46 protein-coding genes, 9 pseudogenes and 1 riboswitch are annotated in these 52,858 nt (G+C 38.7%); of the genes and pseudogenes, 13 read left to right on the forward strand and 42 right to left on the reverse strand.

Annotated features, from left to right (window positions below):
• Positions 1-221: 221 nt before the first annotated feature.
• The 12 genes and pseudogenes from LFLEISCH_RS06270 to LFLEISCH_RS06325 all read right to left on the reverse strand — a co-directional run.
• Positions 222-800: pseudogene (locus LFLEISCH_RS06270) on the reverse strand (1-deoxy-D-xylulose-5-phosphate synthase N-terminal domain-containing protein); the annotation flags it as partial.
• A gap of 236 nt (positions 801-1,036) precedes the next feature.
• Entirely contained in the window at positions 1,037-1,237 is a 201-nt protein-coding gene (locus LFLEISCH_RS06275; RefSeq protein WP_007474297.1) for a cold-shock protein, read from the reverse strand.
• Positions 1,238-1,420: 183 nt separating this feature from the next.
• Entirely contained in the window at positions 1,421-2,302 is an 882-nt protein-coding gene (locus tag LFLEISCH_RS06280) for a polyprenyl synthetase family protein (protein WP_007474298.1), read from the reverse strand.
• A 2-nt stretch (positions 2,303-2,304) separates the two neighbouring features.
• Positions 2,305-2,535, reverse strand: coding sequence for an exodeoxyribonuclease VII small subunit (gene xseB, locus LFLEISCH_RS06285; protein ID WP_007474300.1), 231 nt, complete (start codon positions 2,533-2,535; stop codon positions 2,305-2,307).
• Positions 2,536-3,879 (reverse strand): exodeoxyribonuclease VII large subunit, encoded by a 1,344-nt coding sequence (xseA, locus tag LFLEISCH_RS06290; protein ID WP_040504786.1) that lies wholly within the window; start codon positions 3,877-3,879, stop codon positions 2,536-2,538. It lies immediately after the preceding gene.
• 15 nt (positions 3,880-3,894) lie between these two features.
• On the reverse strand, positions 3,895-4,749 hold the full coding sequence (gene folD / locus LFLEISCH_RS06295) for a bifunctional methylenetetrahydrofolate dehydrogenase/methenyltetrahydrofolate cyclohydrolase FolD (RefSeq protein ID WP_007474305.1): 855 nt from the start codon (positions 4,747-4,749) through the stop codon (positions 3,895-3,897).
• A 78-nt stretch (positions 4,750-4,827) separates the two neighbouring features.
• Positions 4,828-5,212 (reverse strand): annotated as a pseudogene (gene nusB / locus LFLEISCH_RS06300) (transcription antitermination factor NusB).
• A 21-nt stretch (positions 5,213-5,233) separates the two neighbouring features.
• On the reverse strand, positions 5,234-5,641 hold the full coding sequence (locus LFLEISCH_RS06305; protein WP_007474310.1) for an Asp23/Gls24 family envelope stress response protein: 408 nt from the start codon (positions 5,639-5,641) through the stop codon (positions 5,234-5,236).
• Between the two features lie 2 nt (positions 5,642-5,643).
• A pseudogene (gene accC, locus LFLEISCH_RS06310) lies at positions 5,644-7,007 on the reverse strand (acetyl-CoA carboxylase biotin carboxylase subunit).
• 14 nt (positions 7,008-7,021) lie between these two features.
• On the reverse strand, positions 7,022-7,498 hold the full coding sequence (gene accB / locus LFLEISCH_RS06315) for an acetyl-CoA carboxylase biotin carboxyl carrier protein (RefSeq protein WP_007474314.1): 477 nt from the start codon (positions 7,496-7,498) through the stop codon (positions 7,022-7,024).
• Between the two features lie 144 nt (positions 7,499-7,642).
• Positions 7,643-8,200, reverse strand: a complete 558-nt coding sequence (efp, locus tag LFLEISCH_RS06320; RefSeq protein ID WP_007474316.1) for an elongation factor P — start codon at positions 8,198-8,200, stop codon at positions 7,643-7,645.
• Between the two features lie 148 nt (positions 8,201-8,348).
• Positions 8,349-9,410 carry a M24 family metallopeptidase gene (locus tag LFLEISCH_RS06325; RefSeq protein ID WP_007474318.1) on the reverse strand — a complete coding sequence of 354 codons (1,062 nt, stop codon included), beginning with the start codon at positions 9,408-9,410 and terminating at the stop codon, positions 8,349-8,351.
• Positions 9,411-9,721: 311 nt separating this feature from the next.
• On the opposite strand from LFLEISCH_RS06325, the gene LFLEISCH_RS06330 reads away from it, so the two are divergent.
• From LFLEISCH_RS06330 to LFLEISCH_RS06350, 5 genes are all read left to right on the forward strand, one after another.
• Positions 9,722-10,630 carry a DUF1385 domain-containing protein gene (locus tag LFLEISCH_RS06330; protein WP_149022048.1) on the forward strand — a complete coding sequence of 303 codons (909 nt, stop codon included), beginning with the start codon at positions 9,722-9,724 and terminating at the stop codon, positions 10,628-10,630.
• A 6-nt stretch (positions 10,631-10,636) separates the two neighbouring features.
• Positions 10,637-10,912, forward strand: coding sequence for a hypothetical protein (locus LFLEISCH_RS06335; RefSeq protein WP_007474322.1), 276 nt, complete (start codon positions 10,637-10,639; stop codon positions 10,910-10,912).
• A 43-nt stretch (positions 10,913-10,955) separates the two neighbouring features.
• Positions 10,956-11,339, forward strand: a complete 384-nt coding sequence (locus LFLEISCH_RS06340; RefSeq protein WP_007474324.1) for a rhodanese-like domain-containing protein — start codon at positions 10,956-10,958, stop codon at positions 11,337-11,339.
• Positions 11,340-11,444: 105 nt separating this feature from the next.
• A complete protein-coding gene (locus LFLEISCH_RS06345; RefSeq protein ID WP_007474326.1) occupies positions 11,445-12,068 on the forward strand; it encodes a pentapeptide repeat-containing protein in 624 nt (207 codons plus the stop codon).
• A gap of 100 nt (positions 12,069-12,168) precedes the next feature.
• Entirely contained in the window at positions 12,169-12,708 is a 540-nt protein-coding gene (locus LFLEISCH_RS06350) for a hypothetical protein (protein ID WP_007474328.1), read from the forward strand.
• Positions 12,709-12,750: 42 nt separating this feature from the next.
• On the opposite strand, the gene gcvPB is transcribed toward LFLEISCH_RS06350, so the two are convergent.
• The 3 genes and pseudogenes from gcvPB to gcvT form a co-directional block, all read right to left on the reverse strand.
• Entirely contained in the window at positions 12,751-14,205 is a 1,455-nt protein-coding gene (gene gcvPB / locus LFLEISCH_RS06355) for an aminomethyl-transferring glycine dehydrogenase subunit GcvPB (protein WP_007474331.1), read from the reverse strand.
• Positions 14,202-15,560, reverse strand: coding sequence for an aminomethyl-transferring glycine dehydrogenase subunit GcvPA (gene gcvPA, locus LFLEISCH_RS06360; RefSeq protein WP_007474333.1), 1,359 nt, complete (start codon positions 15,558-15,560; stop codon positions 14,202-14,204). Before gcvPA ends, gcvPB begins: the two co-directional genes overlap by 4 nt.
• 29 nt (positions 15,561-15,589) lie before the next feature.
• Positions 15,590-16,676, reverse strand: a pseudogene (gene gcvT / locus LFLEISCH_RS06365) (glycine cleavage system aminomethyltransferase GcvT).
• 82 nt (positions 16,677-16,758) lie between these two features.
• A riboswitch (glycine riboswitch) is annotated at positions 16,759-16,849 on the reverse strand.
• A 345-nt stretch (positions 16,850-17,194) separates the two neighbouring features.
• On the opposite strand from gcvT, the gene comGA reads away from it, so the two are divergent.
• Genes comGA through comGF form a run of 6 tightly spaced genes read left to right on the forward strand, consistent with a single transcriptional unit; the run spans position 17,195 to position 20,641 of the window.
• Positions 17,195-18,163, forward strand: a complete 969-nt coding sequence (gene comGA, locus LFLEISCH_RS06370) for a competence type IV pilus ATPase ComGA (protein ID WP_007474337.1) — start codon at positions 17,195-17,197, stop codon at positions 18,161-18,163.
• Between the two features lie 27 nt (positions 18,164-18,190).
• Positions 18,191-19,222: a competence type IV pilus assembly protein ComGB gene (gene comGB, locus LFLEISCH_RS06375; RefSeq protein ID WP_007474339.1), complete on the forward strand. Its 1,032-nt coding sequence runs from the start codon at positions 18,191-18,193 to the stop codon at positions 19,220-19,222.
• A 15-nt stretch (positions 19,223-19,237) separates the two neighbouring features.
• Positions 19,238-19,552 (forward strand): competence type IV pilus major pilin ComGC, encoded by a 315-nt coding sequence (gene comGC / locus LFLEISCH_RS06380; RefSeq protein WP_007474342.1) that lies wholly within the window; start codon positions 19,238-19,240, stop codon positions 19,550-19,552.
• On the forward strand, positions 19,536-19,964 hold the full coding sequence (comGD, locus tag LFLEISCH_RS06385) for a competence type IV pilus minor pilin ComGD (protein WP_007474344.1): 429 nt from the start codon (positions 19,536-19,538) through the stop codon (positions 19,962-19,964). The genes comGC and comGD overlap by 17 nt, the downstream gene beginning before the upstream one ends.
• The gene (locus tag LFLEISCH_RS06390; RefSeq protein ID WP_007474346.1) at positions 19,951-20,235 is read left to right on the forward strand and encodes a hypothetical protein; all 285 of its coding nucleotides are present in this window, start codon (positions 19,951-19,953) and stop codon (positions 20,233-20,235) included. Before comGD ends, LFLEISCH_RS06390 begins: the two co-directional genes overlap by 14 nt.
• The gene (gene comGF / locus LFLEISCH_RS06395; protein WP_007474348.1) at positions 20,189-20,641 is read left to right on the forward strand and encodes a competence type IV pilus minor pilin ComGF; all 453 of its coding nucleotides are present in this window, start codon (positions 20,189-20,191) and stop codon (positions 20,639-20,641) included. Before LFLEISCH_RS06390 ends, comGF begins: the two co-directional genes overlap by 47 nt.
• Before the next feature lie 204 nt (positions 20,642-20,845).
• Here the strand turns inward: comGF and LFLEISCH_RS06400 are convergent, their stop codons facing one another.
• From LFLEISCH_RS06400 to rpmG, 6 genes and pseudogenes are all read right to left on the reverse strand, one after another.
• Positions 20,846-21,943, reverse strand: a complete 1,098-nt coding sequence (locus LFLEISCH_RS06400; RefSeq protein WP_007474350.1) for a YqgU-like beta propeller domain-containing protein — start codon at positions 21,941-21,943, stop codon at positions 20,846-20,848.
• Between the two features lie 83 nt (positions 21,944-22,026).
• Positions 22,027-23,001 (reverse strand): ROK family glucokinase, encoded by a 975-nt coding sequence (locus LFLEISCH_RS06405; RefSeq protein WP_007474352.1) that lies wholly within the window; start codon positions 22,999-23,001, stop codon positions 22,027-22,029.
• A 23-nt stretch (positions 23,002-23,024) separates the two neighbouring features.
• Positions 23,025-23,225 carry a YqgQ family protein gene (locus LFLEISCH_RS06410; RefSeq protein ID WP_007474354.1) on the reverse strand — a complete coding sequence of 67 codons (201 nt, stop codon included), beginning with the start codon at positions 23,223-23,225 and terminating at the stop codon, positions 23,025-23,027.
• Positions 23,222-24,773: pseudogene (locus tag LFLEISCH_RS06415) on the reverse strand (rhomboid family intramembrane serine protease). Before LFLEISCH_RS06415 ends, LFLEISCH_RS06410 begins: the two are co-directional and overlap by 4 nt.
• Before the next feature lie 97 nt (positions 24,774-24,870).
• On the reverse strand, positions 24,871-25,410 hold the full coding sequence (locus LFLEISCH_RS06420; protein WP_040504788.1) for a 5-formyltetrahydrofolate cyclo-ligase: 540 nt from the start codon (positions 25,408-25,410) through the stop codon (positions 24,871-24,873).
• A gap of 54 nt (positions 25,411-25,464) precedes the next feature.
• Complete coding sequence (gene rpmG / locus LFLEISCH_RS06425) at positions 25,465-25,614, reverse strand: 50S ribosomal protein L33 (RefSeq protein ID WP_003719608.1); 150 nt, start codon at positions 25,612-25,614, stop codon at positions 25,465-25,467.
• A gap of 192 nt (positions 25,615-25,806) precedes the next feature.
• On the opposite strand from rpmG, the gene LFLEISCH_RS06430 reads away from it, so the two are divergent.
• Positions 25,807-26,205 (forward strand): hypothetical protein, encoded by a 399-nt coding sequence (locus LFLEISCH_RS06430; protein WP_007474449.1) that lies wholly within the window; start codon positions 25,807-25,809, stop codon positions 26,203-26,205.
• Between the two features lie 29 nt (positions 26,206-26,234).
• Entirely contained in the window at positions 26,235-26,714 is a 480-nt protein-coding gene (locus LFLEISCH_RS06435) for an endolytic transglycosylase MltG (RefSeq protein ID WP_007474451.1), read from the forward strand.
• 60 nt (positions 26,715-26,774) lie between these two features.
• On the opposite strand, the gene pnp is transcribed toward LFLEISCH_RS06435, so the two are convergent.
• The 21 genes and pseudogenes from pnp to LFLEISCH_RS06540 form a co-directional block, all read right to left on the reverse strand.
• Positions 26,775-28,982: a polyribonucleotide nucleotidyltransferase gene (pnp, locus tag LFLEISCH_RS06440; RefSeq protein ID WP_007474452.1), complete on the reverse strand. Its 2,208-nt coding sequence runs from the start codon at positions 28,980-28,982 to the stop codon at positions 26,775-26,777.
• Between the two features lie 226 nt (positions 28,983-29,208).
• Positions 29,209-29,478: a 30S ribosomal protein S15 gene (rpsO, locus tag LFLEISCH_RS06445; protein WP_003719603.1), complete on the reverse strand. Its 270-nt coding sequence runs from the start codon at positions 29,476-29,478 to the stop codon at positions 29,209-29,211.
• 126 nt (positions 29,479-29,604) lie between these two features.
• A pseudogene (locus LFLEISCH_RS06450) lies at positions 29,605-30,550 on the reverse strand (bifunctional riboflavin kinase/FAD synthetase).
• A 106-nt stretch (positions 30,551-30,656) separates the two neighbouring features.
• Entirely contained in the window at positions 30,657-31,577 is a 921-nt protein-coding gene (truB, locus tag LFLEISCH_RS06455; protein ID WP_007474507.1) for a tRNA pseudouridine(55) synthase TruB, read from the reverse strand.
• Positions 31,578-31,628: 51 nt separating this feature from the next.
• Positions 31,629-31,973, reverse strand: coding sequence for a 30S ribosome-binding factor RbfA (gene rbfA, locus LFLEISCH_RS06460; protein WP_007474509.1), 345 nt, complete (start codon positions 31,971-31,973; stop codon positions 31,629-31,631).
• An 11-nt stretch (positions 31,974-31,984) separates the two neighbouring features.
• Positions 31,985-32,266, reverse strand: a complete 282-nt coding sequence (locus LFLEISCH_RS06465) for a DUF503 domain-containing protein (protein WP_007474511.1) — start codon at positions 32,264-32,266, stop codon at positions 31,985-31,987.
• Positions 32,263-34,585 (reverse strand): annotated as a pseudogene (infB, locus tag LFLEISCH_RS06470) (translation initiation factor IF-2). The gene LFLEISCH_RS06465 and the pseudogene infB overlap by 4 nt, the downstream one beginning before the upstream one ends.
• Positions 34,586-34,607: 22 nt before the next feature.
• A complete protein-coding gene (locus LFLEISCH_RS06475; protein WP_007474514.1) occupies positions 34,608-34,907 on the reverse strand; it encodes a YlxQ family RNA-binding protein in 300 nt (99 codons plus the stop codon).
• Positions 34,900-35,184 (reverse strand): RNase P modulator RnpM, encoded by a 285-nt coding sequence (gene rnpM, locus LFLEISCH_RS06480; RefSeq protein WP_007474516.1) that lies wholly within the window; start codon positions 35,182-35,184, stop codon positions 34,900-34,902. The genes LFLEISCH_RS06475 and rnpM overlap by 8 nt, the downstream gene beginning before the upstream one ends.
• Before the next feature lie 14 nt (positions 35,185-35,198).
• Positions 35,199-36,317 carry a transcription termination factor NusA gene (gene nusA, locus LFLEISCH_RS06485; RefSeq protein ID WP_007474518.1) on the reverse strand — a complete coding sequence of 373 codons (1,119 nt, stop codon included), beginning with the start codon at positions 36,315-36,317 and terminating at the stop codon, positions 35,199-35,201.
• Between the two features lie 24 nt (positions 36,318-36,341).
• Positions 36,342-36,809: a ribosome maturation factor RimP gene (gene rimP, locus LFLEISCH_RS06490; protein ID WP_007474520.1), complete on the reverse strand. Its 468-nt coding sequence runs from the start codon at positions 36,807-36,809 to the stop codon at positions 36,342-36,344.
• Between the two features lie 159 nt (positions 36,810-36,968).
• On the reverse strand, positions 36,969-37,748 hold the full coding sequence (locus LFLEISCH_RS06495; protein ID WP_007474522.1) for an alpha/beta hydrolase: 780 nt from the start codon (positions 37,746-37,748) through the stop codon (positions 36,969-36,971).
• A 306-nt stretch (positions 37,749-38,054) separates the two neighbouring features.
• Positions 38,055-39,968: a 3D-(3,5/4)-trihydroxycyclohexane-1,2-dione acylhydrolase (decyclizing) gene (gene iolD, locus LFLEISCH_RS06500; protein WP_007474524.1), complete on the reverse strand. Its 1,914-nt coding sequence runs from the start codon at positions 39,966-39,968 to the stop codon at positions 38,055-38,057.
• 19 nt (positions 39,969-39,987) lie between these two features.
• Positions 39,988-40,965, reverse strand: coding sequence for a 5-dehydro-2-deoxygluconokinase (gene iolC / locus LFLEISCH_RS06505; protein WP_007474525.1), 978 nt, complete (start codon positions 40,963-40,965; stop codon positions 39,988-39,990).
• Between the two features lie 13 nt (positions 40,966-40,978).
• Positions 40,979-41,800 carry a 5-deoxy-glucuronate isomerase gene (gene iolB, locus LFLEISCH_RS06510; RefSeq protein WP_007474527.1) on the reverse strand — a complete coding sequence of 274 codons (822 nt, stop codon included), beginning with the start codon at positions 41,798-41,800 and terminating at the stop codon, positions 40,979-40,981.
• A 14-nt stretch (positions 41,801-41,814) separates the two neighbouring features.
• Positions 41,815-43,274: pseudogene (locus tag LFLEISCH_RS06515) on the reverse strand (CoA-acylating methylmalonate-semialdehyde dehydrogenase).
• A gap of 245 nt (positions 43,275-43,519) precedes the next feature.
• Entirely contained in the window at positions 43,520-47,851 is a 4,332-nt protein-coding gene (locus LFLEISCH_RS06520; protein WP_007474534.1) for a PolC-type DNA polymerase III, read from the reverse strand.
• 84 nt (positions 47,852-47,935) lie between these two features.
• Entirely contained in the window at positions 47,936-49,642 is a 1,707-nt protein-coding gene (locus LFLEISCH_RS06525; RefSeq protein ID WP_007474535.1) for a proline--tRNA ligase, read from the reverse strand.
• Between the two features lie 46 nt (positions 49,643-49,688).
• A complete protein-coding gene (rseP, locus tag LFLEISCH_RS06530; protein WP_007474537.1) occupies positions 49,689-50,951 on the reverse strand; it encodes an RIP metalloprotease RseP in 1,263 nt (420 codons plus the stop codon).
• Positions 50,952-50,964: 13 nt separating this feature from the next.
• Complete coding sequence (dxr, locus tag LFLEISCH_RS06535; protein WP_007474539.1) at positions 50,965-52,107, reverse strand: 1-deoxy-D-xylulose-5-phosphate reductoisomerase; 1,143 nt, start codon at positions 52,105-52,107, stop codon at positions 50,965-50,967.
• Between the two features lie 14 nt (positions 52,108-52,121).
• Positions 52,122-52,858, reverse strand: a pseudogene (locus LFLEISCH_RS06540) (phosphatidate cytidylyltransferase); the annotation flags it as partial.

The raw sequence follows: 52,858 nt of genomic DNA on the forward strand, positions 1-52,858 counted from the left end.
ACAACATGAATAAGCTGTTGGACCTTTTACTTTTTTGGTCAAATTCAAGGTTTGTAATTAAATCTTGATAATCATGCCCGATTCACCGGTCCTAAATACTGTGTCTGAACCCATTTCTTTCAAAAAAGGTTACCTTGAACAAGTAAATTAATTTAACGCTATCTTTTACTTCTTTCGGCAAAACCAGCAATTTTATCTCCTGCTGTTGGAATTTTTTTCATCGCTGCTTCTAAGTCTTTTTTCGCTCGTTTAAATTTCCCAGAAGTACGTAATTTACCAAGCATATTGTGCATAGCACCGACATTTGGGGCAATAGACATGTTATTATCATTTAAAATGACAATCACTTCTTTTCCCATATCACCTATGTGGTTCAATGCTTCTAGAGCCATTCCACCCGTTAAAGCCCCGTCCCCAATAATTGGAACAACATGAAAATGCTCATTTTTTATATCTCGAGCAATCGCCATCCCGGCTGCAGCTGAAAGAGAAGTGGAACTGTGTCCTGTTTCAAATACATCATGTGGCGACTCTTTTCTTTTCGGGAAGCCATCCAAGCCCCCTTGTTGCCTAAGTGTATCAAATTTATCTGCCCTACCCGTTAATATTTTATGCACATAAGATTGATGACCCACATCCCATATAAATTTATCTGATGGGCTTGTAAAAGCGTGGTGAAGTGCAATAGTAAGCTCTACCACACCTAAGTTAGGTCCAATATGACCACCAGTAACAGAGGTAGATTCAATAAGAAATTTTCGTATCTCTGCAGCTAGTTCTTCCATTTCGGGTATTGTCATATCTTTTAAGAAGGCAGGATCCTTAATTTTTAAAAGATCCAATTGAAACAGCTCGCTTTCCTAATAATTTAAAGTAGAATAATAAAAAACGCCCATTCATTAGGGCATATTCACGATTACTTGAAATCATTATATCATTTCCGCCCTATTTCACCAAGCAAATTCAAAAGGAAATGTATGGAAACAAAAAAAAGCAAATCTCAAATTGAGATTTGCTTTTGATTTTAAAATATTAATTACGCTTTGTTAACGTTAGCTGCTTGTGGTCCACGAGCGCCTTCTTCAACATCAAAAGTAACTGCTTGACCTTCGTCTAAGCTTTTAAAACCATCAGATTGGATAGCGCTGAAGTGTACGAATACATCGTCTCCACCTTCACGTTCGATAAATCCAAAACCTTTTTCTGCGTTAAACCATTTTACTGTACCTTGTTCCATTTTACATATTCCTCCTCGTGCTCCCGAGCACATTATATTGTACTATTCTTGCTTATGGCACGAGATGGAATGTTGTTCACAATCGTATCCTTACCCACAAAAATAATGCTATCTAAGCATATCATGTAAAAATCAAAAATGCAAATGATTACTTTTAAATAGTAAAAAAATTTTCACTACTATTCAATTATCTCGCTTTACAATTAAATCAGCAAGACCAATTAAGTAATCCGTTTTAAGTCCACTGTCCACAAGTGCCGCTATAGCCAGCGCGTAATGCTCATTAAGCGCCTTTTTGGCACCTTCTAGTGTTAATAAATTCGGATAGGTACTTTTTTGCTTTTTTTCATCAGAACCCGTTTCCTTACCAAGTTTAGCGGTATCACCTGTTACATCTAAGATATCATCGCATATTTGAAACGCAATACCAATTTGTTCAGCATAAACACTCAAACGTTCTTGTTCTTCTTGTGTCGCATCACCAAGTACACTACCTGCATATACAGACGCGTGCAGTAAAGCACCCGTTTTACGCGCATGAATGGATTTTAATTCTTCCAAGGTCAAATCCCTGTTTTCGCCCATTAAATCTGCTTGCTGTCCGCCAACCATACCAAGAGCGCCGGCATTTTTGGCATAGCGTTGAACGATTTTTATTCGTTTCTCCGCATTAATCGTTTCGTCACTTGCAATTTCTGAAAAAGCCATAGTGAGGAGGGCATCTCCTGCAAGAATAGCCGTTCCCTCATCAAATTTCTTATGGCTCGTTAATTGACCGCGACGATAATCGTCATCGTCCATCGCGGGTAAATCATCATGGATTAGGCTGTATGTATGAATCATTTCGACGGCACTTGCCGCATGTAAACCGAGATTTTTATCCCCTCTTAGCGCGTCAATCGTTGCAAATAGTAGTAGTGGCCGAATTCTTTTTCCACCAGCTAGTAGAGAATAGTGCATGGCTTCTTTTAATTTTGGTTCAATTGCTTCATTTTGAACCGCAGCAAAAAGTCGCTCCTCCAGTTTAGCTTTATATGTATCCATAAACATACGTAAATCCGTCAACGTTATTCACTCTCCACTTCAAACGGTTTTTCCTCGTCTGTTTCCGTCACAACTTTCGCCATTTTCTCCTCAGCCGCTTGTAGTTTCGTTTGACAAAGTTTAGTGAGCTCAATTCCTTTTTGATACATATCAAGCGACTCTTCTAATGAAGCATTGCCACTTTCTAAAGCCTCTACAATTGTTTCAAGTTCTTTCATCGCTTCTTCAAAAGTTTGTTGTTTTTTTGTCGCCATTTATTTTTCCTCCTCTTTGCTTGTCACATTTGCCGTAAAGGCACCGTCACTTAAGACCACCTTTACTTCATCCCCGAGCTCAAGTTGACTAACTTCCTTCACCAGTTCGCCTGCTTGATATGTCACCCCGTAACCCCTTTTTAGGAGGGAAAGCGGGCTTAAAAGTTCCAGCGCCGAAATATGCTTCTCAAATTCATAACGCTTCGACTTCACAATATCTGCTGCAGCCACTTGTAGTCTTTTGGCCATATCCAGCGTGTCGCGTCTTGCATCTACTACTAACTGCTTCGTGGACACAAGTTCAATACGATTGGAAAGTTGCGTGAGTTGCGTTTCTTTCTGCCAAAGTACTCGCGCAAAAGCGTTTTCCATCCGACCAGAAAAATAATCTAAACGTTCCGTCTGTTCATCCATTAATTTTCGTGGCCCGCGTAACAATAAGCGATCTCGCTTCGCTGCCAAATTTACTTCCGAACGTTCAAAAGTTTGCCGCATTAAATTTGTCAGTCGATATTTCCTCTCAAGAAGACGTTCTGTCAAATCTTTTTGGTGTGGAACCGCAAGTTCGGCTGCTGCTGTTGGGGTTGCTGCTCGCACATCCGCTGCGAAATCGGCAAGTGAAAAGTCCGTTTCATGACCAACCGCCGAAATAACAGGTACGTCTGAATCAAAGACAGATCGTACAACAATTTCTTCATTAAACGCCCAAAGTTCTTCAAGGGAGCCACCGCCGCGCCCGATAATCATAAGATCAATATCATTTCGTGCATTGATACGTGCGATGTTTTGCGCAATTTTTTGTGCCGCTGTATCGCCTTGTACAAGTGTTGGATAAACGAGCACCTCTACATTTGGCATCCGCCGGTGAAGGGTTGTTAAAATGTCACGGATAGCTGCTCCTGTTCCACTTGTTACAATCGCAATTTTAGAAGGGAAAGAAGGAAGCACTTTTTTATGCCTCGCATCAAAAAGTCCTTCCTTATCTAATTTAGCTTTTAATTGTTCAAATTGAACGTATAACGCTCCTACGCCATCCGGTTCCATGCTGTCGACATAAAATTGATAACGTCCTGCTTTATTGAAAACAGATACACGACCAGTTACCAATACATTCATGCCGTCTTCAGGCCGAAAAGGCAATTTGGCTACCGATTTTGCAAACATAACAGAGCGAAGCATGGCCGCTTCATCTTTTAACGTAAAATAAATATGGCCGCTCGCAGGTGTTTTTAAATTCGAGATTTCCCCTTTGACAAAAACTTGTTTTAAATAGGGATCTGCTTCAAATTTTCGTTCAATATATTTGGTTAGTGCTTCAACTGTTAAATATTTTTCTTGCAAAATCATCACGTCCATTTTTTATTGCTTATCAAATAATCTTTTTGCCGCTTTCAAAGTGTTGGAAAGTAGCATCGTGATTGTCATTGGACCAACTCCACCCGGTACAGGTGTAATAAAGCCCGCTTTTTGAAACACATCGTCATAATCGACATCCCCGCATAATTTATTATTTTCATCGCGGTCCATTCCAACATCAATGACAATAGCGCCTTCTTTTACATACTCTTTTTTAACAAATTTAGCTAGCCCAGTAGCCACAACCAAAATATCTGCTTCACTAGCGACTTCTGCTAAATTTTCTGTACGGCTATGTGCAATCGTAACAGTTGCATTTTCTTGTAATAAAAGTTGGGCAACAGGTTTCCCTACGATGTTGCTACGTCCGATGACAACTGCACGTTTTCCGGCAATCGTTTGACCAGTAGATTTGATAAGCTCGATAATTCCTGCTGGTGTGCACGGTACAAGAGAATCTTTGCCTACAAATAAATTTCCCACATTAAGAGGATGGAACCCGTCTACATCTTTCAAGACAGATATTGTGTCAATGACCTTTTCCTCCGAAATATGTTTAGGTAGTGGTAATTGAACTAAAATGCCATGAATGGTATCATCCTCGTTTAGTTCTTCCACAGTTTGAAGTAATTTTTCTTCTGATACATCTTCATCTAGTTCAATAAGTACTGACTTCATGCCGCTTTCTTCTGTGCGCTTTTGTTTATTTCTTACATATGTACGTGATGCTTGATTGTCCCCTACAAGAACTACTGCAAGCCCAGGCTGTTTGCCCTCACTTTTTAATCGACTTACCTCTTTTGTTACATTTTCTTGAATCTCTTTCGCTAATTTTTTTCCATCAATAACTTGTGCCATCTTCATTGCCCCCTTAAAAACTTATGATTAAATAGATTTGGTGAAAAAGTACTTCTCACCAAATCTAAAGTAAAACCACTAATCGTTTTGCGCAATATTTGCAAGTACACCATTGATAAATTTGCTAGCTTTCTCATCACTATATATTTTAGCAATTTCAATTGACTCGTTTAGACTTACACGGTCTGGAACATCTTCTAAAAATAAGCATTTCAAATGCACTAACACGTAAGATAGATAAATCCACTTTATTTAAGCGGCTTAGTTGCCAATTATCTAAATGTGTTTCGATTGTTTGATCAAGTTCGCTTTTATGTTCCGCTACACCAGTTACAAGCGTCTCAACATAATCATCTTGTTCCTCATCCATGACATTTTGAATCGCCTGGTCTGTAGTCATTTCGTTCAACTCCATTTGGAACAATGCTTGAAGCGCTCTTTCGCGAGCTTCTCTTCTTTTCATTTTAAAACTCCTTTATACCTCTTAAAATGTTAGGTCATCAAAAGAAAGCGATTCTGTTTTTTCAAATTGAACGCCTACAATGTGAACATTGACTTCTAACACATGAAGTCCTGTCATACTATAAATTGTATCGCGCACGGTGTTTTGGATGCTTTCCGCTACAAGTGGTATGCTTGCACCAAACAATACCGTGCAATAAATTTCAACTGTAATACCTTCTTCTAATAAATCTACTTTAACACCTTTACGATAGTTGACAGCACCGCCAAAACGTTCACGCATTTCAGTTGCAAAACCGCCTTGCATGGCTGCTACTTGTTCAACTTCATTGGCAGCAAGACCTGCAATAACACCAATGACTTCTGGCGCAATTTCAATTTTCCCAAGTGGCTCATCTTGTCCTTTACGTAAATCTTTTGTGTAGGCCATAATTAATCCTCCTCAGTATTTTTCATTACATCATTTTTTTCTAAAATTTCGTATTGAAATCTCCTGAACGAAATGCCTCTGTTTCGAGTACTTTTATATGGAATGGAATCGTTGAAGGAATGCCATCAATTGCAAATTCTGAAAGAGCTCGCTTCATTTTCTCCACAACTTCTTCTCGTGTATCTGCATAACAAATTAATTTGGCAATCATCGAATCATAAAATGGTGGGATTTTATAGTTTGGGTAAGCTGCTGAATCAATACGTACCCCGTTCCCACCTGGTGGTAAATAAAACTTAATTTCACCTGGTGCTGGCATAAAATTACGTTCTGGGTTTTCGGCATTAATACGGCATTCCATTGCCCAACCTGACAGCTTAACATCTTGTTGTTTAATACCTAACTCCTCACCTGATGCCACTAAAAATTGTTGTTTGACTAAATCAATACCCGTTACAAGTTCTGTAACTGGATGCTCTACTTGAATTCGCGTGTTCATCTCCATGAAATAGAAGCTTTTTTCTTTTGGTTCGTAAATAAATTCGATTGTTCCAGCGCCGGAATAATGCACAGCTTTTGCCGCTTTCACTGCGGCACGCCCCATTTTTTGTCTTGTTTTTTCATCAAGAGCTGGTGAGGGACTTTCTTCGATTAATTTTTGCAAACGTCGTTGAATAGTACAGTCGCGTTCACCAAGATGGATGACATTTCCATGATTATCCGCCATGATTTGAATTTCAACATGTCGAAAATCTTCTATAAATTTTTCAATGTAAACGCCTGGGTCTCCAAAAGCGGCCTCAGCTTCGGCTTGGGTAGTTTTGATACCGGAAACTAATTTTTCTTCATTTTCCGCAACACGAATCCCTTTTCCTCCACCACCTGCTGTCGCTTTAATAATAACAGGATAGCCAATTTTTTTAGCAATTTTCTTTCCTTCTTCGGCATCTTGAACAATGCCTTGTGAACCCGGAACAACTGGAACTCCAGCTTTTCTCATGGTTTCACGTGCAACATCTTTTGTCCCCATTTGCGAAATCGCTTCCGCACTTGGTCCGATAAAAGTGATGTTGCAATCTGCACATAGATCAGCAAAATCAGCGTTTTCTGCTAAAAAACCATATCCTGGATGAATGGCGTCGCATTTCGTTAAAACAGCAACACTAATAATATTAGACATATTTAAGTAACTATCTTTCGTCGCAGCTGGACCTACGCAGTAAGCTTCATCAGCTAATTGACTATGTAGGGCATCTCGGTCAGCTTCTGAATAAATAGCAACAGTTTCAATTCCCATCTCTTTTGCAGCACGAATAATACGAACGGCAATTTCGCCTCGATTGGCAATCAATACTTTTTTAATCATTCTCGCATTACTCCTTATTTTTTTCTAACTTTAAAGAGAGGTTGACCAAATTCAACAAGTTCCCCGTTAGAAACTAAAATTTCAGCAATCTCACCATTTAAATCAGCTGTAATTTCATTAAATAGTTTCATTGCTTCTACTACACAAACAACTGTATTGTTTGATACTTGTGATCCGATTTCAACAAATGGTGGTTCTCCCGGGCTACCTGAAGCATAAAATGTTCCTACCATTGGTGATGTAATAACTTCTAAGTCAGTCGCATTAGATGGTGCTTCTGCTACAACCGGAGTCTCCACTTGCTCTGCCACCACAACTTGTTTTGCAATTTCAGGCGATGTTGCATGTTCTTTTTCACTCGGTGTAAAGGTGACTACCTCGCTGTTTTTCTTTATAGATAATTTTGTTCCCTCTTGGTCTAATTCAAATTCATTTAAATTGGAATCATCAATCAGCGTAATAAGCTGTTTAATATCATCAAATGATAGCATTTTTTTCTACACTCCTTAACATATCTAGATCACAAACTAACTTCATTGTACCATAATTTCTTTTTAAAAGGATAAATCGCATGCTTATATTTCAATTTTTTGCAAAGAAATAGTACTTACCGTTTGATAAGTACTACCTCGTTATTATGCACGTGATACATAACTTGCTTCTGTTGTGTTAATCACAAGTGTATCCCCTTCATTTACGAAGAAAGGCACTTGTACAACTAAGCCTGTTTCAAGCGTCGCTGGTTTAGAACCACCTGATGAGGTATCACCTTTAATACCAGGTTCTGTTTCAGCTACTTTTAATTCTACGGTGTTTGGCAAATCAACACCAATTGTCTCACCTTGATACATCACAATATTAATTTCCATATTTTCTTTTAGGAATTTAAGTTCATATTCAATTTGTGTTGCTGGTAATTCGATTTGCTCATAAGATTCATTATCCATAAAAACGTGATTAGTGCCATCTGCATATAAATATTGCATTTTGCGGTTATCAATTTGGGCTTTGGCTACTTTCTCACCGCCACGGAATGTTTTTTCCTGAATCGCACCCGTACGTAAATTGCGTAGTTTAGAGCGAACAAAAGCTGCACCCTTACCTGGCTTCACGTGTTGAAAATCCAAAACGCGCCAAATCCCATTATCTACTTCAATTGTAAGACCAGTACGAAAATCGTTAACTGAAATCATCTTTTTTCCTCCTGTAAATTCCATTTTCATATGGAATAAAAGTTCTTCCAGAATAGCATCTAGCATTTATTTGTAATGCCGACCAGTCTGGTTCTTTTGTATGTCCTTTCTTATTTAACCATAAATTGCCGAAAGATACAAAGAAATTTTATAAAATAATAAGCTCTTTTGGTGAATGAATTAAGACCTCATTCCCTGTTTCTGTGATTAAAATATCGTCCTCGATACGTACACCGCCAATTCCAGCTAAATAAATGCCTGGTTCATCAGTCACTACATTTCCAGCAACTAATTTTTGCGGACTCTTCATCGATAAATTAGGACCTTCATGAATCTCTAAACCAATGCCATGCCCTAATGAATGCCCAAAAGCGTCACCATAACCATGCGAGGCGATGTGATCCCGCGCAATTTTGTCAGCTTCAATTCCGGACATGCCTGGTTTTAAAGCCTCTATTACTTTTAACTGGGCATCTAGTGTAATTTGATAGATTTCTTTCAGTTTCTCACTTGGCTCACCCATAGAAATTGTTCGTGTCATGTCTGAACAATAACCATTATAGTAGCAACCATAATCCATGGTCACAAAATCACCTGTTTCAATTTTCTTATCCGATGCAACTCCGTGTGGTAGCGCTGAACGGACACCACTTGCTACAATCGTATCAAAAGAGGAAGATGTTGCACCTTGTTTACGCATAAAAAATTCTAACTCGTTTGAAACTTCAAGTTCTGACATCCCTACTTTTATAAAACGAATAATATGATCAAATGAAGCATCTGCAATCTCACAGGCTGTGCGAATTTCTTTTAATTCTTTTTCAGTTTTTACTTGACGCATGGCTTCAAAAAAGCCTTGAACCGGAGAAAGTTCAGCAGAAAATGTTTCTTCCATACCTTTAAATTCCGCAACTGTCACATAAGCTTCTTCAAAAGAGAGCATTTTAACACCGTTTTTAACGAGTAAATCTTCTACTGTTTCAAAAATCGGACCTTGGTGTTTGACAATTTCATAGCCAACAGCTTGTTTGCCCGCTTGTTCTGTATAACGAAAGTCCGTCACAAAATAAGCTTTTTGAGGTAAGATAAGAGCTACTCCACTTGTACCAGTAAAACCAGAAACATAACGTCTATTATACTCGCTAGTTACAAGAACTGCTTCCATTTTTTTATCCGCGAGTGCATGTTGAATTTTTGCTAATTGATTCATTTTTTAACTTCCTCCCTTATATGTAGCTTACGCGTTTTATTTTACCATAAATGACACGCAAAAACCCATCCGAGAGCTGGATGAGTTTTTACGGTATACTTTATTAGTGAAGTGAGGTAAATCAGCCCAAAACGCACTGGACTACTATTTTTATAACCTTTTTCGACTAATTTAAAACATTCAGGTAAAACGCAGTAATTTCTACACGTTCCTGTGGTATAATAAATCTTTAGAAATCATAAAGGCTGGTGAATTTGTTGAAAGAAACACAAAAACCTGCTTATGGCGGTCAAGCAGTCGTTGAAGGCGTCATGTTTGGCGGCAAAAAGCAAACCGTCACAGCCATTCGCAGACTAGACGGCACATTTGAGTTTTTTTATTTAGAAAAAAATAGCCCTAAATGGGTAAAGAATTTAAAACGCGTTCCTTTTATAAGAGGTATTGTTGCCTTGGTTGAATCTAGCGCAATTGGATCAAAGCATCTTACATTTGCCACGGATCGTTATGATGAGGATCCGAATCAACCTGAAAGTGAAGAGAAGATTGAAAAAAAAGAATCTAAGGTTGCAATGTGGCTTGGTGTGGCAGTTATTGGCGTCTTATCTTTTATTTTTGCAAAATTTGTTATGACGCTCATTCCTGTTTTCCTTGCTCAATTATTCCGTTTCCTAGTTCCAGGTGATGTAGGACAAGTTATTCTAGAAAGCTTTTTTAAGCTACTTCTTTTATTAACGTATATTTTTGCTATTTCTCAGACCCCTATTATTAAACGCGTATTTCAGTATCATGGTTCAGAGCATAAGGTAATCAATTGCTATGAAAATAATCTTCCGCTAACAGTTTCAAATGTACAAAAGCAGTCTCGCCTTCACTATCGTTGTGGCAGTAGCTTTATTTTATTCACTGTTATTGTAGGAATGTTCATTTACTTTTTAGTCCCAACTGATCCGCTCTGGTTACGTGTCGTAGATCGTATTTTACTCATTCCAGTTGTTTTAGGCGTAGCTTTTGAAGTCTTGCAACTGACGAATAAATGCCGAAATATCCCTGTTTTACGTTTCTTAGGATATCCTGGTTTATGGTTGCAACTTATTACAACCAAAGAGCCAGAGGATGACCAAGTAGAGGTTGCGATTGCTTCCTTTAATGAGCTGTTGCGCATTGAAAAAGAAGGTGTACAAGAAGTTGATTTACCCCAAAATCTAGAGTTATTGGAGTAGGTATTAATGAAAAAATCTTCAAAAATCATTTTAACGCTCATTATATCCCTTTGTCTTATAGGGATTTTTACAGGCGGGGCTATTTCATTTTTAACCCTTCTTGTCATCGGGGCTATTTCACTAGCCCTACTCTTTCTTGTATTTCATTTTATCGCCGCTCCGAAAGAGTCTGGTTACAAAAAAGCAGTTAAGCAATCTAAACGTTTACACCCCAAAAGGGAACAAGCTGTTTCAAAAAAGAAAAAATCTTCCTTTAAAGTCATTGATGGAGGGAAAAAATAAGTTATAATAGAGATGATGTTTCACTAGAAAGGAGTTTACTGAATTGGATTTTAGTTGGATTTTAGCTATTGCCATTTTACTGATTTTACTTGGTTATGAAGTTTATCAGCTTATTATGCGCAAAAAAGCCATTACGGTTTTAACAGAAGATGAATTTAAAGAGGGGTACCGAAAAGCACAACTTATTGATGTGCGAGAACCAAATGAATTTGACGGCGGTCATATTTTAGGTGCTAGAAACATTCCGGTTACACAATTAAAACAACGTATTTCGGAATTCCGTAAAGATCAACCTATTTATTTGTATTGTCAATCCGCACAGCGTAGCAACCGCGCTGGTATTATGCTTTATAAGCGTGGCTACCGCAATATTTATCAATTAAAGGGCGGTTTCCGTAAATGGAAAGGTAAAACAAAAGCAAAATAAACCAAGAGCCGCCTCCTAGGAGTCGGCTCTCAGCTTGTAAAAAAACTCAAATTTCACGCAAAGTAAAACGGCGCGCGACAAAAAATGATAAAAGGAGTCCTCTTTATGCCAAAAATTATTGCACCAAAAATCCCAAGCTCACTTACACCAGCCTTAGAAGCTGATTTTACGGATAATTATACAAAACAAACAAAGTTTACAGGTACTTTCCCTATCAGAGAGACTGAACAACTTGTGATTGACCAATCTTGTTTTATAAATGTCTTTTTTGAAGCTAATCATTATCCCAAAATGGATTTAACAGATGTACGTTTTGAAAAAAGCAACCTGTCTAATTTATCGCTCTACTCGAGCACCCTTCATCGCGTTTCGTTTCATGATTGCAAATTAACAGGAGCTGACTTATCGGATAGTTTACTTCATAATGTTCTCTTTGAAAATTGTGTTCTTGATTTAGCTGGCTTTAGTTTTACAAAATTTAAGGCTGTCAATTTCACAAATTGCGAACTGACTGGTGCTGAATTTGAAAGCGCTGATTTCAAGCAATTCTCCTTTCAAAAATGTCAATTGACGGATTGTCTCTTTTCCAATACATCATTAAACGGTCTTGACTTCACGAATTGCCACTTTGATAAGCTAACCGCTTCGATTGATTCTCTAAAAGGTTTAAAAGTAACAGAAGAGCAAGCTCTTAAATTAGCGACGCTCCTTGGTATTGTCATTGAATAAAATCAGACCTAGTACTGATTTCGTTTCCGCCCTTTGATGGTTTAAATCCCTTTCTTTTCTAGGTAAAATACAAGTATCGATATAAAAAGGGGATTACATAATGAAAATATACATACTTTTAACAAACACAAACACTTTACTTGCTAGAACGATCCAAAAATCAACTGGTTTTCCGTTTTCTCATGTATCACTTGCGCTTGATTCATCACTTTTTTATACATATAGTTTTGGGAGAAAAAGTGATTTAAATCCATTTCAAGCGGGCTTTGTTCGAGAAAACATGTATGATCCGCTATTTCAAAATGCCACTTGTACAATTTACGAGCTTTCTGTTTCAGAAGAAAAATTTTCTCAGATTAAACATTCTATTCACCATATGAAAAAGAATGAAAAACATTATCGTTATAATTTTTTAGGCTTGTTCGCTTTATTATTTCAAATACCATACAAGCGCGCTAATTACATGTTCTGCAGTCAATTTGTTGGTCAAACCTTATTAGAAGCAGATATTTCAATTGATGATATTCCGCCTGAATTTTTAAGGCCCAGTGACTTCAGCGCGTTTGCACCATTAAATGAAATTTTTTCTGGCCAATTAAAAGATTATCCTATTTTCGAAAAAGAAACTTGTATTGCATAAAAAGAACCGGAGAGCAAGTAAACTCACTCTCCGGTTCTTTTTTTATTTTTGATAACGAAGTACCGGTTTTCTTGCAGCACGAGTTTCATCAAGACGCTTGACATATGTCGCATGCGGAGCTTCTTGAACGATTTCCGGATCGTTTTCAGCCTCTTCTGCAATTTGTAACATGGTATCAATAAATTTATCCAACGTTTCCTTCGACTCAGTTTCAGTCGGTTCAATCATCATCGCTTCTTCCACAATTAATGGGAAGTAAACAGTTGGCGGATGGAAATTATGGTCTAACAACCGTTTAGCAATATCTGTTGTTCTAACGCCCAGTTTCTTTTGACGGTTGCCGCTAAGGACAAATTCGTGTTTGCAGACTTGGTCGAATGGTAAATCAAACGCTTTTTCAAGTCGGCGCATCATATAATTCGCGTTTAGTACGGCGTATTCGGTTACTTTTTTGAGTCCGTCTGGGCCCATTGTGCGGATATACGTATACGCCCGGACATTAATTCCGAAATTTCCATAATATGGTTTTACGCGTCCAATCGATTGCGGGTAGTTATAATCAAACGTATAGCCACCCTCTTCTTTTGTCAGAACTGGCGTAGGCAAGAATGGTATTAAATCTTTTTTAATCCCAATAGGACCAGAACCAGGGCCACCGCCGCCGTGCGGGCCAGTAAATGTTTTGTGGAGATTTAAATGAACAACATCAAATCCCATATCGCCTGGGCGAACTTTTGACATTATTGCGTTTAAGTTGGCTCCGTCATAATAAAGTTTTCCACCTGCTGCATGAATAATTTCAGCAATTTCTACAATATCTTTTTCAAAAAGGCCAAGTGTGTTTGGATTCGTAAGCATGAGTGCAGCGGTATCGTCACCCACAACTGTACGTAAATCTTCTACATCAACAAGTCCTTTTTCATTTGATTTAACGGTGACAACTTCAAATCCTGCGACAGTTGCAGAAGCTGGATTTGTACCATGTGCAGAATCTGGAATAATAACTTTTGTACGTTTCGTATCACCATTTGCCTCATGATACGCGCGAATAAGCATAAGCCCCGTCCATTCGCCTTGTGCGCCTGCCGCTGGTTGTAGCGTCACCTCGTCCATACCTGTAATCTCAACTAAGCTCGTTTGTAAATCGTATAAAAGCGCCATCGCACCTTGCACAGAACTTTCAGGTTGATACGGATGAATATTGGCAAATCCTGGGAAACGCGCTACTTTTTCATTAATTTTCGGATTATATTTCATCGTACAAGAGCCGAGCGGATAAAATCCTGAGTCTACCCCGAAATTATGATTAGAGAGCTCTGTGTAATGACGCATAATTTCAAGTTCACTAAGCTCCGGTAAATCCGCCTTTTCAGAACGAATATAGCTCGCACTAAAAATATCCTCTAAATTCGTTTCTGGAACATCTTTTTCAGGTAAACTAAAACCGATACGCCCTGGCACAGAACGTTCAAATACAAGTTTCATCGTTTCACTCATTTTACACCCTCCAAACTCTCTACTAATGCGGTAATAAAGGCATCGATTTCATCTTTCGTACGCATTTCAGTTACTGCGACAAGCATATGACCAGCATATTTCGGTGCATAAAGTCCTAAATCAAAACCACCAATAAAACCTGCATTTAAGAGTGCTTCATTGATGTCTTTTACTGGTTCATCTAGCTTCACGACAAACTCATTAAAGAACGCGTCTGAAAATAGAACGGTAAAACCTGCATCTTGAAACGCTTTTTTTGCATAGTGAGCTTTATCAATGTTTTGTTTTGCCATTTCAGGTAAACCGCTTTGGCCAAGCGCGACCATCGCAACTGAAGAGGCTAACGCATTTAACGCCTGATTCGAACAAATGTTAGAAGTGGCCTTATCACGGCGAATATGCTGCTCTCTTGCTTGAAGCGTAAGTACATAACCACGTTTACCATTTTCATCCACTGTTTCCCCAACTAATCGTCCGGGAACTTTACGCATTAACTTCGTGGTACATGCAAAGTAGCCACAATGCGGCCCTCCAAATGATTCAGGAATCCCAAATACCTGTGTATCCCCTGCTACAATATCAGCCCCAAATGCACCTGGTGGGGTTAAAATACCTAAAGCTAGTGGATTACTTGAAACGATAAGTAGACCTTTTTGTTCATGAACAATTGCTTCAATCGCCGCTAAATCTTCTACTTGACCGTAAAAATTCGGATAACCCACTATAAAACCAGCTACTTCATCACTCATAGCCGATTCAAGTGCAGCTAAATCTGTTTTGCCTTCTGTCTCAGGAACAAGCTCTACTTCTACATGTTGACCGCTTGCATAAGTTTTAATAACATTTATAGATTCAGGGTGAACTGCTTCAGATACTAAAATTTTCTTTCGTTTGGTATGACCTGCTGCAAGCATTGCGCCTTCAGCAAGTGAAGTTCCACCGTCATACATCGAAGAGTTAGCTAAATCCATACCGGTTAGTTCGGCAATCATAGTCTGAAACTCAAAAATAGCTTGTAATTCCCCTTGCGAAATTTCTGGCTGGTACGGGGTATACGCCGTATAAAATTCAGAACGTGAAATAACATGGTCTACAATCGTCGGAATATAGTGCGAATAAACACCAGCTCCTAGAAAAGAAGCCGTCTCCACCGTATTAACATTTTGCGCCGCTAGTTTCGTTAGTTCTCGTAATAAATTCGGCTCTGAAATAGCTGGCTTTAAATCATACTCTCGATTAAATCTAATTTTTTCCGGAATATCCGTGAATAAATCTTGAATAGAACTAGCACCAATCGCCTCTAACATTTCTTTTTCATCTTGCTCTGTCATTGGTAAATAGCGAAATTTTGACATGTTCTTTCCTCCTTTTAATAGCTTAAAACTTATTTTGCGCGTTTATAAAATGGCGTTTCGACAACTACTGCTTTTAGTTTTTTATTTCGAACTAAAACTTCCAGTTCACGTCCAAGTTCTGCATACTCTGATTCGATTAAAGCAAGTCCTAAATTTTTGCCTAAAGTAGGTGACTGCGTGCCTGAAGTGATTTTACCGATTTCTTTATCGCCCGCATAAACTAAATAATCATGTCTTGGTATTCCGCGATCCAGTAGTTCGACTCCAACTAATTTACGTGGTACGCCTGCTTCTTTTTGGGCAATTAAAGCGGCTTTTCCGATAAAGTCCGGTTCTTTTTTTTAATTTTACGGCGAAATTAACGCCTGCTTCTAGTGGTGTGATATCTTTTGATAATTCTTGGCCATAAAGAGCCAAATTAGCTTCAAAGCGTAATGTATCACGCGCACCAAGACCAATGGGTTTAGCTCCTGCCTCAACAATTGCAAGAAACACTTGGATGGCGTCTTGTGCTGGCATATAAATTTCAAAACCGTCTTCTCCTGTGTAGCCACTTCGCGAAATAATCGCATCAACGCCAACTACTTTTTCTTCTACAAAACCAAAGAAAGGGATAGCGGATAAGTCAGCTTCTGTAAGCGTTTGAACTAATTTTTCCGCATTCGGTCCTTGAACGGCTAGTTGCCCGTACTCGCCTGAAACATTTTCTACTTTTACATCCTCGCTCACATGTTCTTTTAACCAGTTAAAATCTTTTTCGATATTTGCTGCATTCACGACGAGTAAATAATCTTCATCATTTCGTTTATACACGACAAGGTCATCCACTGCGCCCCCGTCTTCGTAGCACATAATATTATATTGAGCACGTCCGTCTTTGATATTTGAAATATTATTCGTTAACATTTTTTCTAAGTATGCCGTACTTTCTTTCCCCGTTACATGAATTTCGCCCATGTGCGAGACGTCAAATACGCCTACATCTGTACGAACGGTTTCATGTTCGGCTTTAATCCCTGCAAATTGTACTGGTAAATCCCATCCCCCAAAATCAATTGTTTTTGCGCCAAATTTTTCATAAATCGGATGAAGCGGTGTTTGTAATAAATCTGTCAAAATGAAAACCTCCTTTTAATTTTAAGCATAGGAAAAAGGCTTACTTAAATCATAAGCCCTGTCGTAAAAAACTCCAGAGTTGCGTCCCATAAACATCCTTTTGCCTGAGAGTTTCACATACTTTATGCTTTCCCCGTCGGCGCTGTTATAACAGTCTCTCTGTTTATTTTCAACCGCGTTTTACATATGTATATTGCCCTTTCCTATAGCTTATCACGCCTTGCAACGTTCGGCAAATAATACGTTTTTACATATTAAAAAGTAGAATAACAAACAATCGTTCGTAATGAAAAGGCTTTATTTGAAACACACGTTTGAAATGTACGCATAGTTATAAAATTCACAAACTTTTAAGGGTTAAAAATTTTTTTTATGGCTTGTGGTTTCATTTTGAAAACAATTAGGTGGCTGAATCTAAAAAAATGACTTGAAAATGGTTTTATTGGCTAGAAACTCATTTTAGACCAAAAAGGATTTAAGCTTGATGCGGCGAATATAATTAGCAAGAGGTGAATTTAATGCCCCAACTTTTTTTAGACTCTATGCTGGAACAATGTCTTGCACTCGGCGCAAGTGACTTACATCTACATCCCGCAACATCCCACTATCTTGTAAGAATTCGTGTTTCTGGTCATTTGCATCCTTTTAAAAATATTTCCTTTTCGCTTGGTGATAAGTTAATTTCATTCTTAAAGTTTAATGCTCAAATGGACATCGGCGAAAAACGAAAGCCACAATCTGGTCAATATGAACGAGTTCTTCATAATCAAAAAGCATCTTTGCGAGTCTCGACACTTCCGAATAAAACAGGGAGAGAGAGTATGGTACTTCGTGTTTATCGTTACGCGGAGCCTCTTCCTTTTTTAGAAACTTCCCTTTTCCGTGGTACAGCAAAAGCTATTTTTCAAAGTTGCGAGTCACAAACAGGTCTTTTTCTATTTTCAGGTAGTACAGGAAGTGGTAAATCAACGTCAATGTATAGCCTTGTTTCAGACCTTACGCATCAGACTGAAAAACAAGTGATTACAATTGAAGATCCTGTTGAGCATTATCACCAAGATTTCTTACAAGTCGAAGTCAATGAACGGGCTGGTCTAACCTACGGAACGATTATCCGCTCCATTTTGCGTCACGACCCTGATGTTCTTATCATTGGAGAAATACGTGATGCTGAAACGGCTCAAATGGCCATTAGAGCGGCTTTAACTGGTCATCTTGTGATTAGTACCATTCATGCCAGCAGTTTAACCGGAGTAATAGCTCGTTTGGAAGAATTAGGTGTTTCTAAAGAGAACTTAAGGCATTGTTTGCTTGGCATAAGCTTTCAAAAAATCCAGGCCCTCCATTGTCCTTTATGCCAAGGCTCCTGTCAGCTATATTGTAAGCATTTACCTAGAAAAAGAACTGTTCTTTATGAAGTCGAAACGGAACAAAATAAGCTTAAACGTATGCTAGAGGCCAAAAAGACGGGCCTATTTTATCCTTAAATAAGCAATTACAGAAAGGATTTTGCTATGGTTTTTTTTAATTCTATCGATTGGAATAAAGACGGAGATTTTTTAATTCGACTTTCTGAACTCTTAAATAAAGGTTTCCCAATTGATGTTGCCATTGCGTATCTCGCTATTACTTCAAAAAACGATCAAAAGCGTTATCAAATCCTTTTAAATACCCTCAATACCGGTGAAAATTTTTCGCTAGCATTAGAAAAGGCCAGTTTCCCGACCTTTATTACAGCACCCGTACTATACGCAAATGAACATGGGTATTTTAATGAAACGTTATATGAATGTGGCAAACTTTTAAAAAGGAAAGCTGAACAACAAAAGGCTCTAAAAAAGACTTTCCAATATCCAGCTGTTCTTTTTTCAACAGTCATTATTGTTTTCTTTTTGTTACGCATTTTCCTATTGCCTAAATTTGCTCTGCTTTTCAAGCAATTATCTAGTAGCGAGAATAGTTCAAGCCAATTTTCCAACTTTCTACTCCAACAACTGCCTATCATTTTATTTGGGGTTATGCTTGCCTGTTTCTTATTATTTTTATTAATCTTACGTAGAAGTAAGCGCAAAGAGGCTTTGAAACGCGCTTTATTTTTTAGCAAAATCCCTCTTGTCTCTAGTTTTACCCGAATCCATTATTCTCAACTATTTGCTAGAGAGTGCGGCTACTTATTAAAAAGCGGACTATCCATTCAAGAAACTTTTCAACTTTTTATGAAAAAACAATCCAACTCATTTTTCATGGAAATTGGAAAACATTTTACTACACGCCTAGAACTAGGTGAAACATTTACGGAAGCCTCGCAAACAATTGGTATATTGGAGCAAGAACTTGTTTATATTATCCAGCACGGTGAAAAAAACGGTACTTTATCTGATGAACTTTTGTTCTATTACGATTTTTGTCATAGTAAGATGCTCGAAAAAACGGAAAAATTATTTAGTTATATTCAACCTGCCGTTTTTCTTGTTATCGGTATTTTAATTATTTCAATTTATCTGTCGATTCTCTATCCCATGTTTTCGATGGTTAATCAAATATAAAGAGGAGTGTTTTTAATGTTTAAAATCAATTGGAAAGATGAGCGTGCATTTACTTTAGTTGAAATGTTAATTGTTCTTTTAGTGGTTAGTGTCTTGTTACTTCTCACGATTCCAAATATCGTCAAACAAAGCAAATCCATAAATGATAAAGGATGTACCGCATTTATTTCAGTTGTCGAAAGCCAAGTACAAGCTTATCAATTAGAATTCAACCAAGTTCCTAGTTTTGCAGATTTACTTTCGAAAGGTTATTTATCTGAGGATCAAAAAAGTTGCCCAAATGGCAAAAATGTAAGAATTGACGCTTCTGGAAATGTTAGAGAAGAATAATAAAAATGGTTTTACATTGATTGAAATGCTACTAGTCCTAATGATAAGTAGCATAACCATTCAATTATCCATCACTCCTATGCACCAGCTAATCAGTAAAATTTCTGAAAAAGAAATGATTGAGCAAATTAAAGCAGATATCTATTTAGCTCAAACTATTGCGATTACAAGTAAAAAACGTACAGAAATCATTTTCAAAGAAGACGAGTTTCAAGTTATCATCGATGGAAATGTTCATTATACGGAAACTTATCCTCCATCGATGAAGATTGTTCAAGTTGAAAAGTTTCAATTTTTGCCAGAATCCGGCCACATTAATCGATTCACAACGGTTTTTTTGAATGGAGGCGCGCAAAACTACAAATGGATTTTCCAAATTGGGAAAGGACGTTTTAGAGTTGAAGAAACCTAATGGATTTACTTTACTTGAAAGTGTTTTTTCGCTTAGCTTATTACTCCTAGTCACTGTATTTATGGCCCCACTCATCTTATCCATGTTAAAGCAACTAGATGCCGAAAGAGATCTAACTACACTCTACCAACATTTAGCAGATCAAGTAGATTTTCACGATACTCTCCCTTTTAAAAAAGAAATAAATGGCTATTTTATCGAACAAATAAATGAGGAGGAAATTTGTGGCTGGTCTAGAAAAAACAAAAAATGTATCACCCTGCCTAAATAAAAATGGATTTACCTTGTTAGAATCTATCCTTTCTTTAGTCGTGACCATCATTATTTTTTCATTGGTCCCCTTCTTATTACAAACTGAAAAAAGGATCATTGAGGCAACAAATATTACACATAGTAGCGAATGGCATATCTTTTTAAAACAATTACGCCAAGAAATCGGAAATAATGAACTTGCTATTCGTACGGAAAACAAATTTTGTACGCTCTCAGAAAAAGAAGTATGTTTTGAATTTTATAAAGATGTGGTTCGTAAACAAGTGGATGGGAAAGGGCATGAGCCACTTTTAACCAATATCGGTAAATTTTCTTTTTCTATTCATCAAACTTCTCTGTTAATCAATGCTGAAACTATTTCAAATAAAAAATTCTCAACACATATATATATTGAGCGGGAGTGAGGCTATTATAAAAAATGGTTTTTCTTTACCTATTACGTTATTTATTCTTTTTATTACACTACTCATACTAACAAGTATGGTTACACTTTTTAGCCGTCAAATGGAATTTGAGCATCGCTGGCAAATGGATTACAAGCAGCAAATACAAATTTCTAATAAAAATACACGCTAAATCAAATAATGCTCATTTGATTTAGCGTGTCATTAGTAAATTCGTTCTGATGAGGACACTAGATTAGAAATTTGGCCATCTTTAACTGATATAAGTTGCTCGAATTGATAACCATACAAGAGTTTCTTACCATCTGGCGAGCTAACAATTGGTTTATTGTCCATAAGATCCATAATTACATCTCGAGTTTTATTTTTAGGGTTCACCATAACAAGACGATATTCATTCCCGTTTGGACTTACCTTTTTACTTTCATAGGGTTCGAAAGTTAGAAATATTTTATCAGTAAAATTAACATCAAAATAAGGAATAAAGGTTCCTAATTCATCATACTCTCTTGGCATTTGATATTTATATATCGTTTGAAATCCTATAGTACGAAAATCGTATGTTACTTCTTTCGAATTTGCTGACCTTTCAGTTGTTAATAAAACATTATGACTAACAGCAAATTGTAAAATATTAGCTACAATAAGACTTTCCGGTTCTTGGTCTCTAGAGTCTTCCAGATAAAGGTTTCCAAGTTCATTTTGCAAATCTTTGTGATTCACTACATATAAATTATCACTATACCAACTAACAAATGGTGACGTTGTAGAAATTTTTTTAAGTTCATTCGTTTCAGTATCAATAAGATGGGCCGAATAAGCAAAATTTTGATCGAATATAATCATCATAATTTTATTTACAGACTCCGGGTTCCAGTAAAAATTAGCCGACATCGGTTCCATATCTTTACTCATGACCATTGAACCATCACTGGATTGATAAACCGACAAATTAACTTTGTCATCATTTTGAATCGCATAAACGAGAAACTGTGTAGAATCTGGACTAAGTTGTACGTCAGAAATTAAACTATTCATAGTAAGTATAGATTTTTCTTTTCCAGAAAAAATATTATATTTTATGAAAACTGTGCTTTTTCCTTTTTTAGCCTGAATCAAAACACTGTCATTTGTGAGCCAACCTACTACTCTAACAAATTTTTGTTTACTTGTCGGAAAAGGCTTTACAACTTCACTTTCTTCCTTCTTTACAACCGTTTGATTCGCTGTAGAGCACCCAAATGAAATAGATGTTAGTGTTAAAATAAAAATGGCTACAATGAATAATTGTCTTCTTTTCATCTCGAGCCTCCAATCTGTTTATCTATCCTTAAAAATACCCTTTTTAGAATAAGCTAAAACTAGATTAGATGCTACTTTTATATTTATTCTTCTTCGTCCGTAGGGAGTGCTAACCAAGCTGCTCCTATAACACCTGCATCATTTCCTTTTGTTGCAATTGAAATGGCTGTGGATTCACGAACTGCAGGAAATACCATTGTCTCAAAATAATTTGTAACTGGCGTTAAAAGTGCATCACCTGCTGCTGAAACTCCGCCACCAATGATAATTTTCTCTGGATTTAGCATGTTACCAATATGGCTTAGTGCTAATGCAAGATAGAATGAAATTTTGTCTACAACTAATTTAGCTAACGCATCTTCTTCTCTTTCCAAATCAAATACTAATTTAGCAGTTATTTCTTCCTTATTTTTTATGGCATCTAATAGCTTAGAATCACCGTTAAATTCTTTTGCTAAGTCTTTCGCTACTCGAACAATACCAGTAGCTGAAGCAATGGTTTCGAGACAACCTTTTTTACCACATGTACAGTCGTAGCCGTCTTTAGGTTCCACTGTTACATGCCCTATTTCACCAGCTGCACCTTTTACGCCATGTAAAATTTTTCCTTCTGCAAAAATACCGCCGCCTACACCTGTACCTAGTGTGACAAAGACAACATTTGCTCCACCTTCACCAGCGCCTTTCCAGCGTTCTCCTAAAGCAGCGACATTGGCATCATTATCTAAATAAACTTTTAATCCTGTTATTCGGCTCAGGTCTTCTGATACATTCTGTTCATCCACCCAGTTTAAATTATAAGCACCCTTTACAGTGCCCTTTTCATAGTTGACTGCACCGGGAGTCCCCATACCGATTCCGTAAAATTCATTGTTATCAATTTGGAGGTCTGTTAATTTTTGATTTAAACTGTCGCCAATATCACGAACTATTTTTGAACCATTATCTTCAATGTTTGTTTTGATTGTCCATTTTTCAGCGATCTCGCCATCCTTCGTCAAAATCGCGATTTTTGCAGTTGTTCCACCTAAATCAATACCAATTAACTTTTTGTCCATGTTCCTTAGTCTCCTTTTATTTACTATTTTTTTTTCTGTTCTTTTATTAATTCTTGCTTTAAAATCCCTCTTGCTACAGCATAAATATCTCTATCAAGAATTTGATGTTTAAATAGTTCTGTTAATTCATGCTCCATCATTTCAATATCATATTCTCGCTTTCCTAAATAGATAATAATACCGTATTTTTTTAATAATTGGGCTACATCATAAACAGATTTCATAGCGCTCCCTCTAACTGATTTGAATTTTTTAGTTGATTATAGAAATCTAAAAAGAGTTTGTCATCGGATAAGTCTTTTGCTTGTTCCGCTTCTTTTAATGCATTATCATGGTCCCCTTTTCGTAAATACGTCAGAGCTAAAATATAATGCGCTTGTGGAATGTCTGGATTTAGAAAAATCGCCTCTTTAGCCGCTGCTTCTGCACGATTATATTGTTTATTTTGCAAGGCATCACTTGCTATAAGCGTATACGTGTATTCATCTGCACTGTTTGTTTTTAATAAATAGGTAACAATTTTATTGGCTTCTTTGGTATTATCCTTTTGAAAATAGGATTGTGCAATACTATTTGATAACGCAGGATTTTGAACTTCACCGGCCCGATTATATCCCATGATTAAAAATAAGACTGTTAAAAATATAAATCCTACTCCGTAAAAAACACGTCGCCAGTGAAAATACTGTAAGGGTAAAGAAAGGGCTCCTGCTATGAAAAAGCCACCTACTAAACCGCCTACATGTCCTGCTAAATCAATACCAACTGCAAAAATATCAATGATTAAGTTAATAACAACTAAGGCCGCAATACTAGAACCGATAGTTTTAGCATATAAATGAGGTTTTAAAACAACTAGATACAGCAGTGCTCCAAATAGGGCAAAAACAGCAGTACTCGAGCCAACAGCTACATTTGTATTCAGTGCAAAACTCGCAATATTTCCTGCAATTCCCCCTACCAAAAGAATAACTATGTAGCGCCACCTACCGTAAATCTTTTCAGCCCACGGACCCACAATATATATCATTAAACAGTTAGCTGCAATGTGCATAAGGCCAGTATGGAGAAAAATAGGTGAGATAAAGCGCCACCATTCGCCTTGATAAATAAGGGGATTAAACTTGGCCCCGTACTCTACAAGCGTGAAAGTATGAAGAGACATATCTTTAAAGAACACCCATAGAAAATAAGCGATTTGCATGGCAATAAAAGTATAAGTGATATAAGGCTTTTCTTTTCTCGCGTTTTGCTGCTCTTCTGTTACTTTTTTTGTGATATAGTTAATAACTGTTTGTCGTTCCTCAGCTACTCTTTCTTCGGTTATTTCGCCTGTTATGTTAAATGTCCCTTGTGGTATATTTAATTGTTTCTCTAAGTCTTCTAATTTTTGCTCCGCATGTTCTGTTGCAATTAAAAAGTTTTGAAGCGTTATTTTTTTCATTTTTTCCCGTCAATCTTTCTTCAAAAACAGGTTTTTCCCCCACAGGTTCAAAAGGGCTAATATAAATGTTAACGAGCGATAGTTTTAGCCTACCCATTTGTTTGCGAAGATTTTCAGCCACATTAAAAACGTGGGTCACATCTCGCTCCACTACACTTGCCCACCCTAATTCACGCATTTGAATGCGAATAACAGGCCGGTCTTTTTTATTCGGATTGTCTAGCCATAATTCTTGCTTTTCTTCGTGTAAATGAATAAGACGATAGTTTTCTTGCCCTAAAAAATAGTTCGTTAACAGCCAGAAAACATAATTATCTTGGAGGCTCAAAAAATTCCCTGCTTTCTCTCTAAAATTACAGATTACATTTACTACTATACGCAAAAAAACAGGCCTTGTAAACAATCAAACCTGTTTTTGCGTTATCTTAATCCACTAAAATTTTATCTACTGGAATATCATGCTTTTCATGCTCTAAATGATTGGATAGCTGTTCATTAAAGCAAAGTGAAATGGTCTTATTAGGATATGTCTCTAGATACCGATCATAAAAACCACCGCCAAATCCAATTCTATAGCCAGAATCATTGTAAACAACACCTGGAACTATTAATAAATCAATTTCATCTTTTGGTATTAACTTCGCATCTTCCTTAGGTTCTTTTAAGCCTAGTTTTTTCTTAGCGAGCAAATCCCCTTCTTTATATTGTCGAAATTGCATGCTTCGCTCTGGATAAATGGTTTCTGGAATCGCTACGATTTTTTGATCCATAAAAGCTTTTTCAATTATAAAAGCGGTGTCGACTTCCGGAAATCTTGACATTGTAACACCGATAACTGCTGCTTCTTGCCATTCTTTCTTTTTAAAAAGTTGATTAGAAAGCGCAATAGAACGACGTTTATGCTCTTTTTTATCCATCTGATTGAGTAGAGAAAGGGTTTTCTCACGTAATTCTTTTTTATTCATAAGCTCAGGAAAACCTCCTTTTAAATAAAAAAGCAACAGGGGAAATCCTGCTGCTTACTTTGTTTCGCGGTGTAAAGTTACACGACGCAATCTTGGACAATATTTTTTTAGTTCAATACGTTCAGGATTTTCACGTTTATTTTTAGTCGTAATATAGTTACGATCGCCGCACTCCGTGCATTCTAAAGTAATGTTTACGCGCATTGTTTTCCCTCCAACTCTATCAGAAAAATTATTTATAGACCTGTATTATAATATCATTTTTACGCTACTTCTGCAAGGTTCCATATGATTTTCTTTTTATTTTCTTTACAAATTATAAAAGGCATGGTCTTTTAAGATGGTTTATGTTATAAATAAAGGTAGAGTTTTAGTGAAAAGAGGTGTTACTACATAATGACCACAGTAATTATTATTCTCCTAGCTGTTGCCATTATTCTCTTCGTTGTTTCGTTTATAAAGAAAGGCGATAGCGAACAGACGGAAAGTGAATTTGAAGAAGTTGCATCACAGCTCATGCATGAGAACTATGAGCTCAAAAAACGTGTTTCCGCGCTTGAAAAAGCTATCCATTCGACTGAAACTGGTGAAGCAATTGAAGTAATAACAGAAGAAACGACGGAGGAAAAAGATGAGGAGACCTCTTCGACTCCAAGTCCTAAAATGCAATCTTTATTAAAGAAACAAGTTATTACTCTTTATACATCTGGAATTGCAACCGATGAAATTGTCGAACAGTCTTCCCTTCCAAAAGAGGAAGTTGAACAAATTATAGAAGAATATTTGGAACACTGATTCCAATTAGCAAGAAAGGAGTATCTCATTTGAAAAATAATCTACGTATGGTTGCTCTTGGCTTACTCATTTCTGCTGCTGTACTTTTCGTTTTTTCACAGTTCTTCTCGCCCGACACTGATGCAGCGACAACAAAAGAAAAGACAACTACAACACAAGAAGCAGGAAACAGCACAACTTGGAAGCAAAAATATGAAAAACTTTTAGCTAAACAAGAACTTGAAAAAAACGAAGCTGCTGAGAAAGAACGTCAAGATGCTACTGCAAAAGCGGATGCTGAAAAGAAAAAAAATGAAGTTAAGAAATATACACTTGTCATTCAAAAAGGTGACCCTACTTCTAAAGTGAGTCAGAATTTGCAAGAAAATGGAATTATCCCTGTTGCAAAAAACTTTGATAATTATTTAAAACAAAATGATTATGAAAAATATATTCGCGATGGTAAGTATGAGTTAACTAACAAAATGACATTTGAACAAATTGCTAAAAAATTAAGTCACCAAAACTAAAGAAGAGAAGCACTTCTACAAGTGCTTCTTTTTTATACAAACAAACACCCCAAAAGTTAGCTATTTTGGGGTGTTTTTTAAAAATTTATTTTTATTTGGAATTCGTCTTTTTTTAAATCGAGGTTTACGAGGACGATCTTTCTTCTCTTGCGCTTTTTTCTCATCATATCCTTCTGGTTTTTCAAGAAGTGCTTTTCGAGATAAATTAACACGACCTTGGTTATCAACCTCAATAACTTTGACGGTTACTTCATCGCCTAGTTTTAGAAGATCTTCTACTTTTCCAACACGTTCGTAAGCTAATTCGGAAATATGAACAAGGCCATCTGTTCCTTTAAATAGTTCGACAAACGCCCCGAATTTTTCAATACGACGGACTTTTCCTGTGTAAATTTCGCCAACTTGTACTTCGCGAACGATATCTTCAATAATCGAAATGGCTTTTTTGTTCATTGCTTCATCTTGAGAGGCAATATAAACAGTTCCATCTTGTTCGATGTCAATTTTAACGCCAGTCTCTTCGATGATTTGATTAATCTGTTTACCACCAGGTCCGATAACATCTTTAATCTTATCCGGTTTAATAGCCAATGTGACAATTTTCGGTGCGTAAAGAGAAAGTTCTTTGCGCGGTGCACTAATGGTCCCCATTAAGTGTTCCAAAATGTGCAAGCGCCCTTCTTTAGCTTGCGCAAGTGCTTCTTCTAAAATTTGACGACTTAAGCCATCAATTTTAATATCCATTTGTAAGGCTGTAATTCCTTCGCTTGTTCCTGCTACTTTAAAGTCCATATCACCAAAATGATCTTCCATTCCTTGAATATCGGAAAGAATGGTATAATCATCGCCTAGTTTCACTAGCCCCATTGCAATCCCAGCAACCGGTGCTTTAATAGGTACACCTGCATCCATTAGAGCAAGCGTAGAGCCACAAATACTAGCTTGTGAACTTGAACCATTAGATTCTAAAACTTCGGATACAAGACGAATAGTATACGGGAAATCCTCTTCCGATGGGATGATATATTGAAGCGCACGCTCACCTAATGCTCCGTGCCCAATTTCACGACGCCCCGGCGCACGACGAGGACCTGTTTCCCCTACACTAAACTGCGGGAAATTATAATGATGCATAAATCGTTTGTATTCCTCAGCGCCTAAGCCATCAATAATTTGATGTTCGCGTAATGGTGCGAGTGTACAAATACTAAGGGCTTGCGTTTGCCCACGAGTAAACAAACCGGATCCATGTACACGTGGAAGTAAACCTGTTTCAGATGATAAAGGACGAATTTCGTTTACTTTACGGCCGTCTGGACGGATTTTTTCTTGCGAGATAAGACGACGCATTTCATCTTTTTCAATCATTTCTAAAATATGCGCGACTTCAGCTAAAACATCATCAGCATCTTCCAGCTCTTTTGCTTTATAGCCTTCTAAAATTTCTTCTTTTACTTCTTCAATCGCAGCTTCACGTGCTTTTTTCTCTTCTGTTTGAATAGCTGCTTTCATTTTCGCTTCACTTAGACTTTTAACTTCTTCTTCAAGTTCTGGGTCTGTTACGAAAAGCTCAATTTCACGCTTTTCTTTTCCAACTGCTTTAATAATCTCTTGTTGGAATTCACATAAACGCTTGATTTCTTCATGGCCAAACATGATGGCTTCAAGCATAGCTTCTTCGGATACTTCTTTTGCTCCTGCTTCTACCATGTTAATAGCATCATAAGTTCCGGCAACGGTTAGCGAGATATCGCTTTTTTCAGCTTCTTCAATAGTTGGATTAATAATGAATTTACCATCCACACGCCCTACATCAACGCCAGCGATTGGACCTTCAAACGGGATGTCTGAAATACAAAGTGAGATGGAGGAACCGAGCATAGCGGCCATTTCTGGTGAGCAGTCTTGATCCACACTAAAAACGGTTGAAGTAATTTGTACTTCGTTACGGAAACCTTCGGCAAATAGCGGACGAATTGGACGGTCAATGAGGCGTGCGGTAAGTGTTGCACGGTCACTTGGACGTCCCTCACGTTTTAAAAATCCTCCGGGCACTTTACCTACAGAGTACATTTTTTCTTCATAGTTTACTGTTAGAGGGAAAAAATCTCCTGGTCTAGGTTTTTTGGAACCTACTGTTGCGGTTAACACGACTGTATCACCGTAACGTACGAGTGCGGCACCGCTAGCTTGTTTAGCTAATTGCCCTACTTCGATTTGCAATTTTTTACCTGCGAGTTCTGTCTGAAATACTTGTTTTTCCGACATAAATCATTCTCCTTTTTTAGAGAACGTTTTTCTTTACCATGCATAAGAATGCTTCATGCACACCTCAAATGTGAGGCACGCATAAATCCAAAAACCTACTATAAAGTGTTATTTTTTTGCTTTTTAGTACGTTTTTGGATTCATGCGATAAATCAAACACGTTCTCTTTTTTTCTTAATAAAAAAGCGGGAGACAAAATCGTTCCCCGCTTTTCTTGGTTTCGTTATTATCTACGTAAACCTAAACGTTTAATAAGTTCGCGGTAACGTTGAACATCTTTTTTACGCAGGTAAGTAAGTAGGTTACGACGGTGACCTACCATTTTCATTAGACCTCTGTAAGAATGATGATCTTTTTTGTGTACACGAACATGTTCATTTAAGCTGTTGATTTCTGCAGTTAGTACAGCAATTTGTACTTCCGGAGAACCTGTATCCGTATCATGAACACGGTATTCAGCAATGATTTCGTTTTTACGTTCTTGAGTTAAAGCCATTTAACTCCACCTCCTAAATTTTCTAATCCCCGTTTACTGAGCAATGCGCCGGTGACTCGCAAATCGCCAAGTAAAGGTTCTTGTCGTACAGATTTAAAGATACACTAATTTTAGAAGAAAATCAAGTTAAATTGAACTTTCACGCTCGAAATAACGACGAGTATCTTCTTCGTCTTTTTTCAGCTGCTCGATTAAGCCTTCCATACCATTAAACTTCATTTCTGGTCTAAAGAAATGATACCATTCAATTTCTGCGCTTTCCCCGTAAATTTCACGGTCGAAATCTAAAATATACACTTCAATGGATAATTCTTGGTCTGTTTTAAAAGTCACGTTATAGCCAATGCTCGCCATGCCTAAATAAGTCTCGCCACTTACAATAAACTTCACGGCGTAAATTCCAAGTTTTGGAATGAGATAGTCCGCATCAATTCGCATATTCGCAGTTGGGAAACCAAGCGTGCGTCCACGTTTATCTCCGTGAATGACCGTTCCGCGCACTTTGTAAGGGTAGCCTAGAAGTTCATTTGCCTCATCTAATTCGCCACTTTCAATGTAGTTACGAATATTTGTAGAACTAATTTTAGCTTTAAAAGCTTCTTGTTTGTCTACAATGGTTACTTCAAAACGCCCTTTTGCGTACTCACTGAGTTCGCTCATTTTACCGGCTCCTTTTTGACCGTAGGAATAATCAAATCCGGCCACCACATGTTTCGCGTTTAACCCCACAAGATATTGCTCTACGAATTCTTCTGGAGTTAGTTGAGAGAAGGCGGTTGTAAAACGAACCACGAATAATATATCAACCCCAAGTTCCGCAATTTTTTCTTCCTTTTCTTCCAAAGGTGTTAAGTATTTAACTTTTTTGCGCATCTTACTGAGCACAACGGATGGGTGCGGATCAAAGGTTAGTACTGCGCATTTTTCATTATTTTCTTTTGCTATTTTTTTTAGCACGTTGAATGACTTCTTTGTGACCGCGATGAACACCATCAAAAAAGCCGAGTGCAATCGTTTTAGGATCTAATTCTTCCGTTATGTTATTGGGATGGTGTATAAAAATCGTTTCCATGAAATTTTATTTCACTCCTATCAATTATATGGAAATTAGCATGGCAATCGCCTGTTCTAAAATTACGTTTCTATCATAAGACATTTCTTACCTTTTTGGCAAAAAATTAATTTTTAGGCGTTTCTTTTAATTCAATAACTTTTTCAGGTTTTAAAAATTGCGATTTCGTTGGGTGTGGCTTATAGATGGCCACTAATTTCTCGTCATGCATCATCGCGAACAAATCGCTTGAAACTATGTTAAAGCGCGACCTATCAAGCAAAGCCCCATTTAATACTTTGGCATAAAAAGTGCTGTCTAGTTCGATTATAGGCATATCAAAAATACCTTTTTCAAGTGGATGAAGAAAACTAAAGTCGCCTTTTTGAACCTGTGTTTCAATTTCAGCTAATGTCAGGCAGTCTTCCTTTTGAAAAAAGCCGCTTTTTGTTCGCTCAAGTGAGGCCATATGCGCAGGCAAGCCAAGTTCTTCTCCTATCATAACAGCAAGCGTCCGAATATAAGTCCCTTTGCCGCATGAAATCCGAATTTGAAAAGAAGGAGAGGCATCCGTTAGTTCTCCCTTATCAAGTCGCACAAGAGAATGAATTTGCACTAAACGCCTTGGACGCGTGACCGTTTGCCCAGCACGTGCGTATTCATATAGTTTTTTGCCAGCCACTTTAACAGCTGAGTACATGGGCGGAACTTGTTCGATTTCGCCTGTCAATTTTTGCAAGACTGCATCTAATTTTTCTTCAGAAATAGCTTCTTTTATCATTTCTTTTTCGACCACTTCGCCTGTTGCATCTTCTGTTGTTGTGCTAACACCAAGCGTCACTGTTGCGACATACTCTTTTCCTTGATCTGTTATGTATTCTGCAAGTTTGGTTGCCCGGCCCACGCAAATGGGCAAAACGCCTTCCACTTCAGGATCCAGTGTCCCAGTATGTCCTACTTTTTTGGTTTTTAATATTTTGCGCATTTTAAATACACAATCATGACTTGTCATACCACGTTCCTTAAATAAGGGAATGATTCCGTCCATTAAAAACCCTCCTTTCACAAAAAGAAGAGGCAAAAGCGCCCCTCTAGAAAGTTATTCACCTTTATTTAAATCTCTTAAAAGTTCATCAATGCGATTCCCGTATTCCAAAGAACTATCCATTTCAAATAGTAACTCCGGAACTTTGCGCAGACGCATTCTATTTCCGATTTCAGACCGAATAAAGCCGTGTGCTTTTTCAAGTGCAAGAAGTGTGTCCTCGCGCTCTTTTTCGTTACCTAAAATCGATATAAAAACCGTAGCCTGCTGCAGGTCGCCAGTCACTTCGACATCTGTAATCGTAATGAAGCCAAGACGAGGATCTTTTAATTTTCGGTTTAAAATATCGCCCAGTTCTTTCTTCATTTGCTCCGCTACACGATTTGATCTCAAACTCATTTTGTTCACCTCTATAACCATTCTACGTCCGTCAAAAGGCGCTCCCATTCGGGAAAGGAGTCTAGAAAGCGTAATACTTCCTGGCCTTCCTTTTCCGTTTGAACGCGCGAATTGCCGACAATTGTAAAACCAATCTCTGTTCGTTGCCACTTATCTAAGAAATCCACTTCAGCGATAGAAACATTAAATTTTTGACGTGTTCGCATTAAAACGCGTTGTAATACGGCTCGCTTTTCCTTTAAATTTCCCGCATCCTGAATATAGAAGGTGGCTACGACGCTATAGATTATCATTTTCTTTCGATTTCTTCCATTACATACGCTTCGATGACATCGTCTTCTTTAATATCATTAAAGTTTTCAATGGTAATCCCACATTCGAATCCTTTCGCCACTTCTTTCGCATCATCTTTAAAGCGTTTCAGCGTTGAAAGTGTCCCTTCAAATACAACGATTCCATCACGAATCAAGCGGACTCCACTATCACGTGTAATTTTACCATCTGTTACATAACAACCTGCAATAGTTCCGACTTTAGAAACATTAAAGGTTTGGCGAACAAGTGCTTGACCAATAATTTTTTCTTCATATTCAGGATCAAGCATCCCTTTCATCGCGGCTTCAATTTCTTCAATGGCTTTATAAATGACACGGTGTAAGCGAATATCTACACCTTCATTTTCTGCCCCTTCGCGCGCTTGAGTTGTTGGACGTACGTTAAAGCCTATCACAATCGCATTAGATGCAGCCGCAAGTGTAATATCTGATTCATTAATTGCACCAACAGCTGTATGGATAATTTTAACATTTACACCCTCAACATCAATTTTACGCAAGGAAGCAGCCAGTGCTTCTACAGAACCTTGTACGTCAGCTTTAATAATGACATTAACTTCTTTCATTTCGCCAGCTTTCATATGTTCAAATAAATTATCTAAACTTACACGGTTCGTCGCAGAACGCTGCTCCTGAAGAGCTTTAGCCGCACGTGTTTCCCCAACGCTACGAGCCGTCTTTTCATCTTCAAAGACAACGAAACGATCTCCTGCTTGTGGCACACCACTTAAACCAGTAATTTCAACCGGCGTACTTGGTCCTACTTTTTTCACGCGACGTCCTAAATCATTGACCATCGCACGAACACGACCAAATGTGTTTCCAACAACAATCGGGTCCCCAATATTTAAAGTACCATCTTGAACAAGAAGTGTTGCGACTGATCCACGCCCTTTATCAAGTTCGGCTTCAACAACCGTACCAATAGCACGACGCTCTGGATTAGCTTTTAACTCTTCCACTTCCGATACTAGTAAAATCATATCGAGTAAATTATCTAAACCTTCCCCAAACTTCGCAGAGATAGGCGCAAAAATCGTATCGCCACCCCAATCTTCTGGGATAAGTTCATATTCCGTTAATTCTTGCATAACACGGTCTGCATTTGCTTGTGGTTTATCAATTTTATTTACGGCAACAATAATTGGCATCCCCGCAGCTTTCGCATGGTTAATCGCCTCAATTGTTTGTGGCATAACACCATCATCTGCAGCCACTACAAGAATCGTAATATCCGTAATTTGAGCACCACGCGCACGCATAGCAGTAAAGGCTGCGTGACCAGGTGTATCAAGGAAAGTAATTTTCTTCCCGCGCACATCAAGCTGATAAGCTCCAATATGCTGTGTAATTCCACCCGCTTCGCCAAGCGTTACTTTTGTATTTCGTAAAGAATCAAGTAAAGTTGTTTTCCCGTGGTCAACGTGTCCCATAATCGTTACAACTGGAGGACGTTCTTCTAAATGACCAGCATCTTCTTCCGCTGCATTTTCAAAGTAAACATCAAGATCTGTGATATCCACTTTAATCTCTTCTTCCACTTCAACCCCGTACTCTGAACAAATCAGTTCAATAGCATCTTTGTCTAAAGACTGGTTAATTGTAGCTACTACGCCAAGTAAGAAGAGTTTTTTAATAATTTCTGATGGCTCACGGTATAGCTTTTTCGCAAGTTCTCCAACCGTTAAAGACTCACTGAAAACAATTTTTTCTGGAAGTTCTTTTGGTTTTGGAGGAGTCGGTGGCGTTGTACTATAATTTGTCTTTCCTTTTTTCTTCGTATTTTTACCACTACGATTTTGTTGATTAAATCCGCCACGTTGGTTATTATTCTTACCACCGCGATTTTGATTATTATTTCTGCCACCTTGGTTATTTCGATTTCCGCCTTGGTTGTTATTTCGGTTAGCGCCTTGCGTTTGACCTTGTCCATTTCCTTGATTCGGGCGGTTCGTTTGGTTTGATGTTTGATTTGACGCTTTATTAGCTGTATTTGTTTGCGGTTTATCCGCACGATTTTGACTTGCTGGTTTTTTATTTCCTTGATTATTCAGTTTGCTTTGCTCCTTACTTGTTCCTGTTTGCTTCGTTTCCTTTGTTTTCTTTTACAGGCTGATTTTTTTTCGAAAAAGATTCGTCTAATTGTCTAAGCGCGTTTTCATTAATCGTTGACATATGATTCGCGACCTCAACACCTAGAACGCGCAACTTTTCGATTACTTCTTTACTAGAAATTTGCTGTTTTTTTGCGTACTCATATACACGAATTTTACTCATGCCGTACACCTCCATTAGGTAATCAACCAAGGAGCTCTTTTAGTTTTTTAGCAAATCCAGCATCCAGTACTGCAATAATTGCTCGCGACTCTTTCCCGATGGCACCTCCTAACTCATCTCTTGTGCCAACTTGTTTTAGCGCGACTTCGTAGTACTCGCATTTATCATGGATTTTCTTCGCTGTCCGTTCTGAAATATCTTCCGCAATAATAACTAATTTCGCTTTTTCTCTTCGAACAGCTTTTAAAACTAATTCTTCCCCAGTCGTTAATTTCTTCGCTCGATTCGCAAGTCCGAGAAGCGCTAATGCTTTATCATTCATTGTTCGCATCCTCTTCCGCTTTTAAGTATGAAATAAGTTCATCATAAAAACTTTCCTGCTCATCTATTTTAAGACCTCTAAAAAGCGCATTTTTTTGTTTAGCACTCTTTGCAACAGCTACATCATTTTTAATATAAAAACCACGTCCAGGTGCTTTCCCAGTAGGGTCAATGGTTAATGTTCCTTCTTTTGAATAAGCAATTCTAAGAAGTTCCCCTTTTGGCAGGCGTTCCCCTGTAACCATACATTTCCTAAGTGGAATTTTTTTGTTACGCATTTTGGTTGCTCCTTTTATTCTTCATCATCTGAAGCATCTGTAGCAGGCGATACTTCTTCTTCTAAAACTGGAGATTCTTCGCGAGGGTAAATACCCATTTCACGTGCAACGCTCTCGCTTTTAATGTCGATTTTCCAACCCGTTAACTTAGCAGCAAGACGAGCATTTTGACCACGCTTACCGATAGCTAAAGAAAGTTGGTAGTCTGGTACGACAACTGTTGTAGCTTGCTCTTCCTCGTCTACAATTACATCTAAAACTTTAGATGGGCTAAGCGCGCTAGCTACAAATGTAAATGGATCATCTGACCATTCGACAATATCAATTTTTTCACCCTTCAGTTCATTAACAATCGTTTGTACACGCGCACCCTTAGGACCTACACAAGCCCCCACTGGATCCACTTCTGGATTGGATGTATAAACGGAAATTTTCGAGCGGTCCCCTGCTTCACGTGCCACTGATTTGATTTCAACAATACCATCATAAATTTCCGGCACTTCCATTTCAAACAAGCGTTTTAATAATCCAGGATGTGTTCTTGAAACGAAAATTTGTGGACCTTTTGTTGTTTTTTCGACTTTTGTTAAATACACTTTAATGCGATCATGCGCCCGGTACGTTTCATTTGGCATTTGCTCATTTTGTGAAAGAATCGCTTCAATCTTCCCTAGATTAACGTAGATAAAACGTGAATCTTGGCGTTCCACAATTCCCGTCATAATATCATCTTCGCGGTCGATAAATTCATCATAAATGATACCTCGTTCCGCCTCGCGAACGCGTTGTGTCACGACTTGTTTCGCCGTTTGTGCCGCAATTCGGCCAAAATCTTTCGGCGTCACTTCAAGTTCAACAACATCCCCCGTTTTATAAACCGGATTTAGTTTATGAGCTTCATCAAGCGAAATTTCAAGACGCGAATCAAACACCTGATCCACAACATCTTTTCTTGCAAAAACGCGAATTGAACCATTTTCTAAATTAAGTTCCACCCGAACATTTTGGGCCTGATTAAAATTACGTTTATACGCGGACACCAGTGCAGCTTCTATCGCCTCCACAATTACATCACGCGAAATTCCTTTGTCATGTTCTAAAACATGAAGAGCATCTAGTAGTTCTGAGCTCATTTTTTGCTCACTCCTTATTTAATTTTAAAATTTAATGGCTAGTCTTGCTTTTGCAACTTTTTCTTTCGGAATGACACATACAACTTGACGTGTTTTATCCATAATTTCTACCGTTAATGTTTCCCCATCGTATGCCACAAGTGTACCTTCCCACATTTTACGCCCTTCAATGGGCTCATAAGATGTGACATGCACATAGGCACCTACTGCTTTTTCAAAATCAGCTTCTTTTTTTAATGGGCGTTCAGCACCTGGCGATGATACTTCTAAAAAGTAGTTTTCAGAAATAGGATCGGCTTCGTCTAGTTTTTCACTAACTCGTTCACTAATAAGCGCGCAATCATCAATATCGATGCCGCCTTCTGAATCAGCAAAAATACGTAAGAACCAATTTTTCCCTTCTTTTTCAAAAGCTAAATCGACAAGTTCAAAGCCGAGTTCTTCCGTAATAGGCTTTACGATGGACTCTACTTGATCTAGGACTTTACTCATTTCAGCCTCCTTATGATTCTCACTCGTTCGCTTTTCGCAAAACGAAAGAGTGGGCAAATGCCCACTCTTAGCTGAGTTATCGTAGTATTTCATAAGTAATCATATCACAAACAGCCTGTTTACGCAAATCACCGGCTTTTTATACCTTTTTATCCTTATTTATAATTCAAAAAATCGTAACGCTTTTTGAATTTGTTCATCCCAATAATCCCACGTATGCGCACCCGGCCCCTCATCATAGGTTAAATCCAAATTCGTTTCTTCTATAATATGCGTTTGGAAATTTTGATTATGCGCATATAAAAAATCTTCAGTTCCGCAAGCTTGATACAATCTCGGACGTTCTTCTGCCTCATTCGATACCTTTTTCGCAAGGGAAAACAAATCATTCTCACTCCCTAAAAAATCACTCACCGTCCCAAACGTATTCATCTTCTCACGAGCCGCATCACCTGAAACTTCCTTTAAATAACTTTCGATGTCTAAAGCACCAGAAAAACTAGCAGCAGAACAGTACCGTTCCGGGAAATTTAAAGCTAATTTCATAGCCCCATAACCGCCCATTGAAAGCCCCGCAACAAACGTTTCATTTCGCGCAGTACTAATTGGAAAATAATGTTGCGCTACACTCGGCACCTCGTTTGCAATATAGTCAAAATACTTCTCGCCGTTTTGCATATTCGTATAAAATCCCCGATACCCATTTGGCATCACCACCACAATACCAAGTTCAGCAACATAGCGCTCAAGCGCCGTCCGACGCGCCCACGTACTATCATCATCCGAAAGTCCATGTAGTAAATATAAAACCGGATAAGTCTCTTTCTTTTTAGCCCCTGCCATACCAATTCGATTTTTCCCAACTTCAGGAAGAAGCACCGTCATTGACGTTGAAATACCTAGCACCTCTGAAAAAAATTCGCATTTTACTTTTGCCATCTCCATCACCTCTATTTTATTATACTAACTTGCAAGTTCATTTAAGAATGAATCACCAAAAAGACTATGTATCCTTCAAGAATCAAAAAAGAAATAATAAAATGAAACGCTAACAATCCTAGACCTGCGTATAGCAAATAAATACTTAAAAAAATCTCATGAGCACCAATTTTTTAAGCAGGATGCCACCTCCCTTAATTTAGCGCTTACAAGATAATTATATACCAATTAATCATAAAAACAAAAAAGAATAGAGGCTGTAGATACCTCTATCCTATTTATGTTGTCATTTTAGAAACATAACAATTAAAATAATCTTGCGTTTTCCAGCATGTCTTGTTTATCTCTGTAGGCTTTTCGAATGCTTTCTTTTCCTGAGACCTCAGAAACACCAACATTCCACCAACCTAAATAGCCGTCAGACATTGTTTTTGGCAGGACTTTCATTTCAATAAGCGTAGTCCGTGTTTGTTTTTTCGCATCTAAAAGCGCTTTAGTAAGCTCTTCTTTGTTATTCGCCCGATATACTTTTGCCCCGTAGCCCTCTGCAATTTTTGCATAGTCGACATTCAAAATCCGGTCATTTTTATCCCGAAATTCGCAGTAAAAGCTCTTGCTGCCGTTTGCCATTTGTAAGTTATTGATACACCCGAAACCAGAGTTATCAAACAGCATAATATTCAGTTTGTGGCCGTACTGCAAAGAGGTCAACAGTTCAGAATGCAGCATATTGAAGCTACCATCTCCCACCATGGCATACACTTCTTGCTCCGGAGCCGCGATTTTTACCCCAAGTGCCCCGTTAATTTCATAACCCATGCACGAATATCCATATTCAAGGTGATACGTCTCCGGCACCGCTGTATTCCACAAGCGATGCAAATCTCCAGGAAGCGAACCAGCCGAAGTAAGCGCAATACTGTCTTTATCAACCACTTCATTAATCGTAAGCAAGGCCTCTGTTTGAGTAAATTCTGTGTTTAAAGCATCCGCATATTCGTTTAATGTTTCGGTTTCAAATTGATTTTTGATTTCTGGTTCAAAATTCTCACGTGTAAACGCCACGTGAGCCAAACGTTCACGCTCTTTGTTCCACTCCTCTTGTAAAACTTGCAATTCATTATGATAAGATGTGCGATACCCTTCTAAGCGTGGCAATAGCGCACTTAGCGCCGTTTTAGCATCCGCTACCACTTGAAAGGCATCAAATTTATAGGCTTGCGGCCGACTCACATTAATATTTAAAAATTTCGTTTGATCTTGAAAGGCCGTTTTTGAACTTGTAATAAAATCCGTATAGCGTGTTCCAACACCAATCACAAGGTCAGCTGACTGTACAATTTTATTCGCCGCTAGTGTACCTAAAATACCACTACCACCTAAATTATTTTCAAAAGTACTTTCCACAGTTGATTTCCCAGCATGCGTTTCCACAAGAGGAATGTTGTGACGCTCAGAAAGCGCGATTAATGCTTCACGCGCACCGGAATAACGTGCTCCGCCGCCAACTAAGATGACTGGTCGCTCGCTCGCCAGTATTAAATCTCTTGCCCCAGCTAATTCGCGTTCTGTCGGCATTCTTCGGTTTAGATAATGAATTCGTTTTTTGAAAAATTCAACTGGATAATCATATGCTTCCCCTTCTGTATCTTGTGCAATACAAATTGTTGCAGGTCCAGCTGTTTCTGGGTCAGTCATCACCTCAAATGCGCGAATTAGCGCACTCATAATTTGTTCAGGACGTTCAATTCGGTCCCAGTAACGTGAAACTGGGCGAAGCGCATCATTTGTTGTCACATCAGCACTGTAGGTATGTTCAAGTTGTTGTAACACCGGGTCCGGTTGGCGTGTAGCAAATGTATCAGCTGGTAAAAAAAGCACCGGAATATTATTGGCAAGTGCGGTTCCGGCAGCTGTTACGAAATTGGCGCTTCCTGGGCCAGCTGATGCGGTGCAGGCAAAAATTTTCTTTCGGTTGTTTTGTTTCGCAAAACCAATCGCAGCGTGTGCCATGCCTTGCTCATTTTTCCCCTGATAAATCTTTAAGTGTCCTTGATGTTCTTCAAGTGCCTGACCGATTCCAACCACATTTCCGTGCCCGAAAATTGCAAACACGCCTTCTACAAACGGTGTGACTTCGCCGTCAATTTCAATATATTGCTCATTCAAAAACTTTACTAACGCTTGCGCTGTCGTCAAACGAATTTTTTCACTTGGCATTAGGCGCACCTCCAGTTTACTATTTTTGCGCTTCAATCAGCGCCTCGATTTCTTGTGAAGTTGGCATCGCATCCGAGGAACTATGCTTACTAATCACAATTGATGCCGACGCACTACCGTATTTCAGTGCCGTTTCAACCCCTTTATTTGTGAATAAAGCATAGAGAAAAGCAGATGCATATGAGTCGCCAGCTCCAAACGTTTTCAAGACATTCGTTTTATAGACCCCAGCTCGGTAAACCTCCCCATCCTTCGTGTATGCCTGAGAGCCACTTGCACCATGTTTAATCACAATTAGTTTGGCATGATGCAAAAATAAATGTTTGATTGTCGCTTCGTTGCTGCCGCCTGACACCCCTTCCATCATGTCATATTCATCGCGCGTACCAATGACAATATCGGCCAGTTCAGCAATTAGCGAATAATAAATCGCCGTTTCTTCTTCTGAAACCCAGGTGTACGGGCGGTAATCAAGTTCAAATGCAACAAGACAATCATTTTTGCGTGCCAGTTGAATGGCTTTTAAAATTGCCTCACGGGATGGACTTTTGGCAAGCGCCGTTCCAGATACGAGTAAAAGGCGTGCTTCCTTGATGTAAGCCTCATCAACCTCATTTGGTTGTAAATACAAATCCGCCACATGATCACGGTACATTAAGATACTACATTCCTCAGGACTTTTGATTTCTGTAAAGGCAAGCCCGACTTTATGTCCTTCTGTATCAACAACCATTCCATCTGTGTTTACACCAACTTGATTCATATAGCTACTGATAAAACGTCCATGTTGATCATCTGGAATTTTCCCAATAAATCCAGCATGTAGGCCCAATTTAGATGCGCCAATCGCGATGTTTGCAGGACTTCCACCAACATATTTCGAAAAAGTCATCGTTTCTTCCATTGGGCGATTGTACTCCACAGCATTTAAGTCAATGCATGCCCGACCAATCGCGATTATATCAAATTTCCGTTCTTTATGTGTATTTAAATCCATGTTCCGTCCTCCTCTATTTGCGGTCCAATATGAAAGCGTGTGCCGGGTCATTATAGAACTTCCAAATTCGTTCTGGACCTGCCATCACGTTTAAATAATAAGATGTATAGCCATCTGGTACGCCAACTGGATGATAGCCAGCAGGTACAAGTACCATATCGCGGTTTTCCACCGTCATCGTTTCGTCAATCGAGCGGTCATCTGTATACACGCGCTGGAATACGAAACCCTGTGGTGGATTCATTTCATGGTAATAACTTTCTTCCAAAAAAGATTCTTCCGGCAAATTGTTTTGATCATGCTTATGCGGTGGATAGCTTGAAAAGTTCCCACCTTCTGTGAATACTTCTACTACTAAAACGCTCTCCGCCACATCAGAATCATCTGGCAGGATATTATGCACAAGACGTTTATTTTGGTATTTCCCACGCTCTTCAATTGTATTTTCAAATGCGGGAATAAAACGAGCTGGTAAAGCTTTTTTTGCTGGTGAATAGCAAAACGCAACGCGCGCCATTTCCGATTGGCCGGCAATTTCAAACCACTGACCACTTCCCACGTAGACACTATCGGTCGGAATTTTTTCAAAAACAGAATTTCGTGAACCAATTTTGTTAAAAATCTTATTTTCAGTACGTACAGTGATTTTTCCAGTTAAAGCAACGATACAAACTTCCATATCTGCCAATGTTTCCCTATACGTTGCCCCTTTTTCGACATCAAGCATTCTAAAAGCAACATAGTGAAGCGGCGAGTTGTCTTCCGTCACAAGATGCACACACGTTACCCCATCTTTTAAACGCTCATGTTGAGGTTTTCTTAAAAACTTTGCCATTTTAAAAGTCCCTCCTAGTAATCTTTTTGCGAATAACGTGCTGTTACTACTTTTTTATGTGTAAAGAAGTCTATGCTATCTTTTCCATTGGCATGAAGCGTTCCGTAAAAGGACGATTTCCACCCAGAAAACGGGAAAAATGCCATCGGTGCCGGCACTCCTAAATTAATACCTAGCATACCTGCATCAATATTTTCGCGGAAATAACGCACCGCTTTCGCACTATCTGTAAATAAACATGCCCCATTTGCAAATTCTGATTGATTCGCCACATGGACGGCTTCTTGTAAATTTTTCACGCGAATGATAGATAAAACTGGTGCAAAAATTTCATCTTTCCAAATGGTCATGTCCGTTGTTACTTCTTCAAAAATAGTTGGGCCAACAAAATAGCCGTTTGCAGGTATATTTTCACGTCCATCCATCACCAATTTCGCGCCTTCTTGAATCCCTTTTTCAATATACGAAAGGGTTCTTTGTTTATTCTCCTCGCGAATGACCGGCCCTAAAAAGACACCATCATCGAGCCATTGCCGATTTTTATTTCGGATGCTCTTTGTTTTAAAGCAGCGACAAATTCGTCATAGATGCCATCTTCAACGGTCGCTACCGCACACGCCATACAACGTTCGCCTGCTGAACCAAAAGCGGCTGCAATAACGTTTGTCACGGTATCATTAAGATCCGCATCATTTAGTACAATTGTATGGTTTTTCGCCCCTGTAAGAGCTTGGACGCGTTTTAAATGAGCGCTTCCTGTTTTGTAGACATATTCCCCAACGGGCTTCGAGCCTACAAACGAAACAGCTTTAATAAGTTCATTTTCTAAAATGCCATTTACGACATCATGGGCGCCGTATACGATGTTTAACACGCCATCCGGTAGTCCTGCTTCGGCAAATAAATTCGCTAATTTTTCCATTAAAAGTGGTGTCCGCTCTGATGGCTTTAAGATAAAGCTGTTGCCAAGTGAAATGGCTACAGGAAACATCCAGCACGGTACCATCATCGGGAAATTAAATGGTGCGATTCCGCCACAGACGCCGATTGGATAGCGATAATTCACAGCTTCCACATCTGTTGCGATACTTGCAAGTGAGTCTCCCATCATAAGCGACGGCGTTCCCGCTGCAAATTCAACATTTTCAATGCCACGTCCGACTTCTCCAAGCGCTTCAGCTAAATTTTTCCCATTTTCAATCGTAATTAATTGAGCAAGTTCTTGTTTATTTTTTTGTAACAATTGTTGAAAATTAAATAAGATTCTCGCACGTCTTGGAACCGCCACCTTGCTCCATTTTAGAAAAGCGGCTTGCGCAATGTGTGCGGCCTGGTCTAATTCCTCGCGCGTTGAAATCGGAACTTGGCAAATGATTTCGCCTGTCGCAGGATTGATAACGTTTTCAAAAATTTCCGTACTGCTTTCTATCCATTTTCCACCGATAAAGTTTTTCATCTTTCTTACTTCTGTCATATAAGACGCCTCCACTCATTTCACTTACTCCACAAATGATCAAATTTTGATTACATCTCCATCATAGTAGTTTGATTTTAGGCGTTCAAGAGGCCTTATGATTTTATTTGTCAGCGCAGATGACAATAGTTTGGACTAGGAACACAAAAAAGGCGTTAAGCTTCTAAAAGAAACTTAACGCCTTTTATCTTGTGGGTCCTAACAAAATTTGGAGTTCAAAAAGTCATTTTAAAAACCGCTTTAAGTTAGAACAAGGACAATTGGTTTTGATCTGGTAAACCATCTAAGCAGCCTTGGTCGTCCATATATTGAATAATGGTTTTAGAAACTTTTCCGCGTTGTTGTAAATCTTCTTTTGATAAAAATTCACCATCACGGCGGGCTTCAACAATTTGTTTGGCTACGTTCGTTCCAAGACTTGGAATCGCGTTAAACGGCGGAATAAGCGTATCGCCTTCAATAATAAATTCGTCAGCCGTTGATTTATATAAATCAACTTTTTGGAATTTAAAACCGCGAGCAAGCATTTCGTTTGCGATTTCAAGTACCGTCAGCAAGTTTTTTTCCTTTGTACTCGCTTCAAGTCCCTTATCATTAATTTCCTTCATGACAGCACGCACCGCCTCGCGACCATTCACCATCGCCGTTAAATCAAAATCATCGGCGCGAACTGAAAAGTATGTCGCATAAAAGAAAAGTGGATGATGTACTTTAAAATACGCAATTCGAACCGCCATAAGAACATAGGCTGCTGCATGGGCTTTCGGGAACATATATTTAATTTTTTTACAAGAATCGATATACCAGGCGGGTACTTTATTTTCAACCATCGCTTCTTCCATCTCTTCAGTTAAGCCCTTCCCTTTACGCACGGATTCCATGATTTTAAACGCAAGCGAGCTATCTAGTCCTTGATAAATCAGGAATACCATAATATCATCCCGACAACCGATAACATCTGGCAGTTCGCAAATATTATTTTTAATCAGCTCTTCCGCGTTACCTAGCCACACATCCGTCCCGTGAGAAAGACCAGAAATTTGCACAAGCTCAGAAAAAGTTGTTGGCTTCGTCTGTTCAAGCATTTGGCGCACAAAACGAGTTCCAAATTCGGGAATTCCAAGTGTGCCCGTTTTGGATTCAATATCTTTTGGCGAAACACCAAGCGATTCAGTTCCACCAAATAGTTTCATCACTTCTGGGTCATCAGTTGGAATTGTTTTAGGGTCAATACCGCTTAAATCCTGTAACATACGGATAGCGGTCGGATCATCGTGCCCTAGTATATCTAGTTTTAATACATTATCATGAATGGAATGGAAATCAAAATGGGTCGTTTTCCATTCCGAATCGGTTGCGTCAGCTGGGAACTGAACCGGTGTAAAATCGTAAACATCCATATAATCAGGAATAACAATAATACCGCCGGGATGTTGGCCAGTTGTTCGTTTAACCCCCGTACACCCTGCGACGAGTCGGTCCACTTCTGCTCCGCGAATATTCATATTCATATCTCGTTCATAACCGCGAACAAATCCGAAAGCGGTTTTTTCAGCAACCGTACCGATTGTTCCTGCACGGTACACATAATCTTCCCCGAAAATTTCCTTTGTATACGCATGCGCAACAGGTTGATAATCCCCAGAGAAGTTTAAATCAATATCGGGCACCTTATCCCCTTTAAACCCAAGGAATGTCTCAAACGGAATATCCTGTCCTTCCTTCTTATAGGCTGTCCCGCAGTGAGGGCACTCTTTATCCGGAAGGTCAAAACCTGAGCCAATCGAACCGTCGTCGAAAAACTCGGAATGCTTACAGTTTGGGCACAAATAATGTGGCGGGAGTGGGTTTACTTCGGTGATTTCCGTCATAGTGGCCACAAAAGAAGAACCTACAGACCCACGAGAACCAACTAAATATCCGTCATTAAGCGATTTTTTAACTAACTTATGGGAAATTAAATAAATAACCGCAAAACCGTGACCAATAATACTTTTTAATTCCTTTTCAAGTCGTGCCTCGACAATTTCAGGAAGCGTCTCACCATATAATTTATGAGCCATATCATAACTCATATTCCGAACTTCATCCTCAGCCCCTTCAATTTTAGGCGTATACAGTTCATCTTTAATAGGCTTTAAATCTTCCATCCAATCCGTAACAAGATTTGAATTTGTGACCACAATTTCATGCGCCTTTTCCTTACCTAAAAAGTTAAATTCTTGAAGCATTTCATCGGTCGTGCGGAAGTGGACATCTGGTAATTCATTACGATTTAACGGGTTCGCCCCACCCATCGAATGGATTAAAATCTTACGGTAAATTTTATCATTGGGATCTTTATAATGGACATTTCCAGTTGCCACGACAGGTTTTCCGGTTTTTTCGCCCACTTTGACGATATTTTTCAAAATTTCTTCTAACGCCTTGTCGTCGCGAATCATTTCGCGTTCAATAAGCGGTGCATAAACTGGTTTCGGTTGGACTTCAATAAAATCATAGAAGCCAGCTACTTTTTCCGCCTCAGCCATTCCTTTTTGCATCATGGCTTCAAATAACTCACCTTGACTACATGCTGTCCCTACAATAAGACCTTCACGCAATTTTTGAAGTTCAGAGCGCGGAATACGCGGCACACGGAAGAAATAGTTTAAATTAGATAGCGTAACCAGTTTAAATAAATTCTTTAGACCAACAGGTGTTTTGGCATAAATGGTCGCGTGGAATGGTCGCGCACGTTTATAAGCGTCGCCTTCTCCCATATAGTTGTTTAGCTCATCGTGAAAATGAATTTCGTGTTGTTCTTTTGCATCTTTAATTAGCTTCCAAGCGAGATATGCCGTAGCCTCAGCATCAAAAATCGCGCGGTGATGCTGTTCTAGTACTATATTGAATTTTTTAGTGAGCGTATTTAAACGGTGATTTTTAAAATGTGGATATAAAAATCGGGCTAATTCCAGTGTATCAATTACCGCGTTCGGTGCATCGGTTAAACCAATTTTACGATAAGCGGTGTTGATGAATCCCATATCGAAGGAAGCGTTATGGGCTACTAAAATGTCATCACCGCACCAATCGCGGAAATTTTGAAGGACGACTTCAATCGGGTCCGAACCTTTTACCATATCATCTGTAATACCTGTTAAATTAATCGTTGTTGCAGAAAGCGGATGGCCTGGATCAATAAACGCTTCAAATTTATCAATCACTTCTCCGTTATGCATTTTAATACCAGCTAGCTCAATAATGGTATCATAAACCGCTGATAGACCCGTTGTCTCAACGTCAAACACCACATAAGTTGCCTCTTTCAAATCCGTATGAACCGGGTTATACGCAATCGGAACCCCGTCATCAATTAAGTTGGCTTCAATGCCGTAAATCATCTTAATTCCGTTCTTTTTTCCTGCCGCATAAGCTTCTGGAAAAGACTGTGCCCCTGCATGGTCCGTTAATGCAATGGCTTTATGACCCCAATCTGCTGCCTGTTTCGCTAAGTCACTAATGGAATTTGTAGCATCCATTTGACTCATATTAGTATGCAGATGAAGTTCCACTCGTTTTTCTTCCGCTTTGTCATGACGCATTTTAGGTGCAATTTCATTTATATCTTGTGCCATCATAATTAAATCACGGACAAACGTATCATTTTGCACACTACCCCGTACTTTCACCCACATACCTTTTTTTAGGTTTTGAAACATAGCCGCATCATCATTATCGCGCGAAAACATTTTAATAATCATCGAACTTGTATAATCTGTGATTTTAAACTGCAGCAAGCTTCTACCGCTTCGTAGTTCGCGAATCTCTGTCGCAAAAATATATCCTTGAACCGTAATACGACGTTCTTCATCATAAATATCGCCTAAACGCTTCACTTCTTCATCATCTTTAATTTTATAACCAATTTGGAAAGGCCCCGTAAGCGCAGCCGCCTGAACATCATTTGAAGCTGACTCCTGACGTTTTTGCATCACCAAAACAGCCTCTTGCGCCTTCATCGCATCTTCTTCCTCTTTCGCTTTCGCAAATGCCTTATAAGCTTCCGTCTCTTCTTGGGCTAAAATATTCATCCGAAAAGCAAGACGCGGGAACCCCGCATCACGATAAGCGTCAAGAATCTGATTCCCGTAGCTTTGAGCAATTTTCGTCTGCTCCATTTCATTATGCACGGCTATTTCTAAAAAATGAGGCTCCTTTAACGTAGGTTTTTGCTCCATTAACACTTGCCCAATCATCGGTGACGTTTTAAAAATCGGTTCTACAATCATATTCCAATAATCTTGAATTAATGTCTCATCTAAACGCGCATCTGTTGCCGTTATTTTAAGTTCTGTTTGTGCAATTTCGCTAAAGGCACGTTTCATTCCCGTATCTAGCATTTGATAAAATGCTTGTGGGAAAATTTGTGATGTTTTCAAATGAAATTGCCAAGTTTTCGATGCTTTATCCGCAATTAATTTCTCAATTTGCGTACCGTTCGTATAGTCCGCATAAGCTGTAACGTCACTTAGACCCACTTGTTCTAAAAGAAGTTGAAATCGTTCTTTTTTATCTTGTTCTGTGGCACTCAAATTCTGACACTCCCTCCAGAAAACTTGAAAAGTACCTTGCAGAATGAAAGGTACTTTTCCGTCTTCTCTATTGTACTAAAAAAATTAGTTTTCGCCAAAAAGAATTGGTAATGTATTTAAAAGTTCATCCAGACGCACTTCAATCATTTCGCCCGTCTTCCGAATTTTCACTTCAACAATTTCTTCCGCCGCTTTTTTACCTACCGTTACACGAATCGGTAGTCCAATTAAATCAGCATCTGCAAATTTGACACCCGCGCGCTCCGTTCTATCATCTAAAAGAACACTATAACCCGCTTCTTGAAGTTTCGCATAAAGCACATCGCCAAATTCACGCTGCTCATCATTTTTCATATTAACAGGAATCAGATGAATATCAAACGGCGCAATCCCTTTTTCTAGGACTAAACCGTTATCATCATGATGCTGTTCTGCTATCGCAGATAAAAGTCGCGATACGCCAATTCCGTAGCAACCCATGATTAAAGGATTGGCGCGACCAAATTCATCTAAAAATGTAGCCTCCATCGCTTCGCTGTATTTTGTCCCCAGTTTAAAAATATGACCAACTTCAATGCCTTCAGCAAATTTAATGATGCCTTGACCGTCAGGAGATAAATCCCCAACTTGAATCATACGAAGGTCAAAATAACTGCTGACCGTAAAATCACGTTCTGGATTCACATTAATATAGTGGTAGCCATTTTCGTTCGCACCAACGCTCGCATTGACCACATCCGCTACCGCATAATCGGCATAAATACGAATTGAGTCAGGGACACCAACAGGGCCAAGAGAACCAAATTCTGCGCCGAGCAGTTTGATGGCAACATCTGGGTCACTAAGCTCAACATTTTTCGCATCAAGAGCATTTTTAATTTTTATATCATTGACTTCATGATCACCGCGCACGAGTACCATAATGATTTCATCATCAACATTAAATAACATAGATTTTAACGTTTTTTCAATTGGAATTTCCAAAAACTCGACAATGTCTTGAATGGTCCGCTTATCAGGCGTTGCTACTTTTTCAAGCTCTGCTTCTTTTTCAAGTGTCTTTTTCTCCATATATAAAACCGGAGCCATTTCCGTATTAGCCGCATAATCCGAGGCATCACTATAGGCAATCGTATCTTCACCAATATCAGAGAGAACCATAAATTCCTTGGTGTCCTTCCCGCCAATAGAACCAGAATCTGCAATAACCGCACGGAAATCTAGGCCACAACGCGTAAAAATGCGTGTGTAGGCTTCGTACATTTTTTCATATGTTTCATCTAAACTTTCTTGTGTAGCATGAAAAGAATAAGCGTCTTTCATAATAAATTCACGACCACGAAGCAAGCCAAAACGAGGGCGTTTTTCATCTCTAAATTTCGTTTGAATTTGATAAAGTGTAATGGGTAAGCGTTTATATGAACTTAGCTCATCACGAACAAGCGAAGTGACCACTTCTTCGTGTGTTGGACCAAGCGCAAAATCACGCGCATTACGATCTTTCAAGCGCATTAATTCTGGACCGTAGTCTTGATAGCGACCACTTTCTTTCCACAATTCTGCTGGTTGAAGAGCTGGCATTAAAAGTTCTGATGCCCCAATACGATTTAATTCTTCACGAATAATTTGTTCAATTTTTTGAAGCGTTAAGTGAGCAAGTGGTAAGTAACTATAAATGCCACTCGCTACTTGACGTATAAAACCTGCTCGAAGTAATAATTTGTGACTCATTACTTCTGCATCAGCAGGCGTTTCCTTTAAAGTTGGAATAAATGTCATTGTCTGACGCATGAAAAACACTCCCTATTTTTAAAATCATTCCCCTAAATCTATTTCCCTAGAAAAAAGCTCGTTGAATATCGTTCCATGTTACAAGAATCATAAGAACCATGAGTAGCGCAAATCCAATAAAGTGAATCATACCTTCTTTTTTAGGATCTACAGGTTTCCTACGAATAAGCTCATAAGCAAAAAATAGCAATCTTCCGCCATCTAGTGCAGGAAGCGGTAATAAATTGACAATCCCTAGGTTAATACTTAAGACGGCTGTCCAGTTTAATAAAGTAAGGAATCCGTAACTAACAACTTGTTCCGTACTCGTATAAATACCAACCGGACCGTTTAACATATCAAGTGAAAATCCACCTGTAATCATATTCCCTAATACTGTGAAAATTTGAGAAATCCAAAACCAAGTTTGAGTAAATCCATAACTAATTTTCGCGCCAAATGAATCGTTCGTCGGCGAGGCAACACCAATTTTCCCGACTTCTTTCCCTTGTTCTTTTACGGTTTCCGGTGTAACATGAATATCTTCAGTTTGATTATCACGACTTATTTTAAAGTCTAAGTCTTTACCCGGATTTTCTGAGACGATGGTGACGATATCTGTCCACGAATCGGTTTTTTTACCGTCTATCGACTGAACTTCATCCCCTTGTTTTAAACCGGCAGAAGCAGCGGGACTATCCGGCACCACTTTTCCGAGTTCGCTCTCATTGGTTACAACGCCGCCCTGAACAAAAGCTAATACGGTAAAAATTAAAATCGCTAAGATAAAATTGAAAAGCGGCCCTGCAAAAATAGTTGCTGCGCGCTTTCCAAGTGACTTTGAACCAAATGAACGATCATATGGCACAATTTGCGTTTCGATTTTACCATCAATAATAACCGCATCTCGCGCTACATTATAACGCACTTTTTTCGTCTCATCAAAGTCTTCAAATCCTTCGATAAATAAATCTTTTTCAAGATCAGCATGCGAGACTTCAAGCGGCTGGGCATTTACATATTGATCTTTTCCATTGACGATAATTTTTGTGACATTTTCATCAGGAGAAAGCTCTAGACCTACTCGAAAACCAGGCTTTAAGTCAATCTCTTCTCCGTCCTCGCCGGCCATACGAACATAGCCACCGATAGGTAACAAGCGAATCGTATACTGGGTTTCTTTCTTTTTATACGCAAAAATCTTTGGGCCAAAACCGATTGAAAAATCTTTCACCATAATACCTGAACGCTTGGCAAGTAAAAAATGCCCTAATTCATGGAAAAAAACAATCAAGCCAAAGACGAATATAAATGCAATAATAGTTGTCAAATTGATTTCACCTCTATAAAAGTGTTTTCACGTAAGCACGTGTTTCTTGATCGACTTCCAAGATAGTATCAAGAGACGGGTTTGGAATGACTTGATGATTATGCATTGCATTTTCCACCACTGCCTCGATTCCTTGAAAGGCTACTTGCCCGTTTAAAAAGCCGGCTACTGCAATTTCATTAGCGGCATTTAAAACCGTCGGCATTGTTCCACCTATTTTACCAGCTTGAAAGGCTAATTTCAATGCCATGAATCGATCGAAATCTACTTTTTCAAAATGAAGGGCGCCGTATTTCGTAATGTCAAATGGTTCGCTAAACGAAATGGAGGCCCGTTTTGGATAGGTTAGCGCATATTGAATCGGAATACGCATATCAGGTGTACCAAGTTGAGCAATGAGACTCCCATCTACAAACTCCACCATGGAATGCACCACACTCTCACGGTGAATCACCACTTCAATCGCATCATAATCGGTTCCATATAACCAGTGCGCTTCAATGACTTCAAGTCCTTTATTAAACATTGTAGCTGAATCAATCGTTAGTTTATTTCCCATACTCCAATTAGGATGATTTAAAGCTTCCTTTACGGTTACATTTTTTAGCTCATCCCTTGACTTGTCTCGAAAACTTCCGCCGCTAGCAGTTAAAATAATTTTAGCAACTTCCCGCTTATTTTCCCCATTAAGTGCTTGGAAAATCGCGGAATGTTCACTATCTACAGGGAGAAGATTAACATTATGTTTAGCCGCCTCTGCCATCACTAAATGCCCTGCTGTCACAAGCGTTTCTTTATTGGCAATCGCAATTTCTTTCTTCGCTTGAATGGCATCTAGCGTCGGGAGAAGTCCGACACTGCCAATAACAGCGTTTACGACTACCTCTCCTTCTTTAAAAGTAGCAATTTCGCGCAGTCCTGAAATTCCGTAAACAAATTCTACATTCGGAAACTCCGCTCTTAGTGTTTCTACATCTCGTTTATTTTGAACAGACACTTTTTTAGGACGGAATTCAGTAATAATTTTCCGACCTAATCCGATATTTCTTCCAAAAGATAAAGCGACAACATCAAATTTATCCGGGTGTTCGCGTACAATTTCAAGTGTTTGTGTCCCGATGGATCCAGTCGCGCCTAGTAAAATAATTTTTTTCATAGTCACATCTCCATTTAAATGATTTGAAGTATATGTAGAAGTGGCAAAACAAATAGCAGGCTATCAAAACGATCCAAAATGCCACCATGTCCCGGCAAAATTTTACCAGAATCTTTCACACCATAATACCGTTTTAAAGCCGATTCAACTAAATCGCCTAGTTGTCCAAAAATAGACAGTACAATAAGCGCCACTAAAATTAGGCCGATAGCTAAAGGTAAGTCTGCGAAATAATAAAAACCGCCCGCTACAACAAGCGCACAAACAATTCCACCTACAAAACCCGCCACCGTCTTATTCGGGCTAACATGGGGCGCTAATTTTCGCTTCCCAATTTGACGTCCAATAAAATAGGCCCCTGTATCCGTTGACCATACGATTAATAATGCAAAAATAACATAATAAAGTCCCGCATCTCGTGTCATAGATAAGTAATGAAAACCAAATCCCACATAAATGGAAGCAAGTAAAGCTACACCTGCTTGATCAAAATGAAATTTATTTCTTGAAAATACAGTATAAGCTAATAAAATGGCGATTCCTATAAAAATAAGTTCCATTTTGGATAGTCCAATTTCATGAAAAATAGTTAAATAGCGATCTGGCATCGTCACAAGCCAAGTAAGTAGAATGGTCACTATCCCACTAAATCGAAAAAACAGGTTGTTTCACCATCAACTAAAATCTCATATACAGCAATTGTCGCAAGAATATAAGCTCCATTAATTCAAATGGAATTCCCCCTATGACT

Origin of the sequence: Listeria fleischmannii subsp. fleischmannii LU2006-1 (genome assembly GCF_000344175.1) — a bacterium.
Lineage (GTDB): Bacteria > Bacillota > Bacilli > Lactobacillales > Listeriaceae > Listeria > Listeria fleischmannii.

Bases quoted from the DNA above. Each gene is read 5' to 3' on its own strand.
- LFLEISCH_RS06275 (WP_007474297.1), bottom strand. From the start codon at position 1,237: ATGGAACAAGGTACAGTAAAATGGTTTAACGCAGAAAAAGGTTTTGGA.
- xseB (WP_007474300.1), bottom strand. From the start codon at position 2,535: ATGGCGACAAAAAAACAACAAACTTTTGAAGAAGCGATGAAAGAACTT.
- folD (WP_007474305.1), bottom strand. From the start codon at position 4,749: ATGGCACAAGTTATTGATGGAAAAAAATTAGCGAAAGAGATTCAAGAA.
- LFLEISCH_RS06305 (WP_007474310.1), bottom strand. From the start codon at position 5,641: ATGGCCTACACAAAAGATTTACGTAAAGGACAAGATGAGCCACTTGGG.
- accB (WP_007474314.1), bottom strand. From the start codon at position 7,498: ATGCTATCATTTGATGATATTAAACAGCTTATTACGCTGATTGATGAT.
- efp (WP_007474316.1), bottom strand. From the start codon at position 8,200: ATGATTTCAGTTAACGATTTTCGTACTGGTCTTACAATTGAAGTAGAT.
- LFLEISCH_RS06325 (WP_007474318.1), bottom strand. From the start codon at position 9,410: ATGAATCAATTAGCAAAAATTCAACATGCACTCGCGGATAAAAAAATG.
- LFLEISCH_RS06330 (WP_149022048.1), top strand. From the start codon at position 9,722: ATGTTTGGCGGCAAAAAGCAAACCGTCACAGCCATTCGCAGACTAGAC.
- LFLEISCH_RS06335 (WP_007474322.1), top strand. From the start codon at position 10,637: ATGAAAAAATCTTCAAAAATCATTTTAACGCTCATTATATCCCTTTGT.
- LFLEISCH_RS06345 (WP_007474326.1), top strand. From the start codon at position 11,445: ATGCCAAAAATTATTGCACCAAAAATCCCAAGCTCACTTACACCAGCC.
- LFLEISCH_RS06350 (WP_007474328.1), top strand. From the start codon at position 12,169: ATGAAAATATACATACTTTTAACAAACACAAACACTTTACTTGCTAGA.
- gcvPB (WP_007474331.1), bottom strand. From the start codon at position 14,205: ATGAGTGAAACGATGAAACTTGTATTTGAACGTTCTGTGCCAGGGCGT.
- gcvPA (WP_007474333.1), bottom strand. From the start codon at position 15,560: ATGTCAAAATTTCGCTATTTACCAATGACAGAGCAAGATGAAAAAGAA.
- comGA (WP_007474337.1), top strand. From the start codon at position 17,195: ATGCCCCAACTTTTTTTAGACTCTATGCTGGAACAATGTCTTGCACTC.
- comGB (WP_007474339.1), top strand. From the start codon at position 18,191: ATGGTTTTTTTTAATTCTATCGATTGGAATAAAGACGGAGATTTTTTA.
- comGC (WP_007474342.1), top strand. From the start codon at position 19,238: ATGTTTAAAATCAATTGGAAAGATGAGCGTGCATTTACTTTAGTTGAA.
- comGD (WP_007474344.1), top strand. From the start codon at position 19,536: ATGTTAGAGAAGAATAATAAAAATGGTTTTACATTGATTGAAATGCTA.
- LFLEISCH_RS06400 (WP_007474350.1), bottom strand. From the start codon at position 21,943: ATGAAAAGAAGACAATTATTCATTGTAGCCATTTTTATTTTAACACTA.
- LFLEISCH_RS06405 (WP_007474352.1), bottom strand. From the start codon at position 23,001: ATGGACAAAAAGTTAATTGGTATTGATTTAGGTGGAACAACTGCAAAA.
- LFLEISCH_RS06410 (WP_007474354.1), bottom strand. From the start codon at position 23,225: ATGAAATCTGTTTATGATGTAGCCCAATTATTAAAAAAATACGGTATT.
- LFLEISCH_RS06420 (WP_040504788.1), bottom strand. From the start codon at position 25,410: ATGAATAAAAAAGAATTACGTGAGAAAACCCTTTCTCTACTCAATCAG.
- rpmG (WP_003719608.1), bottom strand. From the start codon at position 25,614: ATGCGCGTAAACATTACTTTAGAATGCACGGAGTGCGGCGATCGTAAC.
- LFLEISCH_RS06430 (WP_007474449.1), top strand. From the start codon at position 25,807: ATGACCACAGTAATTATTATTCTCCTAGCTGTTGCCATTATTCTCTTC.
- pnp (WP_007474452.1), bottom strand. From the start codon at position 28,982: ATGTCGGAAAAACAAGTATTTCAGACAGAACTCGCAGGTAAAAAATTG.
- rpsO (WP_003719603.1), bottom strand. From the start codon at position 29,478: ATGGCTTTAACTCAAGAACGTAAAAACGAAATCATTGCTGAATACCGT.
- truB (WP_007474507.1), bottom strand. From the start codon at position 31,577: ATGGACGGAATCATTCCCTTATTTAAGGAACGTGGTATGACAAGTCAT.
- rbfA (WP_007474509.1), bottom strand. From the start codon at position 31,973: ATGAGTTTGAGATCAAATCGTGTAGCGGAGCAAATGAAGAAAGAACTG.
- LFLEISCH_RS06465 (WP_007474511.1), bottom strand. From the start codon at position 32,266: ATGATAATCTATAGCGTCGTAGCCACCTTCTATATTCAGGATGCGGGA.
- LFLEISCH_RS06475 (WP_007474514.1), bottom strand. From the start codon at position 34,907: ATGAATGATAAAGCATTAGCGCTTCTCGGACTTGCGAATCGAGCGAAG.
- rnpM (WP_007474516.1), bottom strand. From the start codon at position 35,184: ATGCGTAACAAAAAAATTCCACTTAGGAAATGTATGGTTACAGGGGAA.
- nusA (WP_007474518.1), bottom strand. From the start codon at position 36,317: ATGAGCTCAGAACTACTAGATGCTCTTCATGTTTTAGAACATGACAAA.
- rimP (WP_007474520.1), bottom strand. From the start codon at position 36,809: ATGAGTAAAGTCCTAGATCAAGTAGAGTCCATCGTAAAGCCTATTACG.
- LFLEISCH_RS06495 (WP_007474522.1), bottom strand. From the start codon at position 37,748: ATGGCAAAAGTAAAATGCGAATTTTTTTCAGAGGTGCTAGGTATTTCA.
- iolD (WP_007474524.1), bottom strand. From the start codon at position 39,968: ATGCCAAGTGAAAAAATTCGTTTGACGACAGCGCAAGCGTTAGTAAAG.
- iolC (WP_007474525.1), bottom strand. From the start codon at position 40,965: ATGGATTTAAATACACATAAAGAACGGAAATTTGATATAATCGCGATT.
- iolB (WP_007474527.1), bottom strand. From the start codon at position 41,800: ATGGCAAAGTTTTTAAGAAAACCTCAACATGAGCGTTTAAAAGATGGG.
- LFLEISCH_RS06525 (WP_007474535.1), bottom strand. From the start codon at position 49,642: ATGCGTCAGACAATGACATTTATTCCAACTTTAAAGGAAACGCCTGCT.
- dxr (WP_007474539.1), bottom strand. From the start codon at position 52,107: ATGAAAAAAATTATTTTACTAGGCGCGACTGGATCCATCGGGACACAA.